General features: G+C 69.9%; 51 protein-coding genes and 1 pseudogene (1 of these 52 running past the window's edge). 26 read left to right on the forward strand and 26 right to left on the reverse strand.

Annotation, left to right across the window (positions count from 1 at the left end):
- The first annotated feature begins 271 nt into the window (after positions 1-271).
- Positions 272-991: a hypothetical protein gene (locus tag ACIPTO_RS40035; protein ID WP_401200201.1), complete on the forward strand. Its 720-nt coding sequence runs from the start codon at positions 272-274 to the stop codon at positions 989-991.
- 301 nt (positions 992-1,292) lie between these two features.
- Positions 1,293-1,607, forward strand: coding sequence for a hypothetical protein (locus ACIPTO_RS40040; RefSeq protein ID WP_401200204.1), 315 nt, complete (start codon positions 1,293-1,295; stop codon positions 1,605-1,607).
- Positions 1,608-1,837: 230 nt separating this feature from the next.
- Here the strand turns inward: ACIPTO_RS40040 and ACIPTO_RS40045 are convergent, their stop codons facing one another.
- From ACIPTO_RS40045 to ACIPTO_RS40070, 6 genes and pseudogenes are all read right to left on the reverse strand, one after another.
- Positions 1,838-2,548 carry a hypothetical protein gene (locus ACIPTO_RS40045; protein ID WP_401200207.1) on the reverse strand — a complete coding sequence of 237 codons (711 nt, stop codon included), beginning with the start codon at positions 2,546-2,548 and terminating at the stop codon, positions 1,838-1,840.
- A 20-nt stretch (positions 2,549-2,568) separates the two neighbouring features.
- On the reverse strand, positions 2,569-2,778 hold the full coding sequence (locus ACIPTO_RS40050) for a hypothetical protein (RefSeq protein WP_401200210.1): 210 nt from the start codon (positions 2,776-2,778) through the stop codon (positions 2,569-2,571).
- 286 nt (positions 2,779-3,064) lie between these two features.
- Positions 3,065-3,451: pseudogene (locus ACIPTO_RS40055) on the reverse strand (transposase); the annotation flags it as partial.
- 1,613 nt (positions 3,452-5,064) lie between these two features.
- On the reverse strand, positions 5,065-5,385 hold the full coding sequence (locus tag ACIPTO_RS40060; RefSeq protein ID WP_401200213.1) for a hypothetical protein: 321 nt from the start codon (positions 5,383-5,385) through the stop codon (positions 5,065-5,067).
- Between the two features lie 4 nt (positions 5,386-5,389).
- Positions 5,390-5,710: a hypothetical protein gene (locus ACIPTO_RS40065; protein WP_401200216.1), complete on the reverse strand. Its 321-nt coding sequence runs from the start codon at positions 5,708-5,710 to the stop codon at positions 5,390-5,392.
- Positions 5,700-6,236 (reverse strand): bifunctional DNA primase/polymerase, encoded by a 537-nt coding sequence (locus ACIPTO_RS40070; protein ID WP_401200219.1) that lies wholly within the window; start codon positions 6,234-6,236, stop codon positions 5,700-5,702. Before ACIPTO_RS40070 ends, ACIPTO_RS40065 begins: the two co-directional genes overlap by 11 nt.
- Before the next feature lie 429 nt (positions 6,237-6,665).
- On the opposite strand from ACIPTO_RS40070, the gene ACIPTO_RS40075 reads away from it, so the two are divergent.
- On the forward strand, positions 6,666-7,913 hold the full coding sequence (locus ACIPTO_RS40075) for a hypothetical protein (RefSeq protein ID WP_401200222.1): 1,248 nt from the start codon (positions 6,666-6,668) through the stop codon (positions 7,911-7,913).
- 22 nt (positions 7,914-7,935) lie between these two features.
- Here the strand turns inward: ACIPTO_RS40075 and ACIPTO_RS40080 are convergent, their stop codons facing one another.
- From ACIPTO_RS40080 to ACIPTO_RS40095, 4 genes are all read right to left on the reverse strand, one after another.
- Positions 7,936-8,862, reverse strand: a complete 927-nt coding sequence (locus ACIPTO_RS40080; RefSeq protein ID WP_401200225.1) for a phosphotransferase family protein — start codon at positions 8,860-8,862, stop codon at positions 7,936-7,938.
- A 397-nt stretch (positions 8,863-9,259) separates the two neighbouring features.
- Positions 9,260-9,721, reverse strand: coding sequence for a DUF2199 domain-containing protein (locus ACIPTO_RS40085; protein ID WP_401200227.1), 462 nt, complete (start codon positions 9,719-9,721; stop codon positions 9,260-9,262).
- Between the two features lie 173 nt (positions 9,722-9,894).
- Positions 9,895-10,041 carry a hypothetical protein gene (locus ACIPTO_RS40090; protein WP_401200230.1) on the reverse strand — a complete coding sequence of 49 codons (147 nt, stop codon included), beginning with the start codon at positions 10,039-10,041 and terminating at the stop codon, positions 9,895-9,897.
- Positions 10,042-10,566: 525 nt separating this feature from the next.
- Positions 10,567-11,814, reverse strand: coding sequence for a VWA domain-containing protein (locus tag ACIPTO_RS40095; protein WP_401200233.1), 1,248 nt, complete (start codon positions 11,812-11,814; stop codon positions 10,567-10,569).
- A gap of 497 nt (positions 11,815-12,311) precedes the next feature.
- Here ACIPTO_RS40095 and ACIPTO_RS40100 point away from each other — a divergent pair, with 497 nt between their 5' ends.
- Entirely contained in the window at positions 12,312-12,776 is a 465-nt protein-coding gene (locus tag ACIPTO_RS40100; protein ID WP_401200236.1) for a hypothetical protein, read from the forward strand.
- A gap of 621 nt (positions 12,777-13,397) precedes the next feature.
- Here the strand turns inward: ACIPTO_RS40100 and ACIPTO_RS40105 are convergent.
- Positions 13,398-13,934: a lamin tail domain-containing protein gene (locus ACIPTO_RS40105; RefSeq protein ID WP_366325366.1), complete on the reverse strand. Its 537-nt coding sequence runs from the start codon at positions 13,932-13,934 to the stop codon at positions 13,398-13,400.
- A gap of 416 nt (positions 13,935-14,350) precedes the next feature.
- Positions 14,351-16,741 (reverse strand): endonuclease/exonuclease/phosphatase family protein, encoded by a 2,391-nt coding sequence (locus ACIPTO_RS40110; protein WP_401200334.1) that lies wholly within the window; start codon positions 16,739-16,741, stop codon positions 14,351-14,353.
- A gap of 465 nt (positions 16,742-17,206) precedes the next feature.
- Here ACIPTO_RS40110 and ACIPTO_RS40115 point away from each other — a divergent pair, with 465 nt between their 5' ends.
- The gene (locus tag ACIPTO_RS40115) at positions 17,207-18,955 is read left to right on the forward strand and encodes a beta-ketoacyl-[acyl-carrier-protein] synthase family protein (RefSeq protein WP_401200240.1); all 1,749 of its coding nucleotides are present in this window, start codon (positions 17,207-17,209) and stop codon (positions 18,953-18,955) included.
- 671 nt (positions 18,956-19,626) lie between these two features.
- On the opposite strand, the gene ACIPTO_RS40120 is transcribed toward ACIPTO_RS40115, so the two are convergent.
- Entirely contained in the window at positions 19,627-20,751 is a 1,125-nt protein-coding gene (locus tag ACIPTO_RS40120) for a Ku protein (protein WP_401200243.1), read from the reverse strand.
- A 133-nt stretch (positions 20,752-20,884) separates the two neighbouring features.
- Between ACIPTO_RS40120 and ligD the strand changes: the two genes are divergently transcribed.
- Positions 20,885-21,766 carry a non-homologous end-joining DNA ligase gene (ligD, locus tag ACIPTO_RS40125; RefSeq protein ID WP_366325372.1) on the forward strand — a complete coding sequence of 294 codons (882 nt, stop codon included), beginning with the start codon at positions 20,885-20,887 and terminating at the stop codon, positions 21,764-21,766.
- A 20-nt stretch (positions 21,767-21,786) separates the two neighbouring features.
- On the opposite strand, the gene ACIPTO_RS40130 is transcribed toward ligD, so the two are convergent.
- On the reverse strand, positions 21,787-22,590 hold the full coding sequence (locus ACIPTO_RS40130) for a nuclease-related domain-containing protein (protein WP_366325374.1): 804 nt from the start codon (positions 22,588-22,590) through the stop codon (positions 21,787-21,789).
- A gap of 96 nt (positions 22,591-22,686) precedes the next feature.
- Here ACIPTO_RS40130 and ACIPTO_RS40135 point away from each other — a divergent pair, with 96 nt between their 5' ends.
- From ACIPTO_RS40135 to ACIPTO_RS40180, 10 genes are all read left to right on the forward strand, one after another.
- The gene (locus tag ACIPTO_RS40135) at positions 22,687-23,193 is read left to right on the forward strand and encodes a dual specificity protein phosphatase family protein (protein WP_366325376.1); all 507 of its coding nucleotides are present in this window, start codon (positions 22,687-22,689) and stop codon (positions 23,191-23,193) included.
- 93 nt (positions 23,194-23,286) lie between these two features.
- Positions 23,287-24,051, forward strand: coding sequence for a hypothetical protein (locus ACIPTO_RS40140; protein WP_366325378.1), 765 nt, complete (start codon positions 23,287-23,289; stop codon positions 24,049-24,051).
- Positions 24,048-25,298, forward strand: coding sequence for an ATP-binding protein (locus ACIPTO_RS40145; RefSeq protein ID WP_401200248.1), 1,251 nt, complete (start codon positions 24,048-24,050; stop codon positions 25,296-25,298). Before ACIPTO_RS40140 ends, ACIPTO_RS40145 begins: the two co-directional genes overlap by 4 nt.
- 194 nt (positions 25,299-25,492) lie before the next feature.
- Positions 25,493-25,942, forward strand: a complete 450-nt coding sequence (locus tag ACIPTO_RS40150) for an SH3 domain-containing protein (protein WP_366325382.1) — start codon at positions 25,493-25,495, stop codon at positions 25,940-25,942.
- A 61-nt stretch (positions 25,943-26,003) separates the two neighbouring features.
- The gene (locus ACIPTO_RS40155) at positions 26,004-27,362 is read left to right on the forward strand and encodes an FtsW/RodA/SpoVE family cell cycle protein (protein WP_401200251.1); all 1,359 of its coding nucleotides are present in this window, start codon (positions 26,004-26,006) and stop codon (positions 27,360-27,362) included.
- Between the two features lie 8 nt (positions 27,363-27,370).
- A complete protein-coding gene (locus tag ACIPTO_RS40160) occupies positions 27,371-28,828 on the forward strand; it encodes a penicillin-binding transpeptidase domain-containing protein (protein ID WP_401200337.1) in 1,458 nt (485 codons plus the stop codon).
- Positions 28,829-28,947: 119 nt separating this feature from the next.
- Positions 28,948-29,886, forward strand: coding sequence for a diiron oxygenase (locus ACIPTO_RS40165; protein WP_366325386.1), 939 nt, complete (start codon positions 28,948-28,950; stop codon positions 29,884-29,886).
- Between the two features lie 70 nt (positions 29,887-29,956).
- The gene (locus tag ACIPTO_RS40170) at positions 29,957-30,604 is read left to right on the forward strand and encodes a TetR/AcrR family transcriptional regulator (protein WP_401200254.1); all 648 of its coding nucleotides are present in this window, start codon (positions 29,957-29,959) and stop codon (positions 30,602-30,604) included.
- A gap of 10 nt (positions 30,605-30,614) precedes the next feature.
- Positions 30,615-30,932: a hypothetical protein gene (locus ACIPTO_RS40175; RefSeq protein WP_366325389.1), complete on the forward strand. Its 318-nt coding sequence runs from the start codon at positions 30,615-30,617 to the stop codon at positions 30,930-30,932.
- Between the two features lie 103 nt (positions 30,933-31,035).
- Positions 31,036-32,127 carry an NlpC/P60 family protein gene (locus tag ACIPTO_RS40180; protein WP_366325391.1) on the forward strand — a complete coding sequence of 364 codons (1,092 nt, stop codon included), beginning with the start codon at positions 31,036-31,038 and terminating at the stop codon, positions 32,125-32,127.
- A 30-nt stretch (positions 32,128-32,157) separates the two neighbouring features.
- Here ACIPTO_RS40180 and ACIPTO_RS40185 read toward each other — a convergent pair whose 3' ends face one another.
- Genes ACIPTO_RS40185 through ACIPTO_RS40205 form a run of 5 tightly spaced genes read right to left on the reverse strand, consistent with a single transcriptional unit; the run spans position 32,158 to position 37,686 of the window.
- Positions 32,158-33,411 (reverse strand): styrene monooxygenase/indole monooxygenase family protein, encoded by a 1,254-nt coding sequence (locus tag ACIPTO_RS40185; protein ID WP_401200258.1) that lies wholly within the window; start codon positions 33,409-33,411, stop codon positions 32,158-32,160.
- 25 nt (positions 33,412-33,436) lie between these two features.
- Positions 33,437-34,099, reverse strand: a complete 663-nt coding sequence (locus tag ACIPTO_RS40190) for an ATP/GTP-binding protein (protein ID WP_366325395.1) — start codon at positions 34,097-34,099, stop codon at positions 33,437-33,439.
- On the reverse strand, positions 34,080-34,490 hold the full coding sequence (locus tag ACIPTO_RS40195) for a DUF742 domain-containing protein (RefSeq protein WP_366325397.1): 411 nt from the start codon (positions 34,488-34,490) through the stop codon (positions 34,080-34,082). Before ACIPTO_RS40195 ends, ACIPTO_RS40190 begins: the two co-directional genes overlap by 20 nt.
- Entirely contained in the window at positions 34,487-34,990 is a 504-nt protein-coding gene (locus tag ACIPTO_RS40200; protein ID WP_352180641.1) for a roadblock/LC7 domain-containing protein, read from the reverse strand. Before ACIPTO_RS40200 ends, ACIPTO_RS40195 begins: the two co-directional genes overlap by 4 nt.
- Complete coding sequence (locus ACIPTO_RS40205) at positions 34,987-37,686, reverse strand: nitrate- and nitrite sensing domain-containing protein (protein WP_401200262.1); 2,700 nt, start codon at positions 37,684-37,686, stop codon at positions 34,987-34,989. The genes ACIPTO_RS40200 and ACIPTO_RS40205 overlap by 4 nt, the downstream gene beginning before the upstream one ends.
- Positions 37,687-38,039: 353 nt before the next feature.
- Here ACIPTO_RS40205 and ACIPTO_RS40210 point away from each other — a divergent pair, with 353 nt between their 5' ends.
- On the forward strand, positions 38,040-38,828 hold the full coding sequence (locus ACIPTO_RS40210; RefSeq protein WP_366325401.1) for a protein phosphatase 2C domain-containing protein: 789 nt from the start codon (positions 38,040-38,042) through the stop codon (positions 38,826-38,828).
- Between the two features lie 25 nt (positions 38,829-38,853).
- Here ACIPTO_RS40210 and ACIPTO_RS40215 read toward each other — a convergent pair whose 3' ends face one another.
- Both ACIPTO_RS40215 and lon read right to left on the reverse strand, forming a co-directional pair.
- Positions 38,854-39,399, reverse strand: a complete 546-nt coding sequence (locus ACIPTO_RS40215) for a MarR family winged helix-turn-helix transcriptional regulator (RefSeq protein WP_401200265.1) — start codon at positions 39,397-39,399, stop codon at positions 38,854-38,856.
- Between the two features lie 246 nt (positions 39,400-39,645).
- Complete coding sequence (gene lon / locus ACIPTO_RS40220; protein ID WP_401200268.1) at positions 39,646-42,063, reverse strand: endopeptidase La; 2,418 nt, start codon at positions 42,061-42,063, stop codon at positions 39,646-39,648.
- Between the two features lie 413 nt (positions 42,064-42,476).
- Here lon and ACIPTO_RS40225 point away from each other — a divergent pair, with 413 nt between their 5' ends.
- Positions 42,477-42,902: a DUF4259 domain-containing protein gene (locus ACIPTO_RS40225; protein WP_401200271.1), complete on the forward strand. Its 426-nt coding sequence runs from the start codon at positions 42,477-42,479 to the stop codon at positions 42,900-42,902.
- Positions 42,903-42,946: 44 nt separating this feature from the next.
- The gene (locus tag ACIPTO_RS40230; RefSeq protein WP_401200274.1) at positions 42,947-43,246 is read left to right on the forward strand and encodes a hypothetical protein; all 300 of its coding nucleotides are present in this window, start codon (positions 42,947-42,949) and stop codon (positions 43,244-43,246) included.
- A 117-nt stretch (positions 43,247-43,363) separates the two neighbouring features.
- Here the strand turns inward: ACIPTO_RS40230 and ACIPTO_RS40235 are convergent, their stop codons facing one another.
- On the reverse strand, positions 43,364-44,326 hold the full coding sequence (locus ACIPTO_RS40235; RefSeq protein WP_401200277.1) for a rhomboid-like protein: 963 nt from the start codon (positions 44,324-44,326) through the stop codon (positions 43,364-43,366).
- Between the two features lie 195 nt (positions 44,327-44,521).
- On the opposite strand from ACIPTO_RS40235, the gene ACIPTO_RS40240 reads away from it, so the two are divergent.
- From ACIPTO_RS40240 to ACIPTO_RS40260, 5 genes are all read left to right on the forward strand, one after another.
- Complete coding sequence (locus ACIPTO_RS40240) at positions 44,522-45,226, forward strand: spermidine synthase (protein WP_401200279.1); 705 nt, start codon at positions 44,522-44,524, stop codon at positions 45,224-45,226.
- A gap of 113 nt (positions 45,227-45,339) precedes the next feature.
- Complete coding sequence (locus tag ACIPTO_RS40245) at positions 45,340-46,080, forward strand: response regulator transcription factor (protein WP_033282112.1); 741 nt, start codon at positions 45,340-45,342, stop codon at positions 46,078-46,080.
- Positions 46,077-47,183, forward strand: coding sequence for a HAMP domain-containing sensor histidine kinase (locus tag ACIPTO_RS40250; protein WP_366325415.1), 1,107 nt, complete (start codon positions 46,077-46,079; stop codon positions 47,181-47,183). The genes ACIPTO_RS40245 and ACIPTO_RS40250 overlap by 4 nt, the downstream gene beginning before the upstream one ends.
- Before the next feature lie 281 nt (positions 47,184-47,464).
- Positions 47,465-51,277 (forward strand): multifunctional oxoglutarate decarboxylase/oxoglutarate dehydrogenase thiamine pyrophosphate-binding subunit/dihydrolipoyllysine-residue succinyltransferase subunit, encoded by a 3,813-nt coding sequence (locus ACIPTO_RS40255; protein WP_401200283.1) that lies wholly within the window; start codon positions 47,465-47,467, stop codon positions 51,275-51,277.
- A 190-nt stretch (positions 51,278-51,467) separates the two neighbouring features.
- The gene (locus tag ACIPTO_RS40260) at positions 51,468-51,650 is read left to right on the forward strand and encodes a DUF6104 family protein (protein ID WP_019075209.1); all 183 of its coding nucleotides are present in this window, start codon (positions 51,468-51,470) and stop codon (positions 51,648-51,650) included.
- A gap of 27 nt (positions 51,651-51,677) precedes the next feature.
- On the opposite strand, the gene ACIPTO_RS40265 is transcribed toward ACIPTO_RS40260, so the two are convergent.
- Complete coding sequence (locus ACIPTO_RS40265) at positions 51,678-52,523, reverse strand: hypothetical protein (protein WP_401200285.1); 846 nt, start codon at positions 52,521-52,523, stop codon at positions 51,678-51,680.
- 261 nt (positions 52,524-52,784) lie between these two features.
- Here ACIPTO_RS40265 and ACIPTO_RS40270 point away from each other — a divergent pair, with 261 nt between their 5' ends.
- Entirely contained in the window at positions 52,785-53,915 is a 1,131-nt protein-coding gene (locus tag ACIPTO_RS40270; protein WP_366323676.1) for a hypothetical protein, read from the forward strand.
- A gap of 1 nt (position 53,916) precedes the next feature.
- Positions 53,917-55,026 carry a helix-turn-helix transcriptional regulator gene (locus tag ACIPTO_RS40275; protein ID WP_401200288.1) on the forward strand — a complete coding sequence of 370 codons (1,110 nt, stop codon included), beginning with the start codon at positions 53,917-53,919 and terminating at the stop codon, positions 55,024-55,026.
- Between the two features lie 249 nt (positions 55,027-55,275).
- Here the strand turns inward: ACIPTO_RS40275 and ACIPTO_RS40280 are convergent, their stop codons facing one another.
- The 3 genes from ACIPTO_RS40280 to ACIPTO_RS40290 all read right to left on the reverse strand — a co-directional run.
- Positions 55,276-55,848, reverse strand: a complete 573-nt coding sequence (locus tag ACIPTO_RS40280; protein WP_401200291.1) for a Clp protease N-terminal domain-containing protein — start codon at positions 55,846-55,848, stop codon at positions 55,276-55,278.
- The gene (locus ACIPTO_RS40285) at positions 55,848-56,057 is read right to left on the reverse strand and encodes a helix-turn-helix domain-containing protein (RefSeq protein ID WP_266772466.1); all 210 of its coding nucleotides are present in this window, start codon (positions 56,055-56,057) and stop codon (positions 55,848-55,850) included. Before ACIPTO_RS40285 ends, ACIPTO_RS40280 begins: the two co-directional genes overlap by 1 nt.
- Before the next feature lie 214 nt (positions 56,058-56,271).
- On the reverse strand, positions 56,272-56,994 hold the 3' portion of the coding sequence (locus ACIPTO_RS40290) for a zinc-binding dehydrogenase (RefSeq protein WP_366323369.1). 243 nt of this gene lie beyond the right edge of the window; the window shows 723 of its 966 coding nt (coding positions 244-966); its start codon lies off the right edge, out of view — the gene reads right to left on this strand; the stop codon is at positions 56,272-56,274.

Genomic DNA, 56,994 nt, shown 5'->3' on the forward strand with positions numbered 1-56,994 from the left:
GAGGTTGAGGCCGCAACCTCGGGTGTGAAAGAGCCGGCTGCCTCACTGACAGCCAGCGCGTTACGCAGCGGGCACTCCCCACATCTGGTCAGACCTGGACAGGCATCGTGCCAGATGCGTGCCAGGTCGTGCGGGGAACTACGGGGAGCAGCGGACACTGAGTTGGTGGGCAGCTGGACAGGTGCTCTGCTCCACCGCAGGTCAACCTGGCAACCAGCCCTACATAACCCAAGCTTCCCAAGCTCAGGGCTCAGTCCGACAGAATGCGGGGGTGTCCCTTGATGCCATTGACTCCGTGGACTGGTCGGCGATACCCAACCCGACGTGGGACCAGTGCGACGAACCGGAGCGGGTTGCTCACGCACTACGACTGCTGACGGTGTCCACCACGGCCAACGAGACTGGCGACGCCGCGTCTCTGCTTGCCGGTGGGGGATTCGTCTGCAGCCACGCTGCCATGGTGTTTCCGGCGGCCTACGCTGCCACCCCGATCCTGCTGGATCTCGTCGAGCATGGCCGGCGGCCGCGCATCAAGGAGGCAGCCCTCGGGCTCCTGGCAGACGCACTGGGCTACTTTCCGACCGCCGGCAACAATCGGGTGGACACTCCCTACGGCACCGACGTCCCGCTCTGCTGCGCCATCGCACGCCTCATTCGCGGCCGTCGCAGCGCTCTTCTCGTCCATGGGAAACGTGGCAAGCGACTCCTGGCAGAGGCAGAGTTTCACTGGCGGATGACCATCGAGGAGACAGAACTCCAGCCTGGCGGCACTCTGACCGCCCTCGCCACGCTCGAAGGCACCCCCTTCGAAACACCGGGCGAGGCCGAGGTCCACGGCCCGCATTCCGAACGATCTGCAGCCTCCGTGTGGATCGACGCACTGACGGCCGACGTCTCAGGCGCCGCGTGCTTCCAACTCGGCCACGTACAGTACGAGGCCCTCCCAGGTTCGGTCCTCTACCCAGCTGAGTGCGGCCGACGCGAGCACTGACCTCATTGCCAAGTCTCAGCGGTCGCACCACAACCGCACCAGATCGAGCGGGGAACAGCGGGGAACCACGGTGAAAGCGGCCGAGCCCGACGAGGCCGAGCCTTGACCATTCACGCAGGTCAGCACCCGATACCGCCCTAACTACCCCCAGCTTCCCAAGCTGATGAACTGAGCACGGTCTTCGCACTGGTGTCTCTGTCCTCACCGTTATGGGGAGATCGTTCAGGGTGGTGTTGTTCTGACGCGGCCCTGAGGGAAGAACCCTGGCGCCCCATCAAAGGTCGGCTGAGGAGACAGGCCCGTGACAGAGCACGACCGAGCGCAGACATCAAAGCTGACGACCGGCCACGCCCAGAAGGTACTGAGTCCTCAGCACCTTCTCGATGCCCCTCTATCTGAGCTTCTCGCAGAACTGAACGTTACGTTGGATGAGTCTTCGATCACCGACCCAAAATTCTCGGGTGCCGCTGTCGTCACCCGAGACCGTGTGATCCTTTCGATGAGGCCAGGTCAGCCGGACTCGGAGCGCGACGCGGTTGCGCGAGCATTGTTGGGTTACGTACTCGACGTGCCGTTGTCGCCGTTGCCTGATCCGTACCGCATTAGCGAGGTCTGAAGCAGTCAGCCGGTTGGGCCGACTCTGGGCCGTCCGAGGTCGCTCGGCAGTGGCCAATGACGACCAACGACGACCACCAGGCGCACGATCCCACCGCCTCCGACCAGCAAAAACCCAGCTCACCAAGTTCCCCGGCAAGACCCAGGGCAAGAAGACAGATCATGCCTGCCGGTCGAGACTCGCCGTCAGCGGTGGCGGGAGTGTTGGCCGGTGGGCTTCAACGATCGAGGCTAAGTACCGGAGACCGTGGTGCACATCGCGCTTCCGTTTACGAGCACATTGGTGTCATAGGACGCGCTACCCTCGATCTTGAACGATGCCCCTCCGGCAATGTTCGCGGTGAGCTTGCCGATCGTCCCGTCCTTCGCTGATTCCTCGACCGCGGCGGCATGCTCCTGCGTCAATCGCAGACGCACCTCCCGGCCGACTTTGGTCTGGCTGTCTCCCGAAGCGAATTGGAGAGTGATGGTGCTGCACGTGGTCGAGGCCATACCCATCAAGATTTTCCAGTCCGTGCTGTGATCGTTTGGGTTCGTCTCTCCAACGTAGTTGAAGGTGTGGTCCCCCACACTGACGGTCCTCGGGTTGTTGAAGCCGCCGCAGTCGAACACGTCGTTGTTTGACTGGCAGAGGGTCCAGAGGGACACGCTCTCCGGACGGCTGGGCCGGGTCGGGGGGGCATCAGTCAACTGGTCACTGTCCGTCGAGCCGCCCTGTGCGGCCGATCCGAAGTCAGAGCTGTCAGTCGTGGCCTCGGCGGAGGGCGTTTCACTGTCGGCAGGCGTGCTCGCGTCCGGCGAATGCTCGGAGTCGCTGGAAGCCGAAGCGTCGGAGCCAAGTGAGTTGTGGCCGTTGTGACTACCGCAAATGGCCTGGTCGTGACAGACGTTGTCCGTGCAGCCAGCCGTGGTCAGGCTCATCAGGAAAATTGCCACGATCACGGCAGCAGCTAGGCGGCGGCTCACTTCTTTCCGTTGCTGTTGCCGACAGTGTTCCCATCGTTGTGTTCACCGCAGACTGCCGTCCCGTGGCAGCTGATGTTGTGGCCGCCACCGTCCTCCGGGGCGAAGGCCTTCCAGGCTCCGAAGCCGGCTGCGGCAACTGCGGCTAACACGGCCAGCGCCTTGATCCAGACAGCTTGTCGCTGCGCGCCGTTCATCTGCTGGGGCATGTGTGGCTCCAGGACTGAAGTGGTGGTAGGGAAGACCACCGCGAAGGTCGATTACTGCCAGATTTACCAGCCGTTACGCATTCCTCCGCATGACTTCAAACCCGAGCATGCAGAAAGCGGAAAATGATCAGACGTACCGCTCGACGACGTTCATCAGATGAACGAGTTCCAACTACGACATCCGCTTAGACGGGGGCGTGCCAGCGCCTTAGCCCCAATCATGCGCAAGTCCTCGCGGTTTGCTTACAGGGGCTCTGTGTTTGTGTGTCGCAGCTTTCGGTGCTGTCACCGTCCCGTCCACATCTGGCGCTTCCGGTCCGCCAACCGCCAGATCCGTCGGCGGACTTCAGCCCGCGCGGCACGAATGGCCCGCAGGGCGTTCTTCCCGGAGGCCGCGGGGGTGTCAATGAGCCGGAGACCATCGGGTCGGAGGCCACCGGCCCGGACACGGCCGGCTTGGCCCGCAGCGTGGCGACATCCGCGAGGCAGTCCCGCCCCAGCACGACCGTCAGGGCACGTCCAGCAGCATCCTGCCCGGATCGTGCACCGCACGCGGTTTCCGCCACAGCGTCAGCGCCGCCGATATGGCGGTGTCTAATCAGGCCTTGCGGACGGTCTCGACCAGCAGCGCGCCTCCGGACTGCGAGACCACCGTCCGGCCGCCGCCCTCGATGCGAACACGCGGCTATGTGACCCGATACGCTTCTTCCTCCGGAGAGTGCTTCTTTCCGTGCAGCCAACAGGACCCTAGACAAATCCCATCGTTGCAGTTCAGGGGCACTCTCTGCTTATTTGATCAAGCCTCGGACGCCCCAACTCGGGAAAGCCCGAGGCTAGGAACGCCATAGAGGTCGCCGGGCGACTGCCCGAGCCCGAAGCACCCTGAGTGTCTAACTGCGTGACAACGCCGACGAACAGCGTCGGACGGTAGCGAACGTCGGCAGACCATCAGCGCAGGTGAGAGGCGCCGCAGGCCAAGGCAGGAGGGCATCCCAAGTTGCTTCGCGACGAAGCGGTCACTGCGTAACAGTGCCCCGCATTGCCGACGAAGCCCCCGCCTGTCTCGAGTGCAGCCAGCCTATGCGGTTCGGTGGCTTCGCACTCTCCAAGCGGGTGGATGATGGCCAGCGGACTTATCGGGCGCTGTGGCGGTGTGCAGGTCGGCATGTCTGGTGGGGATAGGCCGATGTGTCAGGTGAGCCGCTAGAGGTCTGCCCCTTCCCTATGCTGGACCTCTGACAACCACGAGTGACATCAACGGGCAGCGGACGGTGACGCGAACCAGCGGCCGTGTGCGATAGCAGTGCACGAGGCGGGCCCCTACCGGACCGCGGCAAGGTCGAACTTCCCAAGCGGGTTCAGCCAGCCGAGGGCCATCCGTGGATTCGCTCCGCCTGATCGGCCACGGCCGGGGCCACCTCCTGCTGCGTTGCGCAGACCCAAAGGTACCTTCGGAACCGAGCTCAAACTCGGCTACCTGTGGACGCAGTAATCCGCTGCAGCAGCTACGAATGAGTCCATCGCTGCTCTGGATGTCTCTGCTCTTCGATCCAACTCCTCTAAGTCGCTGGCCTCTTCAATGGTGATCGATACATCGAAGGCGGTCATCGCTGCATGAACTACGCCGTCGGGAACGCCGGTGAGTCGAAGCCGGAGGAGCCGAGACCTGCCTAAGGTGCGCGCTTCGAAGCAAGCGTCTTTGGCCTCACGGTATGTGTCATTTCCAGTCCCGTAGTCACGTCTGGTTGACCAGCGCCAGATTTGCCGACGGCGGAGTTCAACCAACGCCTCCGCGAGATCGCAAATGGCCGTCCGCTGCTCCTGCCAGTGCCTCTCCTGGCGTGCAAGTTCAGCGGCACGGTCGGTATGGCGGTTGTGGAGGATCCCGGTAACGATGGAACCGCCCAGGGTGCCGACGACAGCGATCAACGCAACAAGGACAGCCTGCATGGAAACAAGTTGAGCATCCTGCGGCCTAGCCTGACGAGGCCGCGAGCCCACGCAGTCGCGGCGCGGGGGCAGGTCCCGCGCTTCCTACACCCTGCTAGGCGCCCCACAAGCGCACCAGATCGAGCGGGGAACAGCAGGGAACCACGGTGCTAAAAGGAGCCTTACCCGACGGCGCCATACTTCAAGCGTTAGCCCTGGTCAGCACCCGAAGCAGCCATGAATGATCGCAGCTTCCCAAGCTGAAGTAGCAGTTGTCCTGCCGTTCGTCCGGGCTGCGGCGCTGGGGCGCCGGTCCCGGCCGAGCGGCAGGACAACCAACCGCCACCGAGCAGTGGTTCATGCCGCAGGAGCTTCCCGAGGCGAGAGCCGAGGCGCCTTCGTCGTCATGTCACTCGACTCCGCAGCAAGCCCGGCCGCAATCAACCGCGCCACCAGCTCGGCCGCTTCAGGCCGAACGGCCCCGAGCTGCACGATCCCGTCACCGAAGACGTTCACGTCGGCCACCAGGCCGGCGAAGTCGGAGTCCAGGCCAAGCAACACGAGCTGATCAGCCAGGGTGCCGGCGCCTCGCCGTGCGCGGTTCCAGCCGCGTACGTAGGGCACACCAGGCGACAAGTTCTCGGCTCGTTTGGCTACCACTCCGCGCCGGTCGGTCATGACCTCAGGCCCTTCCCTCGTGTTCTTCGGCAATGGACGATCCGTGACTTCCGTCGTTTCCGTCTCGGCGGTATCCGCTTGCCAGCGCCAGGCGAAGGAGTTCTGCGAGGCGCTCGGCCGTGGCGGGGGACACTCGGCCCAAGTCGACGAGGCCGTGCCCGAAAGCGTTCACGTCCGCGCGCAGGTATGGGAAGTCCTTCTCCAGGCCGGCGCGAACGAGGACGTCTCGCAATGCAGTTGTCGCGTCTCTGGCCGCGTACCAGCCGTCGCTGTCGAGAGGCGACCACGCGGCAGCGTCGCGTCCGTGGGGCGGCTCATCCGGCATCTGTGGTCGTCTCCTCGGGGAGGGCAACGACCGCCGAGTAGGGCGTTGGGTACTCCTCGTCGAAGCGGTCCATCCTTGCCAGGAGTTCCGCGGAGGCGACCAGGACGGTTGCGAGGGCGACCGGGCGCCGCGGATTGGCTTCCGGTCGGCGCGTGGGTGCGCGAAGCCATTGGTAGCGGTCCTCGGCCAGAGGGATGGCTCCGGGGACGACGATGGCACAGCCGCGGTCGAGGTACCGGTACGACGGTGGTGATGACGTTGCGCGTTCGAGGTAGTACGTGAAGACCTCGCGGCCATCCGAGCCCAGAAAAAACCCGACTCGCTGCGCCTTGCGGTCGATGACCGCCGGCCCGAGCAGCAGGCCATTCCGTCGAAGCCGGTCGAACATCTCCATCCCGAGGCGCTGGTCCACGCTCAGCACGTCGAAGAATCGGCCGGTCGACAGCGCGCAGGGCCTTCGGGGATCGTCCGCCCAGACTTGCCGACACTCGGCGGGATCGTCTGCTGCCGCGGAGAGCCATTCCATGCCACTTCTGGTAATCCTCTGCACGTCATCTCACCTCGGTCAGAACCCAGTTGCGGCCGCAATGCCGCCTGGTGTCCAGACTCATGGGCATCATCCTGGTGAGGGCAGATGACGAGAGGTGACGGGGGATGACGCGTCCCGGGTGCGCGCGTCATCCCCCGTCATGGGTCAACAGCCCACGATCTCCGGTTACTTGCAGCGCACACCGGTGAACAGCGCGTACATTCGGTCGGGAAGTCAAAGAATCGCGTGCCCTAGAAGTCGCACCCATGTACAAGTGGGGAGGGAACGGTCACGTCCTCGCTGGAGCCGATCAGCGTTCACTTACGGCAAGCCCGTGTAGGTCGCGGCTGGAGTCAGCCGCGGTTGGTGCGGGAGTTGCGTCAGGTTGCGCTTCGCCGTGGCCACCAACTTCCGTCGGACGCCAGCGTGAAGCGCCGAATCGCCAGTTGGGAGAACGGGCATAGCGCGCCGGACGACTTCTACGGTCCTCTGCTGTGTGAGGCGTACGGCCTGAGCGCCGCCGAGTTGGGGCTGAACCACGAGGGTCAGCGAGACACCGGACTCCTGGACGCCAGTTACCCGGCAAGCCCCGAAGGAGCGATCGAGACCGTCGGCCTGCTATGGCGCGCCGATCTGAACCGGTACGAGCCCCTGTTACAGGCCGAGCCGTCCGAGCCCGCATGGAACGAAGCCTCGCTTCGGTGGCTGGTCGCTCCCGAGCCGGCCGTTCCTCGGCAGTACCGGGACGGAATTCGCGTCGGTTTCGGAGACGTGGCCGCCATCAAGACCACGGCGGACATGTTCGCCGAGTTGGACGACCGTTTCGGTGGCGACCACGCTCGGCACGCAACCGTCCAATACCTCAGCACCGAAGTGACACCGCTCCTGCGCGGGCAGTACAGCGAGCAAGTCGGACGGGCCCTGTTCTCCACCGTGGCCGAGGCAACTCTCCTGGCCGGTTGGATGTCCTACGACGCCTGCCGCCACGGCTTGGCACAGCGGTACTTCCTCCAGGCCCTCCGACTGGCCCAGGACGCCAACGACCGCCGACTCGCCGGAAGCATCCTGTCCGCCATGAGTCATCAGGCGACGTTTCTCGGCCGCTTCACCCAGGCCGCGACCCTCGCCCAAGCGGCCCTCATGGGCATCTCTCCCGTGGCTACTCCGACCCTGCGCGCCCAATTCCACGTGATGGAAGCCCGCGCGCTTGCCCGAACTGGCGACGTAGGAGCCTGCGAAGCCGCTTTGAGCGCAGCAACCAGGGCGTTGGAGAGCCGCAACAGCGACGACGAACCCGAGTGGATCAGCTACTTCGACGAGACCGAGCTTGCCGCCGAGGCTGCGCACTGCTTCCGTGACGTCAACAGCGCCCGGCAGGCCGTTACTCACGCCGAGAACGCCATGAGCGGCAGTCACATACGAAGCGACTTCTTCGCCACGATGGTTCTCGCAGATGCGCACCTGCGTGCCGGCGACGTCGAGGAGGCGTGCAGAGTGGCGCTCGATGCGCTGGACCTCGGCGAACAGCTTAAGTCAGCCCGATGCGTCAGCTACCTCGCTGAGTTTCGGCAGGGCCTCGCAGCCGTCGGAAGCACCACCGAAGCGCGAGCCTTCACGGAGCAAGTCGAGGAACACAGACTCTGGGTGGCTTCTGAGGCTCACGTCAGCGTCTGACTCCCTCGCGTAGGGCCGCCGCTCAGAACGGGCCCCACGCGTCTCGTCCCTCACCGGTACGCAGTGATCGCACACGCCGCCCGAACTCCGCCGCCGCACGCTCGCCGCTGGCGACCTGGTGGCCGAGCCAAGACACCATCATCAGTTCGCGGAGATCCGCCAAGGTCTCGTAGCCAGGCCAGTTCATGACGTCGAAGCCGTATCGGTGAACGAACTCGGCGTACTCAGCCTTCGAGTGCCAGCCGTACCGGTCGTAGAACATCGCCGTCTGGATCAGATCCCACTCGCGCGGGGCCAGTGCGAAGCCGTCGAGGTCGATGAGTACCGCGTGACCGTCCCGGTGGCGGAGCACGTTGCCGATACTCGCATCCCCGTGGATCATCCCGAAGGGGAGGACGAAGTCCAGCCGGTCGTAGTCCTTGTGCAGCTTCGCGGCACGGTCCTCCAGGAACGTGCAGTCTTCCTCCGGGACGCCTTCCATCTGCCTCAGAGAGCCCAACAGCTTCGCGAACGGGTCAAAGTACGGCAGCCTCAGGAACTCGGGTTCCTCAAGCCAGTGAAGTCGGCGGAGCAGGTCGGCCAACTCGCCCACCGTGGCGTACTCCTCGTGCTCCTGGACGCTTTCCCAGAAGGTCACCACCCGACCGCCGATCACTAGCGGCTGTGTGACGCCGGCCGGCACCCTAGTAGCCGGGAGGCTTTCCTCCTCCAGCCACCGCGCGACCCGTACCGCCCGCTCCATGTCCTCCAGGACGTCGGGGTCCCGGGCAACGCGGACGATGATCGGCGACTTCGATAAGCGGTACACGGCGTTGGAGCCGAGCCTCAGCAACTCGGCACCATCCGGGTCCAGTTGGGCCTTCGCGCACGCCTCACGCAGGACAGCCCCGAGGCCCTCCTCCGTGAACTCCGTGCCGCCGTCCTGGTCCCCGCCGCTGCCCCAGATCATGCCTTCGACCATACGGCGCCGCCTCGCCGCTCGACAGGCCGCCCACGTAATAGGGACGTGATGACCTTGCTCAGCGAGCCCTGCGGATGCCGCTCCCCCGCAGCTCAGGACCACAAAGAAGGCACGGTCTCATCCGGGCTCCGGAGCCGTGTGCGCAGGTTCGAATCCTGCCGGGGGCACCTTGTATTGGGTGCCCAAAGACCCCGCCATCAGCGCACTAGCTGAAGACGGGGTCTTCGCGTGTATGCAGGCGGATGCCGTCGAAAGCAGCCGTTTGCCAGTGATCACGTTGTAATAGCGTGTTGATCTTGAGGGGCTTCGCGGCAGGTCAGCGCGTGTTCGGCGCCCCTTCGACGTACCCCTGTAGACCAACCGTCCGCCGGTCTCGCGAGTCAGATCAGACCTTGTCGCCATTGGGGTGGAGGACGGCCTCGGCAATCTCACGTATGCGGTCCTGGGTAATGCCAGTGCGCTGCTCGACGGCGAGGGGATGGTCGGTGGGTTCCGGCTCGACGAAGGGACGCCGGCCGAGTGGACGGGTGTGTGCGTTCGTCTTCAGGTTGAGCGTGCTGGGCGAGTAGAGGCTCAACTCAGTGGTCAGCCAGCCGAAGTACGGCTTCTCAGCTTCGCGCCCGGGGGTGTTCCACATGTCCAGAGCTCGGGCGAAGTTGTCCCGGCTCAAAGAGACCCAGACGCCCCAGGAGAAGAGGTCTTCGCTGCCGATCACCGGTATCTCGATCAGGCCCTTGATGAAGTAATGCTGACCCTTGATGACGCACTGGTCGGAGGACAGCATGCTGTCGGGATCGTCTGCGAAGTCCTGGTCCCAGACGTCAGGAGCCATGGTGGAGTAGCTCATCGGAGTCTCCGCGTGGTGCTCCCCGCAGCATGAGCATGTGAAGCCGAGATCGTTAGCCATGGCCGGGAGCTTAACCAGCCACTGATCACACGCGATCGTCCACATACTCGCAGACAGACCGGAGCCCCGGGCTAGGCAGCCCGGGGCTCCGGTTCGTCAGTCTTGCGGTCGTGTCAGTCAGTGAGGCCATCCACCTCCCCCAGGACCTGCATGATCCGCTCGTTCATCTCCTGCTCCTGGCCGTCGATGCACTTGGCGTAGATCTTGAGCAGCACGTCGACCGAGTGGCCGGCGCGTGCCGCCACTTCCGGTGCGGGCACACCGGAGTTGAGTCACTGGGACACGCCCGCGTGCGTGCCGCAGGTCGTACGGCCGGAAGGCGAGCACCGAGGAGACCTGTTCGGGCAGGAGCGCCAGCTCTCGCGTCTGCTTCCACACGCGCGAGTACGACGAGGCCGCTACGACGTTGCCCCGCTCACTGGCGAAGAGCCTGCCGTCCTTGGCCGTGCCGAACTCCTTCAGATGCTCACGGAGCAGGCGCAGCAGCGGAGGCGGGATGGGCACGATGCGCACCTCACCCTCCGCACGCTGCTTCAGGCCCCTGGCTGTCGTCGGCTGAGGTTTGTGTCGCTGTCGTGCCAGATGCAGCGGTCGGCCACGATCAACGAAGGTGTCTGGCGGTCGAGTTGCTGGGCATCTCACCAGTCCTCGAAGCCCCAGTCACCGGCAGGACACCCCAGCCTCTCTCCTGTAGCGGAGGTGGCAATCCCAACTGGAAGACATCTGCCCGGTTGTCTGACTGCCCTGCGACCGGCTGATGATGGCCCCTCTCTCAAATACGGTCGTTACCGGATGACACCAGCAGCCCGCGCGGTAACCAACCAATCTGGGAACTCTTTCATGAGGCGGTCATACAAGTCCGCGTCTGAGCGCCTTCTCGGATGCTGACCAGCCCCGAAATACCCAGCGTTGTCGACCGTCCGATGGCCTAGAGTGTCCAGGCTTCTAAGGAACCGTAGGTCTCTGCTGAGCCCGAAGCCTACGAATTGCCAGAAGATTGGTAGAGAGCTAACTCGGCGCAGAAGCTCACGGGTCTCCCTCCGATCGAAGGGATCTCCGTCGGTCTGGAAAATCACGAACGCCGGATCAGAGGATCCACTGGCTTGAAAGTGGTCGACTACGGCTTGCATCGCAGGCGCGTAGCAGGTACCACCCCAGTCCAGAGCTGTGTGTAGGCGTTCGACGCGACCCTGGTAGTTACCCAGACTGATGTCCGTGACCAGGTCGACCTCATGGGAGAAGAACACCAGCGGCACGGTGCCATCGTCGTCCAGGTTCGCAGACAGCCCGAGTGCCTGCTCGGCGAGGTGCTGCATGGTGCCATCGTCGTAGAACCCGCCCATGCTCCCGGAGTGGTCAAGGACCAGGTAGACGGCTGCGCGCTGGCCGACAACACGATTCTTTGCCAGAGATACATGAGCAGCCTTGTAGAGGTCTACGAGCCCTGGTGCCGATCGCTGAACCTTTTCCAGACTGATGGCCGGCACCGGGGCCCCAGCAGGGCCGCTCGACTCCGTTACAGCGTCCGGAGCCGAGCCGTCATCGTCCACCACGACACCGAAGTCGGTCGCCAGACCTGCTAGACCGGTATCCCAGCCCTGCCCCACAGCGCGGACTTTCCAGCCTCCTGCCCGTCGGTAGAACTCAACCAACACGGCAGCCGTCTCACGATGGATGAACGGTGGGGGCATGAATGTGAGTTGTGTGCTTCCGGAGTCGATGACTGCCTGCGGGGTGTTGTCTGCGTTGAAGTGTGTTGCCGGCCCTTGTGGGTCGATGCTGGCGACGATGACGATGCGATCAACCGCGCCAGGTACAACAGACAGGTCCGCGCTCACAGACTGCCCGTCGAGGACGACGCCGTCCTGAGCCGAGTGGTTGTAGAACACCAAGTCGTCGTCGCTGCGCACCTTGCCGTCCTGTGACAGGAGCACGGCACACACGTCGATGTCGGTCTGGCGTGCGGTGAGGGTGACTTTGCGGTTCCCTGCAAGCAGGGGTGCGTTGCCACCCTTGGCAAGGGTTTTGGTCATCGGATGCCTCCTAATTAGCAAGCAAGTTAGACCTCAGTTGACCCGTTTGTGGCCTGCTCGACGACATCCATCGCAGCTAGTCGCGCCCCTCAACGCTATGATGGCCCTAGGAGACCTGGTCACTATCAAGTACGGCCGGATGGGATAGAGGCCACAAGGGCAGCGGCGCGGACGCAGTCTGAACGACGACGGCAGTATCGACTGCTGGGGCACTTACGGCGACCCGCACGAGGCGCTGCGCGGTCTGTAACCCCCTTGCCCTGACCTCAGGTCAACGCAGCACGGCCCGTCTCAGGTTCCGTCTCATTCAGCGCCGTTCGCGGCCGTTCGGACGAGACCGAAGCCAACCGCTGTCTCAGCATCTGGCCGACCATAAACGCAGGCGAACGCCCCTATACGCACCCCCGCTCGGCACCCCCACAGTTGAAAAGCGTGTTGCCCCCGTCGAATTTAGGGTGCGCCTCACCCGGACCCACGACACGTGATCAGGTGGGAACGTGGAGACCATCATCGCCAGTGCCATAGCCGTTCTGGGGACCCTGCTCGGGTCAGGGCTCACCCTGGTGTTTCAGCAGCGCACCACCGACAGAGGGCACCAGTTCACCCGCCGCGAGAAGCTCCGGCAGGAACGGCTGGATGCCTACTCCGCCTACGCCGGCGCGCTCCTCAACTACCGCCGCTGCCTGGTGCATCTCTGGTTCTGCGAGCACGAGCAGCCGCCACCGGAGAATCCCGACGCCGTGCGGATCCGCGCCTACGATCTGCGCTCCAACGCCCAAGAGGCACTGTTCCGGGTGCAGATGCTCACAGATGACGAAGTCCTGGCCCAGACCGCGGAATCCGTACTCACGGAGATCACGGCCCTGTCCAAGCCGGACACCAGAACCGATCTTGACCAGCGCAGAGTCAGCACCCGCGACAACGTCAGTCGACTGGTGAAAACGTCAAAGCATCATCTCTGAGACGCTGAGGCGCGTCCCGATGGACTCGTTCGCAGCGCAGGTCCATCACAGGGCGCGCACCAACGAGACCGCGCCACAAGCGCACTTGAAAGTGAGGGATCAGGGGGAAGCGGTCCGGCCGCGACGTGACCACGCCTGCACGATGCCGTCACCGAAGACGTTCGCGTCGCCACCAGGCCGACGAAGTCGGAGTCCAGGCCGAGCAGCACGAACTGATCAGCCACAGCGCCGGCGTTCTGCCGTGCGCGGTTCCAGCCGCGCACCTTGGGCACGACAGGCGACGAGTTCTCGGCTGGCCTGAATCCCGCTCGCGCTCCACGTCCCGGACCCGCCCGGACTCCGGGATCAACAAGCCAATCAAGCACATCAGTTGGGTCCGAAGGCCGACGACTTGCCCGCCCGATACAGCCTGACGTCCCTGTCGGTGGTCCCGGGACAGATCCGGGTGAGGCAATCGTCGGCTTCTTCGGCATCGAGGGAACGCCCCCGCCCCTGACCGCTGTTCGGAACGAGGCCGGCCCGCGTCCAGCGCATACGCGAGCGGCGCGCCCCCCGTCCAGGGAAGCGCGCCGCCCGTCATCACGTCATCGCCTCGGCGTCATGACGTCGTACCGCAGGCAATCAGTGGTGGCCCCCGCCACCGTGACCGCCGCCGTTGTGGCCGCCGCCCCCGTGCCCGCCGCCGTGGTTGCCCCAGGACGTGTCGTCCACGAGGCGGCGGTGGTCGTTGCGGAGGGTGGCGGTGTCGGCTCGGTTGTCCCAGACGTAGTTGTGGCGGTCCTGGTAGAGGTCGCGCATGGTGTCGCGGCCCACGCCGGTGTGGATGCGGACGGTGGCGCGGGCGCCCAGGCGGTAGTGGTGGAAGGTGTAGGTCTCGCCGCGCTTGTTCGACAGCTTCCAGCCGTCGAGGTTGACGGCGCTGCGGGTGCGGTTGGTGATCTCCACCCACTCGTTGTTCAGGGAGCGGTTGGAGCGGTCCTCCGGTCCCGGAGAGTCGTACTGCACGCGGCTGATCTCCACGTTCGACCGGACCGCGTGGTGGTCGGCAGCGGTGGCCGGCAGTGCTGCCGCGCCGACGAGAGCGCCGGCCGCGAGCGCGGCGGCGGCCAGACGGCGGACGGACACGGAAGGTGAAGAGGTCACGGGTTCCCCCAGCATGGTGCGGGCACTTCCCTGGGTACGGCGACGGCCGGACTCCGGGCTGTGCGGTGTGCGGGTGGCGGCCTGTTGGCCGCACACCCACACCTTCTCCACCGGACGGTCGGGATATGAGCGATACGTGAATCGTGTTACGAGTCAGTCGTGTTTCCGTGACTGTCGCCTGTACCGTCCATTTATGCGCCTGATGCACCAGGTTGACGCCCCGTCGGGCGGACGGGCCTTGTGGGTACCGGGTCGTGCTCCGTCATCGCCATGGTGCGCCACCCCAGGCCCGTCGGAAGCGTCACCCGAAAGTGAGTAACGACGGGCCTCCCACCTGCGGGTTGTTACCAGTAGTAACCGGTAGAACCATACGTCGGCGTCCGGGCCCCGTCACCCCTCGACGGCCAACAGCCCCGGTGCCGACGACAGGCCTAGCGCCGACGGCACTTCGACAGGTCGATCCGGACGATCTGCGGGTCGTGGTCGCTCGCCTGGTCCGCGAACTCCGCGTTGAGGTGGACGACGTCGTAGTCGAAGGACGTCACCGCGGGGCTGGTCAGGATGTGGTCCAGGGTCTGGGAGTTGCCGTCGTAGACGTAGGTGTAGCGCTCGGCGGCGGGGAGGGTGGTGATCAGGGGCTTGAGGACCTTGCCGGCCGTCAGGGCGGTCACCGTCGGGGAGAACTCGTAGTCGTTCAGGTCGCCCAGGACGACCGCCCTGGCGTTCCTGTCCGCCGCCAGCAGGGACTTCACGAAGGTGTTGACCTCCGTCGCCTGGGCCGCGCGCTGGGTCTCCGAGCTGCGGGCCGGGGGCTGGTAGCGGCCGTGGATCGGCTGGTCGCCGCCCTTGGAGACGAAGTGGTTGGCGATCACGAAGACCTGCTCGCCCTGGAAGGTGAACTCGCCGACCAGCGGCTTGCGGCTGTTCGCCCAGGCCTCACTGGTCGGGTCGATCCGGCCCGGGGAGTAGGTGAGTTGGACGCCCTTGCGGGTCTTCACCACGCTCGTGGCGGTGGTCGCGTCGCCGCCCTTGCGGTCGGTGAAGGAGACCCGCTTCGGGTTGAAGAGGAAGACCTGGCGGATGTTGCCGCCGGGCTCGCCGCCGTCCGCGTTGTTCGTCGGTGAGATGTAACGCCACTTGTACGCGGGGCCGCCGGCCGCGCGGACCGCGTCCGTGAAGCGCTTCAGGGTGGCCTCGGCGGTCACCGTGCCGTCGTTCGTCGCGCCGTTGTCGTCCTGGATCTCCTCCAGGGCCACGACGTCGGGCGAGTTGAGGTTGACCGCGACTCCCTCGGCGAGCCGGTCGAACTTCTCCTGGGGGTCGAGCGCGTCCAGGTTCTCGACGTTGTACGTGGCGACCGCCAGCTCGTCCTTCTTCTGACGGCGGGTCACCTCCTGCTTCAGGCCCTTGTCGACGAGGGTGCCGAGCTGGGTGGCCTGGACGTTGTAGCCGCCGTAGGTCGAGTAGTCGAGGGGGCCGGTGGTGACACCTGACAGTTCGTCACCGACGTTGGCCGCGGGGAAGGTCGAGGCCGTGTCGAGCGACATCACCTCGATACGGCCGGTGTTGGGCTGGCCGTAGGAGGAGTACAGGGTGCCGCCGCGTGCCGTGGCGTTCTCCTTGGGCTTCACGGTGACCCACAGCTCGCCGTACGCGTCGCTCGCGCCGACCACGCGGGCGTCGGCGAAGGTGACCCGCATGCCCTCCAGGGACTCGTAGAAGTCCTGGGCGTAGACGGCCGGTTGGAGCGCGAGGGCCTCGATGCTGCCGCCGGACGCGGTCGGGATGTAGGCGTCGGGGACCGAGGTCGCGTTGAGCGCGACGGCGTCGGGCAGCGCGTTGCCGCTGGAGAGGACCGTGGTGGTCGGGCCGCCGATCTCGGTGTTCGACTGGCTGGTGCTGCTCGGGTAGTACTCGGTGACCTTGCCGGTGACCAGGACCGAATCGCCCACCGAAACCGTCGGCTTGGCGGAACCGGTGTAGACGAAGACGGCCTCGCTGGTGCGCGGGTCGGTGTCGGGCGTCGGGTCCTGGATCCAGTAGCCGAGGGAGCCGCTGACGCGGACGCCGGTGACGATGCCGGGGACGCGGGTGACCGTCTGGCCCGCGTACGGCGAGAGGCGGGTCGTGCCCTGGATGTCGTGGACGCGGACCGTGCCGGGGTCGGTGGGCGACCCGCCGTCACCACCGCCGTCACCGCCGCCGTCGCCCGAACCGGGCGTCTGGCCCGCCGAGTTGACCGGCGTCGGGCTGCCGCTCGTGAAGTCGGCCGCGTTGTCGTCGGTGTCGGCGAGCGAGTCGGCGCGGGCGACCGCGGCCGTGTTGGAGGCGCCGGCGGCCGGGCCACTGCCCTCACGGACGACCGCGGTGCCGTAGCCCGCGAGGTCGACGATGTTCGGGTCGGCCGCGCAGTCCGCGGCGGTCTTGCAGGTCAGCGCGGCGGTGCCGGAGACCAGGGCGATCGTGCCGGAGGTGGCGCTCATCGCGATCGAGCCGGTGGCGTCGGGGGTGGGCAGCGCGGTCGTGCCGCCGCTGCCGGTGCCCTCGCCGACCAGGTAGCGGGCGCCGGGGGCGATCGCGCCGGTGAGGGCGGTGACCTGCCAGGCGGAGCCCGCGGACGGTGTGCCGGGCAGGTACTGGACGCTGTAGCCCGAGAGGTCGTAGGCCGCGGAACCGGCGTTGCCGAGCTCCACGAAGTCCCGGGTCAGGGTGGCTCCCGAGTTGCCCCCGCCGCCGTACACCTCGGCAATCACCGCCGACGCGGAGGGAGTTGCGGACGCGTTGGGCAGGGCGGTGAAGGCGAACGCTCCCGCCGCGCCCACCGCGACGATCGCTTGGGCGGTGCGGCGGGCGCGGGGTCTGCGCGCTTCGGGTCTGGACACGCTGGCGGTCTCCTCGTGCTTCGTCTAGCTGCCGAATACCGGGTGCCTGTGGGGAGTCGGCTCAAGTTACGCGCGTAGAAAGGGAGTTGCCAGAGGGCCTTGCGTTAAATCCAGGGAACAAGTGAGCGCTGGGGCGGCCGGGACGGTCGCGAAAGTGACGTTCCACACATAAACCTGGTGATCAAGTGGACAACTCACCCGATTCCAGCGGACCTTGAGAGCTTCAGGGGCGCAATCGGTTCACCGTTCAACCGTGGCCTTTTCCGGTTTCGTCCAGTTCACTCGGGATGGTTTGCATCGCACCATAAGTCCGTTCCGACCCAGGGAGTGTGTAGAACTATGCCCAATTCGCCCCATTCGCATGACTCGTCGGATTCCTCGAACGTTCCGTTCGCTCCCCATCCGGTGTCCGCCGCCGAGGTCATCCCGGGCGACCTGATCGCGCTGACCCCGGACGACGCCGGACGCTCCTGCTGGCAGGTCGTGACGCACACCCTCCCCGAGACCCCCGAGACCATCCGGGTCACCCTGCGGCCCCCGCTCGGCGGCACGGACCACGACGAGGTGCTCGGCCGCGACCGCCGCATCATCAGCGCGTGCCGCAGGCTGAACCCCGGCGCGATCCCGCACCTCGTCTCCGACGACCTCACCGGCGCCGAGTTCCGCGAGGGCGACCGCGTGACCTCGCTGCGGGTGGTCGACCCGGGCGCGGAAGAGGTGACGTACGTACGCCGCTGGGGTGTGTGGCACCGGGACCTCGACGGGAGCACGGGCGAGGCCGCGTCCGACGCCGAGGTGCGCGAACTGGCCGACGCGGAGCATGTCGTACGGCATCTGCCGCGGCCGGAGCGGGCGACGGCAGCGGGCCGCGGGCCGCGACGGGTGGTGGTGACCGGGCTGGGGGCCGTCACGCCGCTCGGGGTCGGGGTCGGCGAGCTGTGGCGGGGGCTGCTCGAAGGACGGCACGGGATAAGGGAGTTGGAGGGCGAGGAGTTCGCGGAGCTGCCCGTGCGGGTGGCCGGGGCCGTGCCCGTCGACCCGGCGGAGCTGCTGCCGCGGGCGGCGGCGCGGCGGATGAACCGGGCCGCGCAGTTCGCGGTGCTGGCCGCGCGGGAGGCGTGGGGCGACGCCGGGTTCGCGGCGGGCGGCACCCGCGAGAGCGGGCTCGATCCCGAGCGGATCGGGGTCAGCCTCGGGACGATCCTCGGGGACGCGTCGGTCCTCGTCGGCGGCGACCGCAAGCTGCGCGAGAAGGGCCCGCGCGCGGTCTCCCCGCTGACCACCCCCATGACGGTGCCGTCGCAGGCCTCGTCCCAGGTCTCCCTCGACCTCCACATCACCGGCGAGGCCCGCACGGTCACCGCCGCGTGCGCCTCCGGCACCGAGGCCATCGGGTCGGCGATCGACCGCATACGGTACGGCCGGATCGACGTCGCCCTCGCGGGCGGGGCCGAGGCGGTCGTCACGCCGGCGATCATGGCGTCGTTCGCGGCGATGCGGGCGTTGTCCACGCGGGGCGTGGTGGACGGGTCGTCGCCGTCACGGCCGTTCGGCAGGGACCGGGACGGGTTCGTGAACGGGGAGGGCGCGGGCATCCTCGTCCTGGAGGCCGAGGAGCACGCTCGTGCGCGGGGAGCGCGGATCTACTGCGAGGCCGCCGGGTGGGGTCTGTCCGCCGACGCGCACCACATGGCGGCGCCGGATCCGTCGGGCGCCGGGGTCGCGCTCGCCGTGCGGCGGGCGGTGCGGGACGCGGGCGGGCATGTCGTGGACGTCGTCCACGTGAACGCGCATGCGACGGCGACGGTGGAGGGGGATCTCGCGGAGGCGGGTGCGCTGCGTGCGGTGTTCGGCGGCAGAAACGTTCCTGTCACCGCGCTCAAGGGGCATCTCGGGCATCTGCAAGGGGCCGCGGGCGGGGTGGAGGCGGTGGCGACGGCGCTGACCCTGCATCACGGGATGGTGCCGCCGACCGTGGGGGCGGGGACCGGGGCCGGGGCAGGGGCGGGGGATGCGGAAGTGGACGACGCGATCGGGCTGGATGTGGTGACGGGCAGAGCGCGGGAGTTGCCCGTGGCCGGGGACCTGGCGCTGAGCAACTCCTTCGGGTTCGGGGGGCACAACGCGGTGCTGGCGCTTCGGCGGGTGAGGTAGCGCGGGGCGGGCAGGCCCTCAAACGGCCTGCCCGCAGCGGGAGTTGCGGCTCGGGCCGCGTGTCTGCCGGACGGGGGCGGCACGAGGCAGGCTTTCCACGCGGCGGGAGGTGCGGCCCAAGCAGTGCGTCCGCGAGGCGAGTTGCGGCTCGGGCCGCGCATCTCCCAGACGGAAGGAGCACCAGACCGCCTGACCACGCAGCGGGAGCCGCGACCCGAGCCGCACGTTTCCCGGACGGGAGCAGCACGAGGCCGCCTGACCGTGCGGTGGGAGCCTCGGCCCAACCAATGTGTCCGCGACGCGAGTTGCGGCCCAGGCCGCGCGCCTCCCGGCCGGAAGCAGCACCAGACCACCTCTCCACTCACCAGGAGCCCCGGCCCAAGCAGCGTGTCCGCGAAGCAAGTTGCAGCCCAGGCCATGCGCCACCCGGACGAGAGCAGCACCAGACCACCCGCCCACGCAGCGGGAGCCCGGCCCAACCAGTGCGTCCGCGACCCCAGTTGAGGCCCAGGCCCCGCGCCTCCCGGCCGGAAGCAGCACCAGACCGCCTCTCCACACAGCGGGAATGGCGACCCGGGCTACGCGTCCCCCACCGAGAAGAACACCGAGCCGCCCGCCCACACAGCGCAAGCCGCAGCCCATCCACCGTGTCCGCCACGCGAGTTGCCGCTTCAGGCCGTGCGTTTGCGTGGGGTCGCCTTCTTCGTGGGGGTTTTCGCCGTGGTCTTCGCTGTCGGCTTCGGCTGGGTTCTCTTGGCGGTTGCGGCGGTCTTCTTGGTGGCCCCTGTCGATTTCTTCGCCGAGGTCGACGTCGAAGCCGTGGGCTTCTTCCCCGCGGCCGTCTTCTTCGTCGCCGTGGAGGTCGACTTCTTGCCGGGGGTCTGTTTGGGGGTCGCGCGGGCCGACCGGGACGAGATGGATCTGACCTCGGCCTTCTTCCCCGTCTCCGCGCCCGCTTCCTCGTCCGCTTCCTCGTCCGTCTCCGCGCCCGCATCCGCGCCCGGCTGCTCGCCGCGCGACTCCTTCGCCTCGCGGACGCTCTTCTCCAGGGCCGCCATGAGGTCGAGGACCTTGCCGCTGGGCGCCGGGGCCGGGGAGTCGGCCGGCTGTTCGCCGGAGGCCTTCGCGGTGATCATCTCCTCGACCGCCTCGCGGTAGTCGTCGTGGAGGTCTGCGAGGTCGACCTCGCCGAGGGTGTCCATCAGGGCGTCCGCGAGGTCGAGTTCCTTGTCGCGGACGGTGACGCTCGTGTCGGGGGCGACCCCCTCGGGAACCCGGATCTCGTCCGGCCAGAGCAGCCCGTGCATGGCGATCACGTCGTCGACCACGCGGAGCATGCCGAGCCGTTCCCGGCCCCGTAGCGCGTACTTCGCGATGGCCACCTTCCGGCTGCGTTTCAGTGCCTCGCGCAGCAGGGTGTACGGCTTGGCCGCGGGGACGCCGTTCGCGGAGAGGTAGTACGCCGCGTCCATCTGGAGCGGGTCGATCCGGTCGGCCGGGACGAACGCGACGATCTCGATCGTCCGCGCCGTCGGGATCGGCAGCTGGGCCAGGTCGTCGTCGGTGATGGGGATCATCGTGCCGTCCGCGTCCTCGTAGGCCTTGCCGATCTCGGCCTGGGTGACCTCGCGGTCCTCCAGTTCGCAGACCTTGCGGTAGCGGATGCGTCCGCCGTCCTCGGTGTGGATCTGGCGGAAGGAGATGGAGTGGCTCTCGGTCGCGTTCACCAGTTTGATCGGGATGCTGACCAGGCCGAAGGATATGGCGCCGTTCCATATGGATCGCACCTGCCGCACCCGCCTTCCGTTGCCGGCTCGCACCTGTCCGGCTGGCATCTGTCCGGTTCACAACTCTCCGGCTGACGATCCTCCGGCTCACGACCCTCCGGCGCATGTCCGGTTCGTCATGTTTCCGTGGGATTCTCATCGTATGACGCCGATCACAGAGGTGGAGGGGCGACGGCTCGCGCTCAGCAACCTGGACAAGGTGCTGTACCCGGGGACCGGCTTCACCAAGGGCGAGGTGCTGCACTACTACGCCACGGCCGCCGGGGTGCTGCTGCCCCAGCTGCGGGACCGGCCGGTGTCCTTCCTGCGCTATCCGGACGGGCCCGACGGCCAGGTCTTCTTCACCAAGAACGTGCCGCCCGGTACACCCGACTGGGTCACCACCGCCGAGGTGCCGCGCTCGGAGGGGCCGGCGCGCATGGTGCTGGTGCAGGATCTGGCGTCCCTGATGTGGGCGGCGAACCTCGTCACCGAGTTCCACACACCGCAGTGGGTCGTCGGGGAGCCGGATCTCGCCGACCGCCTCGTCCTCGACCTCGATCCCGGGGCGCCGGCGACCGTCGTCGAGTGCTGCGAGGTCGCGCTGTGGCTGCGGGAGCGGCTGGCGGCGGACGGCATCGAGGCGTACGCCAAGACGTCCGGGTCGAAGGGCCTGCATCTGCTGGCCGGGGTCACGCCGGTGCCTTCGGAGCGGGCGGTGTCGTACGCGAAGGAACTGGCCGTGGCGGCGGAGGCGGCGCTCCCCCGGCTCGTCGTCCACCGGATGACGCGGAGCCTGCGGCCGGGAAAGGTGTTCGTCGACTGGAGCCAGAACGCGGCCCGGAAGACCACGGCCGCGGCGTACACGCTGCGGGTGGGCCCGGCTCCGGCCGTGTCGGCACCGGTGACGTGGGAGGAGGTCGAGGCGTGCCGTTCCGTGCGCCGCCTCACCTTTCTGGCAGCGGACATGGGGGCGCGGCTGGAGGAGCACGGGGATCTGCTGGCGCCGCTGCTCGACGCCGGGCGGGCGGGGTCCGTGCCGTGACCGGCGGTGTCAGCCGCCCCTCACACCCTCCCCCACGTCTGCCGGTCCCGAGCCATCGCGTGCAGTGCCTCCACGTCCGCGGGCTTCAGCACCCCGCCCGTCCTCGCCAGTCCGGAGAGTTCCGTGTCCTGGAGTACGCGGACCTCGCGGAGCGGGGTCGTGGTGGTGACGTCGGCCGGGCCGGACAGGGCGAGGACCGGGTGGACCTCGGCCGTGAGGGCGTAGGAGGCGCGGGCCGCGTCGGAGCGGGCGCGGCGGAGGACGGGGAGGGGGTCCCGGCGGCCCAGGGTGACCATGGGGTCGGCCACCCGGACGCGCTGCCTGCGGGCGTAGAGGGTGTGCAGGGCGTAGAGGCCGCCGGGGCCGATGAGCAGGTGGTGGAGGCGGTCGCCGCCGGGGAGGGGGATGGAGTGGAGGGCGTGCCAGCCCGCGCCGTCGAGGGCGTCGAGGGCCTCGCCCACCGCCTGTTCCGCGGCGAGGGCGCGGCGGCGGGGGTCGGGGCGGAGCCGGTGCGGGGGGCCCGGGTCGCGGTCGAGGGCGACGTGGAGGGCCTCGCCGGGGCGGTTGGGGGCCAGGTCGTCGTCGGGGTGGAGGGTCAGGCGGGCCAGTTCGGCGGGGGTCGGCACCGGTGGCGGGCCGACGGTGACCGGGCCGGTGAGGAAGGGGCCGAGGGCGTGCAGGACGTCCTCTCTGCGGTCCTCGCTGAGCAGGTTGATCCGGGCCGCCTCCCGGTCGTACCAGGCGACGTTCCGTCCGTCGGTGTGACAGACGTACAGCCGTTCCTGACCATGGCGCCAGGTCGGTATCACGCGCAGTCCGCTCATGCACCATCACCCCTCGACCATGGGAACAGGCGGGGTGCTCAAGGGGCAAGAACCCGGTTACCTTTGGGTCAGTCGCTGGGGCTTGGGGAGGCGCCGTTGCGGACGCGCAGGAAGCAACCCGACGTACCCGCTCCGGACAGTCCGTGGAGCGAGATCACGCCCGGTCTGTGGATGGGCGGGCACGAGTTCCGGGGGCGTTCGGGGCAGCGGGAGTTCGCGGTGGTGCGGGGCGAGTTCGATCTCGTGCAGACGTTGCTGCGGCTACCGGGGCACGGGCCCGATCCGGGCGTCGAGCATCATGTCTGGCCGATTCCGGACGGTCCGCTGGACGGGACGCAGCTGGCCGGTGTGATGCGGTTGGCGGTGGCCGCGTGCGACGCGCTGGACGCGGGGCGGAAAGTGCTCGTCCGCTGTTATCACGGCTACAACCGGTCGGGTCTGGTCGTCGCCCACGCGCTGGTCCGCCGCGGCCACTCCACCGAGGAGGCGATTCGGCTGATCCGTGCCCGCCGGTCCCCGTGGGCTCTCCACAACGACCTGTTCGTCGAGTACCTGCGGACGGGGCTGTCCACGGCCCGGCTGCTGGAGGAACTGGCCGAGTAACCGTTTCCCCCGTTCCGTCGGAGCACACGAACAAAAGGGACTTCCCTACGAATAGGGTGTACGGGTCAGACACCAGCGCCCCGCAGGAGAGCAGTGCCCCCCAGTCGCCCCCGCCGCACCGGTCGCCGCGTGCGCGCCGCCCGCACCGCCGCCGCCGTCGCCCTGCTGCTCGCGACCGCCGTGGCCTGCGGTGACACCGGCGCGCTGCGGGGCGCGGGGGCGACCCCGACGGCGACCAGCCCCGCCAGACTCTGGCCGAGCCTGTCGCCCGCGGCCTCCCCCGCCTACGACTTCGACGAGGCGGACACGGAGACCGTGAAGGGCGTCGCCGTCCCCGGCGACGACATCCGCAAGGTCGACCCGGTCGCCGTCGTGCGCGCGGAGATCGCCGCGCATCCCGGCGACTACCAGGGCGCGAAGGCTCCGTACCGCGGAACCGCCGAGCGCGTCGCGGACTGCGAGAAGGGCGGGGACCGCAGCTTGTGTCCCGTCCTCAAGCCCTACTACCGCGACCTGACCGGCGACGGACGCGACGACCTGACGCTCGGGTTCCGGCTGCTGCCGACCAAGATGACGGCGGTGCGGGTCTACACGGTCGAGAAGCACAGGCTCGTGCGGGTCATGAGCAACGACGACGCGGTCAGCGGGGTCGAACTCGCCGGGCATTCGGTGATCATCCGCTCGCCCTCGGAGCTGGCGGGCTACGAGTACCGGGTGCAGTGGACCTGGGACGCGGACCAGAAGGCGATGCTGCTGACCCACGACGAGTTCCTGCGGACCGGGAGCCGTAAGCACGGGGTGCGGCGGGCGACCCCGGTCGCGCCCGACGCCTCCGCGTCCCCTTCGGCCACGCCGTGACCCGGCTCGCGCTGCCCCGGTGGGCGGGGACCCTCGCTTTCAAGGCCGGCGTGTTCATCACCGTGATGTGCTGCGCGCTGGCCGCCCTGCTCGGTGTCCTCGTGCATGTCTCGGTGACCGACCAGACCGTCGGCCAGGCCCGCGGCCTCGCGCTGTCCCGGCTGCGGACGGCGACGACCCAGTACGAGGCCGGGGACTCGCTGGTGCACGGCGCCGGGGTCGACTCCGCGGATCTGCCGGAGCCGTTGCGGCGGTTGGCCGCCGCCGGGGAGCGCGGCACGATGGTCGGCAAGCACCGGGGGCGGCCCACGATGTGGGCGGCGGGTCCCGCCGACGACGACCGGGTGCTCGCCGTGGCCGTCGACTACTCGCAGGGCGCGGGCACCATCGCCGGGCTCGACCGGGCGATCCTGTGGTCCTCCGGCCTCGCGATCGGGGCGACGCTGCTGGTCGGCGCGTTCGCGGTGACCCGGGTGACGCGACGGCTGCACGGGACGGCGCAGGTGGCCCGGCGGATCAGCGCGGGCGACCTGGACGCGCGGGTGGACGATCCCCGTACGAAGGACGCGAACCTGCCGCAGGACGAGGTGGCCGCGGTGGCCGCCGCGCTGGACACGATGGCGTCGTCCTTGCAGGGCAGGCTGCTGACCGAGCAGCGGTTCACGGCGGATGTGGCGCACGAGCTGCGGACGCCGCTGACCGGGCTGCACGCGGCGGCGGAGCTGTTGCCGCCGGGGCGGCCGACCGAGTTGGTGCGGGACCGGGTGGCCGCGCTGCGGACGCTGACCGAGGACCTGCTGGAGATCTCCCGGCTCGACACCCGCCGGGAGAAGGTGGAGCTGGACACCGAGCGGCTGGGGGCGGTGGCCGAGCGGGTCGTGCGGGGGTCCGAGGGCGGGGGCGAGGTCGTCGTCGTGCGGGACGAGTGGGTGGAGACGGACCGGCGGCGGCTGGAACGGGTGCTGGGGAATCTGGTCGCCAACGCGCACCGGCACGGGCGGGGGTCGGTGGTGGTGACCGTGGAGGGGGCGGTGGTGACCGTGCGGGATCACGGGGACGGGTATCCGGAGTACCTCGTGCGGCACGGGCCGCAGCGGTTCCGTACGGAGGGCGGGGCCACGGGGCACGGGCTGGGGCTGACCATCGCGCTCGGGCAGGCGGAGGTGTTGGGGGCGCGGTTGGTGTTCTCCAATGCGGAGGACGGTGGGGCGGTGGCGACTCTGACGTTGCCTTCTGCGGGGGGCTAGTCGAGAGCCGGGGGCGGGGTGCGGGTGGTTCGTTGGCCGCGAGTCGTGTGTGGCTGGGCGCGCAGTTCCCCGCGCCCCTTGGGGGCGCGCCCGCGCGGGCCGCGCTCATGTGGACCAGTGTGACGCGCGGGCGCCCGCTCCCCCCTCCTAATGTGGCGAATAGTCAGGTTCGCCCCACTCCTGGAGGTACCCCCATGTCCCTCAGCCTCTCCCTGCGTCGTCTCGGGATAGCGGTCGCCGCCGGTGCGCTGGTCACCGCCGCGGCCGTCACTCCCGCCGTGGCCGACGGCGACTGGGGTGACGAAGACCCGGGTGTCAGCCGCCAGGACGACGGCGGGTGGAACCAGCGCGGCGACGACGACTTCGGCGACCGCGGGGACCACGGCCACCAGGGCGGCCACGACAACCCGCGGCTGTACCGCGGTGTCGTCACCGCCGACCAACTCGCCCTGCGCTCCCGCCCGGACCGCGGCAGCAGGATCATCCGGTACGCCTACCGCGGCGAGCGCGTCTCGATCTTCTGCAAGACCGGCGGCTCGAACGTCCAGGGCAACCCGCTCTGGTACCTGCTCACGGACGGGACCTGGGCCTGGGGCTCGGCGCGGTACATCGACAACATCGGTCCCGCGCCCCGCTGGTGCTGACGGTCGAGACACACGCACCACCCAAGGCACACAACCCGCACCATTTGGGTAAGTTCCGGACATGACCAACGCCGGAACCACCGTCACGGCGGACCTTCCCACACCCGCTGTGCGCGTCCCCCGGCGCCGTGGCATCGAACTCACCCTCATCGTCGTGGCCGTACTCCTCTCCGTGTACGGCTACTGCGCTGTCGGTCTCGCCAGATACGGCACGGTCCCGCCCGGCGCCGCCGGCTACGGCGCCGGGCTCGGCGTGCTCGCCCTCCTCGCGCACATCGCGGTGCGCCTGCGGGCGCCGTACGCCGACCCGCTCCTGCTGCCGATCGGGGTCCTCCTCAACGGCCTGGGGCTCGTCCTCATCTACCGGCTCGACCTGGAGACCCCGGGCGACCGGGCGGCTCCGACCCAACTCGTCTGGTCCACCCTGGGCGTGACCCTCTTCACCGTCGTGGTGCTCGCCCTGCGCGACCACCGCGTGCTCCAGCGCTACGCGTACGTCTGCGTGGCCGCCGCGCTCGCCCTGCTCACCCTCCCGGTCTTCTTCCCGGCCGTGAACGGCGCGCGGATCTGGATCCGGATCGCCGGATTCTCCATCCAGCCGGGCGAGTTCGCGAAGGTGCTGCTGGCGGTCTTCTTCGCCGCGTACCTGGCGGCCAACCGCAACGCGCTCGCCTACGCCGGCCGCCGCGTCTGGCGCCTCCAGCTCCCCACCGGGCGCGTGCTGGGCCCGATCGTCGCGATCTGGCTGCTGAGCGTGGGCGTCCTGGTCCTGGAACGCGACCTGGGCACCTCCCTCCTCTTCTTCGGCCTGTTCGTGACCCTCCTCTACGTCGCCACCGGCCGCACCGGCTGGATCGCGGTCGGCCTGCTGCTCGCGGCCCTCGGCGCGGTCGCCGTCGGCCGGTTCGAACCGCATGTGCACAGCCGGGTCCAGGACTGGCTGCAGCCCTTCGCGTCGATCGACGCGGGCCACGGACCCAACCAACTCGCCCAGTCCCTCTTCGCGTTCGCGGCCGGCGGCCTGCTCGGCACGGGCCTGGGTCTCGGCCACTCGATCCTCATCGGCTTCGCCGCGAAGTCGGACTTCATCCTGGCGACGGCGGGCGAGGAACTGGGCCTGGCCGGCCTCTCCGCGATCTTCATCCTCTACGGGCTGCTCGTGGAGCGCGGTTACCGGGCGGGCCTGGCGCTGCGCGACCCGTTCGGGCGGCTGCTCGCGGTCGGGCTCGCGTCGATCGTCGCGCTCCAGGTGTTCGTGATCGCGGGCGGGGTGACCGGGCTGATCCCGCTGACCGGCATGGCGATGCCGTTCCTCGCCCAGGGCGGCTCCTCGGTCGTCACCAACTGGGCGATCGTGGCCCTGCTGATCCGGCTGAGCGACTCGTCCCGCCGTCAGTACGACATCGAGGTGGCCGCGTGACCGACGCCATGACCCGCCACATCCGCCTCGCCGCGGCCTTCTGCGCCCTGCTCCTGCTGGCCCTGCTGGTGAACGCCACCCGCGTCCAGATCGTCCGCTCCCGCTCCTACGACGACAACATCGCCAACCGCCGCCACACGATCGCCCGTTACGACCAGCCGAGGGGCGGCATCCTCGTCGGGGGCAGGCCGGTCACCGGCTCCCGCGACTCCGGCGAGCAGCTCCGCTACGAACGGACCTACCGGGACGGCCCGCTGTACGCCCCGGTCACCGGCTTCGCCTCGCAGGAGTACGGCACGACGTTCCTGGAGCACTCCGAGGACGGCATCCTCTCCGGCACCGACTCGGCGCTCTCGCCGTTCCCGCTGTGGAACGACCTCACGCGCGGCCAGAACCCGGGCGGCAACGTCGTCACCACCCTCGACCAGGCCGCGCAGAAGGCGGCGTACGACGGACTCGGCACCCGCACCGGCGCGGTCGCCGCGATCGAACCGTCGACCGGCCGCGTCCTCGCCCTGGTCTCGACCCCGTCCTACGACCCCGGCACCCTGTCGGGCAACGGCCGTGCGGCGAAACGCAGTTGGGCCCGCCTGAACGCGGACCCGGACAAGCCGATGCTCAACCGGGCGGTGCGGCAGACCTATCCGCCGGGTTCGACGTTCAAGGTGGTCACCGCGGCGGCGGCGCTGGACGCGGGGGTGGTGACGGACCTGGACGCGGCGACCAGGTCCCCCGACCCGTACACGCTTCCCGGCACGACGACGACCCTCACGAACGAGGGCGACGGCTGTGCGGACGCGCCGCTGCGGTCCGCCTTCGAGTGGTCCTGCAACACGGTGTTCGCGAAGCTCGGCGTGGATGTCGGCGTACGGGCCATGAGCAGCACGGCGGAGGCGTTCGGCTTCAACGACGCCGGGGTGCGGATCCCCTTCTCGGTCTCCCCCAGCACCTTCGACACCTCCGTGGACAAGGCCCAGTTGGCACTGTCGTCGATCGGGCAGTACAACACGCGGGCCACTCCGCTGCAGATGGCGATGGTCGCGGCGGCGGTCGCGAACGGCGGGCAGGTGCGGGCGCCGTACCTGGTGGAGCGGACGACCCGGCGCGGCGGCGAGACGGTGTCGGCGTCCGGGTCGCGCCCGGTCCGGCAGGCGATGCATCCGGCGACCGCGGTGCGGATGAGGGAACTCATGGAGGACGTGGTCACCGAGGGGACCGGCACGAACGCGGCGATCCCCGGCGCGACGGTCGGCGGCAAGACCGGCACCGCGCAGCACGGCATCGGCAACGCCGGTACGCCGTACGCCTGGTTCGTGTCCTGGGCGCAGGGCGAGCGGGACATCGAGCCGAGGGTGGCGGTCGCGGTGGTGGTGGAGGACGCGTCGGCGGACCGCTCGGACATCAGCGGCGGCGGGGACGCGGCACCGATCGCGAAGGCGGTGATGGAGGCGGTGCTCGGGTCGTGAGACGGGGATCCGGGCCAAGAAGTCCCGCCCAGGGGATTGACGAGCTTGCTGACAAGCAGTCTCATAAGAGACTGGGGGTGTGACCCCGGGTAACATGCGAGCCGTGAGGTGGGAGAACCATGACGACGCTGACGGAAGCCGACGCGGTCGACGGGCTGCGCGACGCGCTCGGCCTGCTCAAGGACCGTGAGCAGGTGGCCGAGCGGCTGCTCGCCTCCTCCGCCAGGCACTCCTTCGACCCCGACAAGGAACTCGACTGGGACGCGCCCTTCGAGGACGGCAAGTGGTTCTGGCCGCCGGAGCTGGTGTCCCTGTACGACACCCCGCTGTGGAAACGGATGGGCGAGGAGCAGCGCATCCTGCTCTCCCAGCACGAGGCCGCGGCGCTCGCGTCCCTCGGCATCTGGTTCGAGCTGATCCTGATGCAGCTGCTCGTCCGGCACATCTACGACAAGGCGGCGACGAGCGCGCACGTGCGGTACGCGCTCACCGAGATCGAGGACGAGTGCCGGCACTCGAAGATGTTCGCGCGGCTGATATCCCGGGGCGAGACCCCCTGGTACCCGGTGAGCCGGGCCCACCAGAACCTGGGGCGGCTGTTCAAGACCATCTCCACGACCCCCGGTTCGTTCACGGCGACGCTGCTCGGCGAGGAGGTCCTCGACTGGATGCAGCGGCTGACGTTCCCGGACGAGCGGGTGCAGCCCCTGGTGCGCGGTGTGACCCGGATCCACGTCGTCGAGGAGGCCCGTCACGTCCGGTACGCGCGGGAGGAGCTGCGGCGCCAGATGATCACTGCGCCCCGCTGGTCCCAGGAGTTCACCCGGGTCACCTCGGGGGAGTTCGCGCGGATCTTCTCCATCGCCTTCGTCAACCCCGACGTCTACACGAACGTGGGTCTCGACCGGGACGAGGCGGTCGCCCAGGTGCGGGCGAGCGGGCATCGGCGGGAGGTCATGCAGAACGGGTCGAGGAAACTGACGGAGTTCCTGGACGACATCGGCGTGCTCCGGGGTGTCGGGCGACGGCTGTGGAAGGCGTCGGGCCTGCTGGCCTGAGTCCGGGGGTCCGGGCAGGCGGGCGCGACCAGCCACAACGCGCCCGCACCCGCCCGACTACCCTGCACCCATGCCCCCTGCCACCCCCGCCTACCGTCGACTGGGCGTCGAGGAGCGGCGCAGCCAGCTCCTCGACGCCTCGCTCACCCTCTTCGCGCACCGCGCCCCCGAGGAGGTCTCCCTCGACGACGTGGCGGAGGCGGCCGGGGTCTCGCGGCCCCTGGTGTACCGGTATTTCCCGGGCGGCAAGCAGCAGCTCTACGAGGCCGCGCTCAGGTCCGCCGCCGACGAGCTCCAGCAGTGTTTCGACGAACCCCGCGAGGGTCCCCTCGTCGCCCGCCTCGCCCGCGCCCTGGACCGCTACCTCGGCTTCGTCGACCAGCACGACGCCGGTTTCAGCGCCCTGCTCCAGGGCGGCAGCGTCGTGGAGACCTCCCGTACGACGGCCATCGTGGACGGCGTCCGCAGGGCCGCCGCCGTGCACATCCTCAGCCATCTCGGGGTCGCCGACCCCGGCCCCCGGCTGCGCATGACCGTACGGATGTGGATCACGGCCGTGGAGGCCGCGTCGCTGATCTGGCTCGACGAGGACAAGGAACCGCCGCTCGACGAGTTGCGGGACTGGCTGGTGGAGCAGTTCGTGGCGGTGCTGTCGGTGACCGCCCGGCGGGACCCGCAGACCGCCGCGCTGGTCCAGGACCTCGCGGCGGATGGCTGAGACTGGTCCCGTGAAGAGCGAAGAGACCCCGTTCGAGGGCGGCCCGATGGACGGGCGGTCCCTGCCCGTGCTGCTCGGCCCGACCGGCACCCCGCCGAAGACGTACCGCATCCCGGTCCCCGACGACGCCGGCGGCCCGCCCACGGTCCTCGTCTACCGCCGGGTCCCCCGCGCCCACAGCAAACGCCTCGGCCTGCCCAGGGGCTGGAAGTACGTCTACTCCACCGGAGACGGAGAAGGGACGGGCAGGCTCGGCGGCGGACTCAGATGGCCGTGGACCAAGCCGGACGCCACGCCGGGCGGCAAGCCGGACGACACCCACGAGTGACCGGGTTACGCCGAACCGCGGACACCCGGCGCGCGGACCCGCCGACCCCGCCTGATGCTCACGGTGCGGGGCGGACGGCCCGCCGCGCACCGGAGGTGATGACGTGTCAGGAAGGCTTCTGCGTCTGGTCTGCACGGCGGCGGTGGCGGCCGGCGCCGTTCTCGCACCGCTGCCCGCCGCCGCCGTGCCCGAACCCCCGGCACCCGGACAGCGCCCCGTCGCCGAACTCCTGACGGACCTTCAGTCCCTCTACCAGGACGCCGAACAGGCCACCGAGACGTACAACGCCACCGAGGAGAAGCTGAGGAAGCAGCGCGCCGAGGTCGACCGGCTCGACTCCGATCTGACCCGCGCCCGCCTCTCCCTCCAGAACAGCCGCGGCGCCGCCGGACGGCTGGCCCGCGAGCAGTACCAGAACAGCACCGCCATCTCCCCGTACGTCCGCCTCCTGCTCGCCCGCGATCCGCAGCACGCGCTCGACGAGGGCCATGTCATCGGCCAGTTGGCGCGCGAGCGGGCCGAGACGATCGGCCGGCTGGTCGGCACGGAGAAGAAGAGCGACGGCCTGGCCCGCGCGGCCCGCAAGGCCCTGGACGGTCAACTCACCCTGACCGCGCGGCAGAAGAAGGAGCGCGACGAGGTCGCCCGGCGCCTGGCCGACGTCGAGAGACTCCTCACCGCCCTCACCCCCGACCAACTCACCGCCCTCGCCGACTTCGAGAGGACCGACGTCGACAAGGCCCAGCGGAAACTGGTCACTTCGGGCGCCCTGGGCGACGACAGCCGCGAACCCTCCCGGGCCGGGGACCGCGCCCTGCGCTACGCCGTCCAGCAGATCGGCAAGCCGTACGAGTGGGGCGCGGAGGGCCCGAAGACCTACGACTGCTCCGGCCTGACCTCCCAGGCCTGGGCCCACGCGGGCACCCCCATCCCCCGGACGAGCCAGGAGCAGTGGGCCACCCTGCCCAGAGTCCCCCTCAAGCACCTGCGCCCGGGAGACCTGGTCGTCTACTTCCCCAAGGCGACCCACGTGGCCCTGTACCTGGGCGACGGCAAGGTGGTCCAGGCGCCCAGAACCGGCGAGAAGATCCAGGTCTCCCCGATCGCGACCTACCCGATCCTGGGAGCCGTCCGCCCGGATGCACGCTCCAAAGGGGCGCGGGGAACCGCGCGACCAGCCGCAACGAACCGGTAGCCGCCCACTCCCCGCAACCCCCGACGGCGACTACGCCCCGGCAACGGAGGCCAGGTAGGCCCCCGTCTTCTCCGGCTCGTAGAAGAAGTTCTCGAAGTCCGCGGGGTTGTCGAACCCGTTGGCGAACCGATCCGCCACCGGCTGCACCTGCCCGGCCGCACCGATGAGGTCGAGGATGTGCTCCGGCGGCGGGGACAGCATCGCGTTCGTCCACTTGGTGACGTGCCGCGCGGTCTCCCAGTACCGCTCGAACGTGGCCGTCATCCAGTCCCGGTCGAACTCCTTCTCCCCGTGCTCGACGATCGACGCGAGATAGGAAGCCGCGCACTTGGACGCGGAGTTGGAGCCCTGCCCGGTGATCGGGTCATTGGCGACGACGACATCCGCGACGCCCAGCACCAGCCCGCCACCCGGGAGCTGGCCCACCGGGTTGCGGACGGTGGGCGCGTACCGCCCCGCCAACGTCGCGCCCGCGTCGGTCAGTTCGACGCCCCGTGCCCGCTCGTACTCCCACGGCGTGAACTTCTCCATGAGTTCCAGGGTCAGGGAGAGGTGCCGCGCCGGGTCCTTGATGCCGTGGAAGGCGTCCGCCGGCCCGCCGGGTATGCCCTCCCAGAACAGGATGTCCGCGCGCCCCGACGTGGTGAGCGTCGGCATGACGAACAACTCGCCCACACCGGGCACCAGGTTGCAGCGCACCGCCTCGAACTCGGGGTGCTCCGGGCGCGGGCCCAGACCGTGGACGTAGGAGACCGCCAGCGCCCGCTGCGGCTCGGTGTACGGGGACCGCTCCGGGTCGCGGGCGAACATCGAGACCAGCTCGCCCTTGCCCGCCGACACCAGCACGAGGTCGTAGGTACGGGAGAAGTAGTCGAGGTCGCCGACGGCCGCGCCGTGGATGACCAGTTGGCCGCCGCGCTGGGCGAACGTCTCCATCCAGCCGGCCATCTTGACCCGCTGGTCGACCGACTGCGCGTACCCGTCGAGTCTGCCCACCCAGTCGATCGCCCGCTGCGTCGGACCCGGGTCGTGCGAACCGGGGGCGGCGACCGAGACGCCGAGTCCTTCGATCTTCGGGGCCTGGGACTCCCAGAAGTTCAGCTGGAGATCGCGCTCGTGCTGCAGTGCCGTGGTGAACATGCACTGCGTCGACATGACCCGCCCGGAGCGGATCTCGTCCGCCGTCCGGTTGGACATCAGGGTGACCTCGTACCCGTGCGACTGGAGTCCGAGGGCGAGCTGGAGCCCGGACTGACCGGCTCCGACGACGAGTATCTTCCGCATACGGGTGGTGGCTCCTTGGTCGCGACTACTCAGGGGTGACGTCCAGCGCGTGGGCGACGAGCGCGAGCAGGGTCTCGATGGCCGAAATCCGCTGCCGCGCGTCCATGATCATGACAGGTATGTGCGCGGGGATCGTCAGCGCCTCCCGCACGTCCTCCGGGTCGAACCGCTCGCTGCCCGCGAAGTGGTTGACCGCGACGACGTACGGCAGCCCGCAGCTCTCGAAGTAGTCCAGCGCGGGGAAGCAGTCCTTGAGGCGGCGGGTGTCGGCCAGCACGACGGCGCCGATCGCGCCGCGCACCAGGTCGTCCCACATGAACCAGAACCGCTGCTGCCCCGGCGTGCCGAAGAGATAGAGCACCAGGTCGTCGTCGAGCGTGAGACGGCCGTAGTCCATGGCGACCGTGGTGGTCACCTTGTCCGGGGTGCCCGTGAGGTCGTCGGTCTCCTCGCTGGCCTCGGTCATCAGCGCCTCCGTCTGGAGGGGCTGGATCTCGGAGACGGCGCCGACCATGGTGGTCTTGCCGACGCCGAAGCCGCCGGCCACGACTATCTTCGTGGCGACGGGCGCACGGGTGCGGTCCTGCTGCCAGGGCCGCAACTGCTCCTCATCGTCGAGGAGTTGCTTCTCGTCGTTGAGGAGCGGGGAGACGCCGTAGGCGGCGGCGTCAGAGACGACGGAGTCCACTCAGCACCTTTTCCAGCAGAGCGCGGTCAGGACGGCCCGTACCGTGAGCGGTTCCGGTTCCGTACACACGGATCTTTCCCTGGTCGGCGAGATCGCTCAGGAGCACGCGGACCACACCGAGCGGCATCTTCAACAGCGCGGCGATCTCGGCCACCGTGCGCATACGGCGGCAGAGTTCGACGATGGCCCGCATCTCCGGCATGATCCGGGTGTTGAGGGAACCGTTCGTCAACTCCCTGCGCTCCTCCGGGGCTTCGAGCGCCGCCACGAAGGTCTCCACCAGGAGGACATGGCCGAACCGGGTCCGGCCGCCGGTGAGCGAGTAGGGGCGGACCCGGGCGGGTTTGCGCTCGCCGCCGCGCACCGGGAGTTTGTCGGGTGTACGGCTCATCGCGCACTTCCGGTGGTCGCGTCCTCAAGGGACTTCCGCAGCTCGCTGCGGAGTTCGGGCGTCAGGACGTGGCCGGCGCGGCCGACGAAGAGCGCCATGTGGTACGCCACGACGCTCATGTCGCAGTCCGCGGAGCCGTGCACGCCGAGCAGCGAACCGTCGCTGATCGACATCACGAAGAGGCTGCCCTCCTCCATCGCCACCATGGTGTGCTTCACCGGGCCGGAGTCCATCAGCTTCGCGGCGCCGATGGTGAGGCTGCCGATGCCGGAGACGATCGTGGCGAGGTCGGCGGCCGAGCCCCGCGGGCCCGAGCGCTTGGTCTCCACGGCCTCCCGGGCCTCCGTGTTCCGTCCCGGGTCGGAGGACAGGAGCAGCAGCCCGTCGGAGGAGACGACCGCGACCGACTGGATGCCGGGCACCTCCTCGACGAGGTTGCTCAGCAGCCAGTGCAGGTTGCGGGCTTCACTGCTCAGTCCGAAGGTACTGGGCGCGGTCAACTGCTTGCCTCCTCGACGGTGCCCCCCGTGGGTTCCTCGGATCGTTCGGTCGTGCTGCGCGGTGCCGGGACCGGGTTCTGCCCGGTCTGCTCGGCCATCTCCGCTTCTACGTCGCGGTAGCCCGCGGAGGCTCCCGCGCGGAAGCCGCCCAGCCTGCGGCGGAGGGCGTCGGCGTCGACCGAGCCGGTCCGCTGGCGCGGGGCCTGGGCGGGCTGGGTGAGCTTGGGGGTGCGCTTGGGGAGGCCCTTGTCGGTGACCGGGTCCTCGTCCTCGGCTCGTGCGTGCTCCACGGCGTCGGCGGTCGCCGGCTCCTCCGCCGTCAGGGGCAGCAGGAGTTCCATCGTCATCTCGGCCGGGGACTCCGCCGGGATCTCCGCCGGAGGTTCCGCCGTTGTCTCCGCCGGAGATTCCGCCGGGGTCTCCGCCGAAGGTTCCGCCGGCGTCTCCCGTACCGCCTGTTCCGCCAGGGCGACCAGGGGGTCCTTGTGGTCCGAACGGCCGTGCAGGACGTTGGAGTTGGACTCCGCGGTGGCGCCGGGGAGGGAGTAGGAGTGGGTGTCGCCGGTGGCACGCGGGGTGGCGGAGGGGACCGCCGACGCGGGGGCCGCGGGGAGGAGGGGGCCGGGGAGGACCACCACCGCCGCGATGCCGCCCTGCTTCTGGTCGCGGAGCTGGACGCGGACGCCGTGGCGGTGCGCCAGGCGGGCCACCACGTACAGGCCGAGGCCGAGGCCCTCCTCGCCCTCCTGGTCGTAGGGGGAGTCCGGGTCGAACGCGGTGAGGCGGGCGTTGAGGCTGGTCATGCGCGTGGGGGGCATGCCGATGCCCTCGTCCTGCACGGAGAGCATGACCTCGCCGTTCTCCATGAGCCAGCCGGCGATCTCGACGGGGGCGTCCGGCGGGGAGAACGACGCGGCGTTCTCCATCAGTTCCGCCAGGAGATGGCTGATGTCGTCGGCCGCGTAGCCGGCCACGTGCGCGTGCGGAGGGAGCGCCGAGATGCGGACGCGTTCGTAGCGCTCGATCTCACTGACCGCCGCGCGGACCACGTCCACCAACGGGACCGGGCCGGCGTGCTGTTGGACGTGGTCGGTGCCGGCGAGGACCAGGAGGTTCTCGCTGTGGCGGCGCATCACCGTGGCGAAGTGGTCGAGCTTGAAGAGGGTGGAGAGGCGGTCGGGGTCCTGCTCGCGCTCCTCCAGGCCCTCGATGACGGCGAGTTGGCGCTCGACCAGGCCCAGCGTGCGCAGCGCGAGGTTGACGAAGGTACCGCCGATGCTGGTGCGCAGCCGCTCCAACTGCACCGCGGAGTCGCTGACTTCGGCGCGGAGCTCCTCGCGGGCGTCGGCCATCTTCTGGCGCTGGCCGACGAGGTGCTTGCGGTCGGCCTCCAGGGTGCCGATGCGCTCGTGGAGGGCGGCGGCGTGCGCGTGCAGGGCGTTGACCGAGCGGACGACCTGGGCGAACTCGTCGTTGCGGCCGGTGAACCTGATCGGCTCCTCCGCCGCCGGGTCCTCGGCCTCGGCCAGCCGCGTCGAGCCCCGGCGCAGGACCGAGAGCGGGCGGGTGAGGGTGCGGGCCATGGCGGTGGCGATGCCCACGGCGAGCAGCATGAGGGCGCCGAGGATCGCGACGCGCAGTTCCAGCGCCTTGACGTCGTCGTCGCGGAGCTGGGCGAGGTCCTTGCCGCGGTCGACGTAGAGCGCGGACTCCTCGCCGCGCATCAGGTCGACCCGGGCGGAGAGCGCCGCGTCGAGCTTCTTCGTGCTGGTGTCCAACTGGTCGTCGGACAGCGTGGGCTGGGCGGTGAGGGAGGCGAGGTACTTCTCGGCGGAGTTGACCTCGGACCCGGTGACGGTGGAGTCGTAGCCCGCGAGGGCGTCCTTCGTGGCGGTCCCGCGGAAGTCGGCGAGGGCGGCGTCGGAGCGCAGCCGGGCCTGCTGGGCGGCGGCGCTGAGGGCGTCGCGCTCCTTCGTCTGGGCCTTCGTGGAGGTGGCCTGGGTGACCGGCAGGCCGGTGATCGGGCTGATGACCGTCTCGGTGGTCGACGGCACGTTCAGGGCGGCGAGGAGCAGCCCGCGGGTGGCGGCGGCCTGTTGGACGGCGGCGTCGAGTTCGGCGAGCGCGTAGGCGCCCGAGCCGGCCCGCGGCGGCATCTGTTCGGCCAACTGCTCGGCCAGCCGGTGCAGTTCGGTGATGGCTCCGGAGTACGCGTCGTGCGCCTGCAGCGCGCTGCTCTTGCCGGTGAGCGCGGCGCGGCGTACGGCGGCGACGTCGTCGAGGTCCGAGCGGAGCGCGGCCGGGATGTCGGTGTCGGCGCGGAGCTCCTCGACCTGGCGGTCGACGCGGGCGCTGCGGTCCTCGGCGGGGGCCTGGGACTTGGGGCGCCCGGCGGCGATGTAGGAGGTGACCTCGTCCCGCTCGTCGGCGAGGGAGTGGGCCAGCGACAGCGCGTCCTGGGTCTGCCCGGCGAGGGTCACCAGGTCCTGGGAGTCGCTCAGTTGTCCCGAGGCCGTGATCAGGGAGGGGGCACCGGCCGCAGCGATGGCGGCGGCCACGACGGCCACCGCGATGATGAGCCGGTTGCGGACGTGGGTACGGCGTCCCTTGCCCGCGGGGTCGGGCACGGCGGCACCGGTGGCGCCCCCCTGAGGGGCCGTCTGCTTGCCTGTGCGCCGCGGCCGCTTTTTCTGCACCGGTGCTCGCATTCCTGACTCGTGATACCCATGGGCCCGGGTGACGCTCCGTCACTCCGGTACGGCGACCCTCCCAGTGCCGGTAGGCAGCGGTCGCGCATCGTCCGGCCCGCCACCCGAAGGAGTGAACCCCGGACGGGAGTTGGCGGGCAAGTTCCGGCGGCCTGCCCAGGAGGCTCGTGCGCGGCGCCGGTTGGACGTGAGCGGCGGGCTTTGGCAGGATTCGCCGCCACGCATTCCCGGAGTGATCCATTCCCTCCCAAAACAGGCGTCTGACCTGCACGAGCGCACCCATTCGACCGTACCTGCCAAGTTTTTGCGAAGCCTGTGAAGAGGTCGTGCAGACTGGCCGAATGCGTACGGAACTTGTGTCGGAACCCGGCGACCCGGGCCGCCCCAACGAGGACTTCGCGAGTGTCGGCCTGCCAGCCTCGGGGCAGGGCGGTTCACTGGTCGTCCTGGACGGGGTCACCCCGCCGAAAGGCGGGACGGGCTGTCTGCATTCGGTCCCCTGGTACACCGCCCGCCTCGGGGGCGCGCTGACCGAACTGACCGTTTCCTGCCGGGATCTGACCCTGGCGGAGATTCTCTCCCGGGCGATCCTCCGAACAGCCGAGGCCCACGCCCCCACCTGTGACCTTTCTCACCCGCGCACCCCACAGGCGACCGTGGTCCTGGCCCGCTGGTCTCCGGCGGAGATCGAATACCTGGTTCTCTCGGACTCGGCGCTGCTGGCCGAAAACCCGTCCGGCGAGGTGACCGCCCTGCTCGACGACCGGCTGTCCCGCCTCCCGCGCTCCGCTCTCGCGACGGACGCCGTGATCGACACCACGCTCCGCAACAAGGAGGGCGGCTTCTTCACCGCCGCCGCCGATCCCTCGGTCGCGGAGCGCGCGGTGACCGGAACGCTCCCCCGCGCCGAGGTCCGCGCCCTCGCCGCCCTGACCGACGGCGCGACCCGGTGGGTGGAGAAGTTCGGCGAGGGCGACTGGGCCGACTGCTTCGCGCTCGTACGGAAGGAAGGGGCGGCGGAGCTGGTCGGCCGGGTGCGGGCGCTGGAGCGGGCCGACGCGGAGGAGCGGAGGCATCTGCGGCGGAGCAAGACGCACGACGACGCGACGGTCGTGTACGTCGAGTGGTGAACGCCCGGCCCGGCCCCGCTCTGCGCTACTTGCCCATGACGCCGTTCAACTCGTGCAGCAGGCGGGCCAGTTCGGCCACCTCCCGGCGGTCCCAGTGGGAGAGCTGGGTGACGTAGCGGGCGCGCCGGGCCTCGCGGACGTGGGTGACCCGGCGGCGGCCCTCGTCCGTGAGGTCGACCAGCCAGGCGCGGCCGTCCGCCGGGTCGGGCTCGCGGGCGATCAGGCCCAGCTCCTCCAGGGCGCGCAGCTGGCGGGACATGGTGGCCTTGCCGACGCCGATGTAGGCGGCCAGCTCGGTGGCCCGCTGCCGGCCGTACTCCTCCAGCCGGACCAGCAGGCCGTACGCGGCGGACTCCAGGTCGGGGTGGACCTCGCGGGCCATCTCGCCCTGGTTGGCCCGGGCCCGGCGCAGCAGGAACGTCAACTCGCGTTCCAGGGAGAGGTATTCGTGGTCCGCGACGGGCTCGTCGCCGCCCGCGGGCAGCACCCCGCCGTCACCGGCCGGCCGGTCACCGCCTCCGGAAGGCCGGTCGCCGTCCCTGTCCTCGCTCTTGCGCACGTCAGCACCCATCGGTTCGCTTTCCCGCTCGTGATCGTCTCCGCCACACACCGTCATCGCCGCAGCTCCGCCAGTATTTCGCAGGGCCGGACCGACGGCAGCGTCCGGACCCCCCTCCCGCCCGGTCCGCCCGGTCCGCGACTCCCCCACCAGGCGATTGCTCCCGCCCTCGCCCGCACCCGCCGCCCGCCGGCGTACGGCGAAGGCCCGGGCCCTCCTTGAGAGGGACCCGGGCCTTCACCTACCGGTGGACGTCCGTCACGCCGCCACCGGAACCTCCGGCGTCGCGCCGTTCGTCGCCGGCGACAGCGCCAGCTCCAGGACCTGGCGGACGTCCGTCACCGCGTGGACGTCCAGCTTGTCCAGGACCTCGGCGGGCACGTCGTCCAGGTCGGGCTCGTTGCGCTTCGGGATGATCACGGTGGTGACCCCGGCCTGGTGCGCGGCGAGCAGCTTCTGCTTCACACCGCCGATCGGGAGGACCCGACCGGTCAGGGAGACCTCACCCGTCATCGCCACGTCCGTGCGGACCAGCCGGCCGCTGAGCAGCGACGCCAGGGCCGTCGTCATCGTGACACCCGCGCTCGGGCCGTCCTTCGGCACCGAACCCGCCGGGAAGTGGATGTGCACGCCCCGGTCCTTCAGGTCGCCCACGGGCAGCTCCAGTTCGGCGCCGTGCGAGCGGAGGAAGGACAGGGCGATCTGCGCGCTCTCCTTCATCACGTCACCCAGCTGACCGGTCAGGGTCAGACCCGCCGCACCCGTCTCCGGGTCGGCCAGCGACGCCTCGACGTAGAGGACGTCACCGCCCGCGCCGGTGACCGCCAGCCCGGTGGCGACACCGGGCACCGCGGTCCGGCGCTCGGCCGGGTCCTGGGCGGACTCGGGCACGTGGTGCGGCCGTCCGATGAGACCGCGGAGGTCGGCGTCGGTGACCGTGAACGGCAGCTTCCGCTCGCCCAGTTCGTGCTGCGCCGCGATCTTGCGGAGCAACCGGGCGACCGACCGCTCCAGGGTGCGGACGCCCGCCTCCCGGGTGTACTCACCGGCGAGCTTGCGCAGCGCGCTCTCGTCGATGACGACCTCGTCGTCCTTGAGCCCGGCCCGCTCCAGCTGGCGCGGGAGCAGGTGGTCGCGGGCGATGACGACCTTCTCGTCCTCGGTGTAGCCGTCGAGCCGGACCAGCTCCATCCGGTCGAGCAGTGCCTCCGGGATGGCTTCGAGCACGTTGGCCGTCGCCAGGAACACCACGTCGCTCAGGTCGAGTTCGACCTCCAGGTAGTGGTCGCGGAAGGTGTGGTTCTGCGCGGGGTCGAGCACTTCGAGCAGCGCCGCCGCCGGGTCGCCCCGGTAGTCGGAGCCCACCTTGTCGATCTCGTCGAGCAGGACCACCGGGTTCATGGACCCGGCCTCCTTGATCGCGCGGACGACCCGCCCGGGAAGGGCACCCACGTACGTACGCCGGTGTCCGCGGATCTCGGCCTCGTCCCGGACCCCGCCCAGTGCGACACGGACGAACTTGCGCCCCATCGCGTGCGCGACGGACTCGCCGAGGGAGGTCTTGCCGACGCCGGGCGGACCGACGAGGGCGAGCACGGCACCGCCGCGCCGACCGCCGACGACACCCAGGCCCCGCTCGGCACGGCGCTTGCGCACGGCCAGGTACTCGGTGATGCGCTCCTTCACGTCCTCCAGGCCCGCGTGCTCGGCGTCGAGGATCGCCTTGGCGCCCTGGATGTCGTACTCGTCCTGGGTCCGCTCGTTCCACGGCAGTTCGAGGACGGTGTCCAGCCAGGTGCGGATCCACGACCCCTCGGGCGACTGGTCGGAGGAGCGCTCCAGCTTTTCGACCTCCTTGAGCGCGGCCTCGCGGACCTTCTCGGGAAGGTCGGCGGCCTCAACGCGGGCGCGGTAGTCGTCGGACTCCTCGCCCTCGCTCGTGCCGCCGTTCAGCTCACGGAGTTCCTTGCGGACGGCTTCGAGCTGGCGGCGCAGCAGGAACTCGCGCTGCTGCTTGTCGACGCCTTCCTGCACGTCCTTGGCGATGGTCTCGGCGACATCCTGCTCGGCGAGGTGGTCGCGGAGGTGCTGGGTGGCGAGCTTGAGCCGGGCCACCGGGTCGGCGGTCTCCAGCAGCTCGATCTTCTGCTCGGTGGTCAGGAAGGGCGAGTAACCGGAATTGTCGGCGAGGGTCGACACGTCGTCGATGGCCTGCACCCGGTCGACGACCTGCCAGGCCCCACGCTTGCGCAGCCAGGCGGTGGCCAGCGCCTTGTACTCCTTCACCAGCTCGGAAACGGAGCCGGGCAGAGGCTCGGGCAGGCTCTCGTCGAGCGCGGTGCCCTCGACCCAGAGCGCGGCACCGGGACCGGTGGTACCGGCCCCGATCTTCACGCGGCTGCGGCCGCGGATCAGCGCACCCGGGTCGCCGTCGGCCAGTCGGCCGACCTGCTCCACGGTGCCGAGCACGCCCGTGCCGGCGTAGGTCCCGTCGATGCGTGGCACCAGCAGGACCTTGGGCTTTCCGGGCTCGGACCGCGCGGCGGCCTGGGCGGCCTCCACGGCGGCGCGTACATCGGTGTCGTTCAGGTCCAGCGGAACCACCATTCCGGGCAGCACGACCTCGTCGTCGAGCGGCAGCACGGGCAGGGTGAGCGGTGTGGACGTCGAAGCCATGATCTCCCCTTAGGCAGTCAAGTTGAGCTATGCCGACTCAATGCTTGGGCGACTTCGATTGTTCCCCAGCGGTTGTTCGCCGTGAGCGATCAGGCAGCGCGCCCGGGGCTCTGCGCAGGTCAACACGGAAAGGGGGCGGGGGCTTCCCGGGGAAACGCGGGGCTTCGAGGAGGTGGGCGGGGTCGGCGGCCCGCCCGGGGGCCAACCTCGGGGTCCGGTCTCGGTGCCCGCTCTCGGGGGTCGCTGTGGAGCGCACCCTCGGTGGCCGGTCTCGGTGGCCGCCATCGGGAGCGGGCCGGCCTCGGGGGCCAATGTCAGTGGCTCCTGCCACCATCCCTAGACGCGACGCCATCACCGTCGCGGCCACCGTGACCGTGACCGTCAGGATCACGATCGGGATCAGGAGAGACGCAATGGGCACCTGGGATGTCGGTCCCTTCGACAACGACACCGCCGCGGACTGGTGCGGCAACCTCGACGACGCCTCGCCGGACGCGCGTCCGGGCCTGGTCCGCGACACGCTCGCCCGAGCGGCCGACACCGTCGGATTCCTCGACGGGTACACGGCCGACCAGGCGGTCGTGGCGGCGGCCCTGGTCGCCGCGCAGTGCCCCGGCGGCGAACCCGCCCACCCCCACTACGGGCCGGACGAACCCGTCCCCGACCTCACCGCCCTGCGCGCCCTCGCCCTCCGGGCCCTCGACCGTGTCATGACCGCCCCGTCCGCACTCCTGGACCTCTGGGAGGAACCGGACGAGGACCCCTGGCGGGCGAGCATCGACCGGCTCCGCGGCACACTCGCGCCCCGGCAGCCGGCGGAGGGACTCCGCCCGAGCTGACCCCGCGGCGCCGCGCTCACCCGTTCCCGACCTGGAAGGCCCGCATGAGCTGGGACGTTCTCCTCCTCGACCTGCCCGACGACATCGCCTCGGCGCAGGACATACCCGCCGACCACTCCCCGCGCCCCCTCGGTCGACGGCACGAGGTCCTCGCCGCCATCGGCCGGGCCGAGCCCGCGACCGACCTCTCGGACCCCACCTGGGGCGACCTCGCCGGACCCACCTGGTCCATCGAACTCGGCATCGGCTCGGACGACCCCGTGGACTCGGTGATGCTGCACGTCCGCGGCTCCGGCGACGACGTGCTCACCTCCGTCTTCCGCCTCGCGGGCGCCCTCGACTGAAAGGTGCTCGACTGCGCCTCGGGAGAGCTGATCACCCCGGGAGGCCCCTCGGCCTGGCACGCCTTCCAGGAGTTCCGCGACCGCGTCACCGGCACGTGACGCCGACGCGCGAGCCCGTCAGGCCTCCGCGGCCTCGACCCGCGGGGCCCCGGCCGGCCGTGCCGTGTTCGCGGCCCGTGCCGGCCGTGCCGCCCGGGCCCAGCGGCGTATCAGCGGCCAGGCGGCGACGCCTATCGTCAGGGAGATCAGGTGGCCCCAGTTCGTCATGGGGTCGGTGAAGTCGAGGAGGGCCTGGATCAGGGTCCAGCCGAAGAGGGCGACCATCGGGAGGCCCAGCCAGGGACGGAGGAGGCCGGCGAGGGCTCCTATGCTCGTGGCGACGCCGAAGCTGATGCCGTAGTCGAGCCGGTGCAAGGAGCTGGCCGGGAGGTGGCCCGCCAGCACCGCGACTCCCACGGTCCCCTCGGTCGCGAGCGTGGCGACGATGTGGCCGAAGAGGAACACCCCGGCGGTCCGTGCCCCGCCGATCCGCCGCTCCAGCGCGGTCAGCACCAGCAGGAAGAGGAACGCGTACGGCGACACCATCCCGCCCACGATCCACAGCGCGCTCGCGACCAGCACGAGGAACGGGTCGCGGAGCAGGTGGGTGACGTCCGTGCTGGACGCCTGGTGCAACTGGCCGACGAGCGTGGGTCCCGCGTACCGCGCGATCAGCGAGGTGACGACGAGCAGCACGCCGTAACAGAAGGTGAACGGTGTGCCGGTGGGCGTCGGGAGCAGTCGCCAGGGGCGGACGGCGCGCAGTGCGGTGAGGGCGGGGGCGATCCTCGGCACGTACTCGGCGGGGACGGCCGGGGTCGACGCGGCGGCCGACACCGCCGCCGGGCCCGCGGCAAGCGCGGTCGCCGGGGCCGGCGCGGCGAACCCCGACTCCCCTGCGGCGTCCAGCGCTTCCCGCTGTCTCGGCATCGCGTCCAGCAACCCGGAATCCAGCGGCGAGGCCGACCCGGAGGCGGCGGCCGGAGATCCGCCCGGAGGCGTGGCGGAGGCCTGGGTGTCGGCCGTCGCGATCCGTTCCACGGTGAGGCGCTCCTTCTGGTTCGGCCCCCAGCCTTCGTCGTCCCACCTGCCGCTGTCTATGACCGACGCCACGCGAGGGCCGATTCACAGCAACCTGTAAGCCTTCCACCGCGTCCGCCGGTACTTTGCCCCGGAAAGTGCCCGCCGTGGGTTAATTCGGCTGCCCGATCCGGTGAAACTGCCAGGATGGTTCGTATGACCACCGCGTACGGCACCGCATCGGGGCACGACTCCCCCGTCCAGCCCGTCGTCCTGGACCGGCGCGAGGGTCCCTACGGCGAGGTGGTGCTGCGCCGGCACGGGGAGTTGCTCCAGATCATCGCCAACGGGTGCTTCCTGATGGACACTTCGGACGGGCGCTCGGAGCGGCTGCTGATCGACGCGGCCCGCGACGCCCTCGACTCCCGCCCCGCACCTCATGTACTGATCGGCGGCCTCGGCGTCGGGTTCTCGCTCGCGCACGCCGCCGCGGACCCGCGGTGGGGCCGGATCACCGTCGTGGAGCGGGAGTCGGCGATCGTCGAATGGCACCGCTCGGGCCCGTTGTCCGCGCTCTCCGCGTCCGCTTTCGCCGATCCGCGCACGGCCATTGTGGAAACGGATCTTGTCGCTTTCGTCAATGAGACGTGCGCCACTTTCGACGCGCTCTGCCTCGACATCGACAACGGCCCCGGCTGGACCGTCACCGAGGGCAACGACAGCCTCTACTCGGCGGCCGGACTGGCAAGCTGCGCAAGGGTGTTGAGACCGGGCGGGGTACTCGCGGTATGGTCCGCACAACCCTCTCCGGAATTTGAACGAACCTTATGGAATGCCGGGTTCCAACAGGTGCGTACCGAAGAGATCCCCGTTGCCCGAGGAGTTCCCGACGTCGTGCACCTCGCCGTCCGACCTGGATAGCAAAGGCGCGGTGACTCCCCGTACTCTGCTTCCCTGACGCCGATCATTCAAGCGTCAAGCGCAGTCATGGGATCACCCCACTGGTTCCGGAAAGCACACTTCAGGGGCGGGCGATGGAGCAGACACACACCTCCCACAACGGCACGGCCACGGCCACGCCGGGCGCGCAGCGCCGGGTGCTGGTGGTCGAGGACGACCCGACGATCGTCGACGCCATCGCGGCCCGTCTGCGCGCCGAGGGATTCCTCGTGCAGACCGCGGGCGACGGGCCTTCGGCCGTCGACACCGCCGAGGCCTGGCAGCCCGATCTGCTGATCCTCGACATCATGCTGCCCGGCTTCGACGGACTGGAGGTCTGCCGCCGTGTGCAGGCCGCCCGTCCGGTGCCGGTGCTGATGCTCACCGCGCGCGACGACGAGACCGACATGCTGGTCGGGCTCGGGGTCGGCGCCGACGACTACATGACCAAGCCGTTCTCGATGCGGGAGCTGGCCGCGCGGGTGCACGTCCTGCTGCGCCGCGTGGAGCGCGCCGTGGTGGCCGCGTCCACCCCGCGCTCGGGCATCCTGCGCCTGGGCGAGCTGGAGATCGACCACGCGCAGCGCCGGGTCAGGGTGCGCAGTGAGGACGTCCACCTCACGCCCACCGAGTTCGACCTGCTGGTCTGCCTGGCGAACACCCCGCGTGCCGTGCTCTCGCGCGAGCAGCTGCTCGCCGAGGTGTGGGACTGGGCGGACGCCTCCGGCACCCGCACGGTCGACAGCCACATCAAGGCGCTGCGCCGGAAGATCGGCGCCGAGCGGATCCGCACGGTGCACGGCGTGGGCTACGCGCTGGAGACACCGACGCCATGAGCGGAGGGCCGACGTCACGGAGGAGCCCCGGGGAGCCCTGGGGCGGCGTACGCCCGTTCTCGATCAAGACCAAGCTGGGCGCGCTGGTCGTCATCGCGGTGCTCATCACCACCGGTCTGATGATGATCGCCATGCGCACGGCGACGGAGCTGCGCTTCATCACGGTCTTCTCGATGATCGCCACACTGCTGATAACGCAGTTCGTGGCCCATTCGCTCACCGCGCCGCTGGACGAGATGAACACGGTGGCCCGGTCCATCTCGCACGGTGACTACACCCGCCGGGTGCGGGAGAACCGCCGCGACGAACTGGGCGACCTGGCCGGGACGATCAACGTCATGGCCGACGAGCTGGAGGCGCAGGAGCGCCAGCGCAAGGAACTCGTCGCGAACGTCTCGCACGAGCTGCGCACCCCCATCGCGGGCCTGCGCGCCGTCCTGGAGAACGTCGTCGACGGCGTCTCGGCGGCCGATCCGGAGACCATGCGGACGGCGCTGAAGCAGACGGAGCGGCTCGGGCGGCTGGTGGAGACGCTGCTGGACCTCTCCCGGCTGGACAACGGGGTCGTACCGCTGAAGACCCGCCGGTTCGAGGTGTGGCCGTATCTCTCCGGCGTGCTCAAGGAGGCCAACATGGTCGCCTCGGCGCGCGGGGGCATCGCGTCGGGCTCGGGGAGTCACACGCGCACGGACGTCCATCTGCACCTGGACGTGTCCCCGCCGGAGCTGACCGCGCTCGCGGACCCGGAGCGGATCCACCAGGTCGTCGCCAACCTCATCGACAACGCGGTCAAGCACAGCCCCGCGCACGGCCGGGTGACGGTCAAGGCGCGGCGCGGGTCGCTGCCGGAGTCGCTGGAGCTGGAGGTCCTGGACGAGGGGCCGGGCATCCCGAAGTCGGAGTGGGCGCACATCTTCGAGCGGTTCAACCGGGGAGCGGTGAGCTCGCCCCACGGACCCGGCAGCGACGGCGGTACGGGCCTCGGCCTGGCGATCGCCCGCTGGGCGGTGGATCTGCACGGCGGCCGGATCGGTGTGGCCGAATCCGACCGCGGTTGCCGGATCATCGTCACCCTCCCGGGACTGTCATCCGTGCCAAGTTGACGTAAAGTTCGAACCGGAGCCCCAAGATCCACGACGGTCCGCGCTGACGGACACGTGTGATCAGGCACAGGCCCGCGCCGTCGGCGCGTCCGGCCCGCATCGACGCGCCTCTTCCGTAGCGGAACCACGCTTGTTTCCCGCCATTTCGTCGCTCGAAACACACTTTCCGATGTGACTTACGCGACGATGGACCGGCCCGACCTGACCTTGGCCGTCATGGGGGCGTAGCCTTAATTCCCGCTGTCCATCACCTTGTGAAGCGGAAGAGGGCGGTTGCCGCCGTGTCGTCACAGTCCCCCAGTAACTCGACCATCTCGACCGAGTCCGACCAAGCCGCGGGTAAGAATCCCGCGGCGGCGTTCGGACCCAACGAGTGGCTCGTCGACGAGATCTATCAGCAGTACCTCCAGGACCCGAACTCGGTTGACCGAGCCTGGTGGGACTTCTTCGCCGACTACAAGCCGGGCGCGGCTGCCGCCCCGACCTCGACGTCGGCGGGCACTCCGGCCCCGGAGGCCGCAGGAACCACCCCCGCCCCGGCGGCACCCGCCGCCCCGGCCCAGGCCGCCCCTGCCGCGCCCGCCGCTCCGGCGGTCCCCGCGCCGGCGCCCGCGGCCGCGGCTCCCGCTCCGGTGAAGGCCGCACCGGCTCCGGCGCCCGCCGCCAAGCCGGCCGCCGCTCCCGCCGCCGCGAAGCCGAAGGCGGAGCCCGCGGCCGAGGCCACCGGTGGCCCGGAGTTCGTCACGCTGCGCGGCCCGGCCGCCGCGGTCGCGAAGAACATGAACGCGTCGATCGAGGTCCCCACCGCCACGTCGGTGCGCGCGGTCCCGGTCAAGCTGCTCTTCGACAACCGCATCGTCATCAACAACCACCTGAAGCGCGCCCGGGGCGGGAAGATCTCCTTCACCCACCTCATCGGCTACGCGATGGTGCAGGCCATCAAGGCCATGCCGTCGATGAACTACTCCTTCCAGGAGAAGGACGGCAAGCCCACCCTGGTCAAGCCGGAGCACGTCAACTTCGGCCTCGCCATCGACCTCGTGAAGCCGAACGGCGACCGCCAGCTCGTCGTCGCCGGCATCAAGAAGGCCGAGACGCTGAACTTCTTCGAGTTCTGGCAGGCCTACGAGGACATCGTCCGCCGCGCCCGCGACGGCAAGCTGACGATGGACGACTTCACCGGTGTCACGGTCTCCCTGACCAACCCCGGCGGCCTCGGCACGGTCCACTCGGTCCCCCGCCTGATGCCCGGACAGTCGGTCATCATGGGCGTCGGCTCGATGGACTATCCGGCGGAGTTCCAGGGCACCTCCCAGGACACCCTGAACAAGCTCGGCATCTCGAAGGTCATGACGCTCACGTCGACCTACGACCACCGGGTCATCCAGGGCGCCGCCTCCGGCGAGTTCCTGCGGATCGTCGCCAACCTCCTGCTCGGCGAGAGCGGCTTCTACGACGAGATCTTCGAGTCGCTGCGCATCCCGTACGAGCCGGTCCGCTGGCTCAAGGACATCGACGCGTCGCACGACAACGACGTGACGAAGGCCGCCCGCGTCTTCGAGCTGATCCACTCCTACCGGGTCCGCGGCCACGTCATGGCCGACACCGACCCGCTGGAGTACCGCCAGCGCAAGCACCCCGACCTGGACATCACCGAGCACGGCCTCACCCTGTGGGACCTGGAGCGGGAGTTCGCGGTCGGCGGCTTCGCCGGCAAGTCCCTGATGAAGCTGCGCGACATCCTCGGCGTGCTGCGCGACTCGTACTGCCGCACCACCGGCATCGAGTTCATGCACATCCAGGACCCGAAGCAGCGCAAGTGGATCCAGGACCGCATCGAGCGCTCGCACTCCAAGCCGGAGCGCGAGGAGCAGCTGCGCATCCTGCGCCGCCTGAACGCGGCGGAGGCCTTCGAGACCTTCCTCCAGACGAAGTACGTCGGCCAGAAGCGCTTCTCCCTGGAGGGCGGCGAGTCCGTCATCCCGCTCCTGGACGCGGTCATCGACAGCGCGGCCGAGTCGCGCCTCGACGAGGTCGTCATCGGCATGGCCCACCGCGGCCGCCTGAACGTGCTCGCGAACATCGTCGGCAAGTCGTACGCCCAGATCTTCCGCGAGTTCGAGGGCAACCTCGACCCGAAGTCGATGCACGGCTCCGGCGACGTGAAGTACCACCTGGGCGCCCAGGGCACCTTCACCGGCCTGGACGGCGAGCAGATCAAGGTCACCCTCGCGGCGAACCCGTCCCACCTGGAGACGGTCGACCCGATCATCGAGGGCATCGTCCGCGCCCGCCAGGACATCATCAACAAGGGCGGCACGGACTTCACGGTCCTGCCCCTCGCACTGCACGGTGACGCGGCCTTCGCGGGCCAGGGCGTGGTGGCGGAGACGCTCAACATGTCCCAGCTGCGCGGCTACCGCACCGGCGGCACGATCCACATCGTCATCAACAACCAGGTCGGCTTCACCGCCGCCCCGGAGTCCTCGCGCTCCTCGATGTACGCGACGGACGTGGCGAGGATGATCGAGGCCCCGATCTTCCACGTGAACGGCGACGACCCGGAGGCCGTGGTCCGTGTGGCCCGCCTGGCCTTCGAGTTCCGTCAGGCGTTCAACAAGGACGTGGTGATCGACCTCATCTGCTACCGCCGCCGCGGTCACAACGAGTCGGACAACCCGGCCTTCACCCAGCCCCTGATGTACGACCTGATCGACAAGAAGCGCTCGGTGCGCAAGCTCTACACCGAGTCCCTCATCGGTCGCGGCGACATCACCCTCGAAGAGGCCGAGCAGGCCCTCCAGGACTACCAGGGCCAGCTGGAGAAGGTCTTCACGGAGGTCCGCGAGGCGACCGCCCAGCCGGGCGCGGCGCCCATGTCGGACCCGCAGGCCGAGTTCCCGGTCGCGGTCAACACGGCGATCTCCTCCGAGGTCGTCAAGCGCATCGCCGAGTCCCAGGTCAACATCCCGGACAACTTCCACGTCCACCCGCGTCTGCTGCCCCAGCTGCAGCGCCGGGCGACGATGGTCGAGGACGGGACGATCGACTGGGGCATGGGCGAGACGCTCGCGATCGGCTCGCTGCTCCTGGAGGGCACTCCGGTCCGCCTCTCCGGCCAGGACTCCCGCCGCGGCACGTTCGGCCAGCGCCACGCGGTCCTCATCGACCGGCAGACGGGCGAGGACCACACCCCGCTCCAGTACCTGTCCGAGGACCAGGCGCGCTACAACGTCTACGACTCGCTCCTCTCCGAGTACGCGGTCATGGGCTTCGAGTACGGCTACTCGCTGGCCCGCCCCGACGCGCTCGTGATGTGGGAGGCGCAGTTCGGCGACTTCGTCAACGGCGCGCAGTCCGTGGTCGACGAGTACATCTCGGCGGCGGAGCAGAAGTGGGGCCAGACGTCCGGCGTCACGCTCCTGCTCCCGCACGGCTACGAGGGCCAGGGCCCGGACCACTCCTCGGCCCGTGTCGAGCGCTTCCTCCAGCTCTGCGCGCAGAACAACATGACGGTGGCGATGCCCACCCTCCCGTCGAACTACTTCCACCTTCTCCGCTGGCAGGTGCACAACCCGCACCACAAGCCGCTGGTGGTCTTCACCCCGAAGTCGATGCTGCGCCTCAAGGCCGCCGCGTCGAAGGCGGAGGAGTTCACGACGGGCCAGTTCCGCCCGGTCATCGGCGACGCGACGGTCGACCCGGCCGCCGTCAAGAAGGTCGTCTTCGTGGCGGGCAAGCTGTACTACGACCTGGAGGCCGAGCGCACCAAGCGCGGCACCACGGACGTGGCGATCATCCGCGTCGAGCGCCTGTACCCGCTGCCGGGTGCGGAGCTCCAGGCGGAGGTCAACAAGTACCCGAACGTCGAGAAGTACCTGTGGGCCCAGGAGGAGCCGGCGAACCAGGGCGCCTGGCCGTTCATCGCCCTCAACCTGATCGACCACCTCGACCTCGCGGTCGGCGCGGACGTTCCCCACGGGGAGCGGCTGCGGCGGATCTCCCGTCCGCACTCGTCGTCCCCGGCGGTGGGTTCGGCGAAGCGGCACCAGGCTGAGCAGGAGCAGCTGGTGCGCGAGGTGTTCGAGGCGTAGTCCTCGGCCTGTTCCACGGTGGGCCCGGCTCCGAGTCGCCAAGCCTCGGAGCCGGGCCCATTGGCGTGTCCGGGGGCGCGGAAGACGGCGAGCCGGCACCCCTGGCCACCCGGAGGGAGGTGCGGAACCGGAACCGTTCCCCCACGCATAACCTGGAGGTGTCAGACCCACGCCCCCAGGAGAATCCCCCGTGTACTTCACCGACCGAGGCATCGAAGAGCTCGAAAAGCGGCGCGGCGAGGAAGAGGTCACCTTCGAGTGGCTCGCCGAGCAGCTCCGCACCTTCGTCGACCTGAACCCGGACTTCGAGGTCCCGGTGGAACGCCTGGCGACCTGGCTGGCCCGGCTGGACGACGAGGACGACGACGAGTAGTCGCTACGGCCCCACCGCCCGCCCGAGTCAGTCGCGCGGGCGGACGACCTCGCAGACGAGGCCGAGCCCCCCGTGGGCCAGGAGCAGCGCCCCCGCGACGACCCAGCCTCCGCTACGGCGTCGTAGGCCCCGGACCGTGAGCGGGAGGCCCGCCGCGAGCTGGGCCAGGGCGACGGCGCGCGCCCTGAGGGTGCCGGACCAGGGCATCCAGGGGCCGAGACGGCTGCTGTCGACGGCGTCGAGTTCCGCGCGGATCGCGTCCCGCAGGCCCGCCCACTCGACCTGCCGGGCGTCGGGCTGGACGCGGGCGGCCTCCCGGAGACGGTCGGCGGGCTCCCCCGGGGAGAGACCGGCGGACAGAGCCACTCCCGCGCGCGTGAGGACCGCGAGAAGACCCCTCAGGCGGGCGCGGGCGTCGGCTTCAGGGTCCGGTCTCGTCAGCTGGTCCAGGGACTGCAGGTCCAGTACGGGATCCAGGCCGAGGCGGGCGGCGAAGGTGCGCATCGCCTCGTCCTCGCCCGCCGGGGTGCCGTCGGTGAGCCAGACGTAGCCGACCGGGCGGCGGAACCCCGAGGCCAGGATGTAGCCCGCGCGGTCGGCGTCCCACCACAGGGCGAGGACGGGCCAGGGAGCGCCGACGGCCAGCGCGGTGGCCCAGCCGGTGAGGACGCGGTCGACCGGTTCCCCGTCGTGCACCCAGGGCTTGCCCTCGGGGACGAGCACGCTCCAGTCGTCGCCCGCACGGGTCAGCAGCGCGCGTTCGCGGAGCGGATGGGCCGCCTGCGCGACGGACTCGGGGTCGGCACGGCAGAGCAGCAGGGCACCCGGTCCGGCACCGGCCTGAGGCCTGGCCTGGGACTTCTCCGTCGACATGGTCACACGCTAGGTCAATTTGCCCACTTTTGCCGCCGCTTGAGCCTTGGGTGGCGGGGACGGGCCACGGCGGGCGGCGGGCGGCGGGCGGCGGGCGGCGGGCGGCGGGCGATGGTCGATCCGCCACCGACCGGCCACCGACCGGTCGTTGATCACCGAAACGGGTGTCTTGACTTTCCGGATCCACGATATATCGTGTTTCTCGGAAGACGCGATATGGCGCGTCATCTTCTGTCCGGTTCGGCCGAGGAGGTCTGCATCATGTCCGAGTGGTCCGTCGCAGAGCCCAAGAAGCTCACGTTCGACGAGCCCGTGAGCGATCTCCACGTGCGCGTCGTCAACGGAACGGTGAACGTCGTAGGGACCGACGAGGGTTCCGCCCGTCTCGAAATCTCCGAGATCGACGGCCCGCCCCTCGTGGTGACCCAGTCGAACGGCACGCTGACGGTGGCGTACGAGGACCTGCCCTGGAAGGGCTTCCTCAAGTGGCTCGACCGCAAGGGCTGGCGGCGCAGCGTGGTGGTCTCCCTGGCCGTTCCCGCGAGCACCCGGGTCGAGGTCGGGGTGGTCGGCGCGGCGGCCGTGGTCTCCGGGATCAGCGGACCCTCGGTGGTGCGCGGGGTCACCGGCGACACGACCCTCGTGAGCCTCTCCGGCCCGGTCCGCGCCGAGACGGTCTCCGGGAACCTGGAGGCCCAGGCGGTCACCGGCGACCTCCGCTTCAACTCCGTATCCGGCGACCTCACCGTCGTCGAGGGCTCGGGGCCCTCCGTGCGCGCCGACTCCGTGAGCGGCTCGATGATCGTGGACCTCGACCCGGACGGCCCGACCGACGTCCGGCTCACGAACGTCTCGGGCGAGATCGCCATCCGCCTGCCGCACCCGGCGGACGCGGACGTCGAGGCCAACACGGCGAGCGGCTCGATCTCCAGCGCCTTCGAAGGGCTGCGCGTGCACGGCCAGTGGGGCGCGCACAAGATCACCGGTCGCCTGGGCGCGGGCACCGGGAAGCTCCGGGCCACGACCGTCTCCGGCTCGATCGCCCTGCTGCGGCGACCGGCGACGGATGACGAGAGCGACGGAGCCTGGGACAGGACGGGAGACGGTGACACGGGTGCCGCCGCCACGGCGACGCGGGCCGACAGGACACCACGCCCCGACCTGACCAAGACACCGGACTCGTCAGACGACTCAGGCGACTTGGACGACTCGGATGACACGGACGACTCGGACGACTCGGCAGGCGCAGCCGTTCCGGACGCCGCGGCCGGCACCACACCCGCCCCTGCGGACGGAGATCGGGGCGACTCGGGGGACAATTCCGTTTCCGGCTCAGGCGGTGCGTCCGGCACCGACGCGGCCGACGGCACGACCGACAAGAAGGTGCTCTGACATGCCTCCCGTCTTCGCCCACGGCCGCCTCCGCCTGTACATGCTGAAGCTGCTGGACGAGGCCCCCCGCCACGGCTACGAGGTCATCCGCCTCCTGGAGGAGCGTTTCCAGGGGCTGTACGCACCGTCGGCGGGCACGGTCTACCCGCGCCTGGCCAAGCTGGAGGCCGAGGGCCTGGTCACCCACACCACCGAGGGCGGCCGCAAGGTGTACGCCATCACGGACGCGGGCCGGGCCGAACTGGCCGACCGCAGCGGTGAGTTGGCCGACCTGGAGCTGGAGATCCGCGAGTCGGTGGCCGAACTGGCCGCCGAGATCCGGGCCGATGTCCGGGGCGCGGCGGGCGACCTGCGCCGCGAGATGCGCGCGGCGGCCTCCGAGGCCCGGCAGGGCGCCAGGACCGGGCGCGGCCGGACGGGCGGACACGACTCCCCCGCCGGGGACTTCACGGACTTCGGTGACAAGGAGTCGTGGCGTGCCGCCAAGGAGGAGATGCGCCGCGCCAAGCAGGAGTGGAAGGAACAGGCCCGCCGCGCCAAGGACGAGAGCCGCCGGGCCCGCGAGGAGGCCCAGCAGGCCCGCCGCCAGGCCAAGGAGGCGCAGACTCGGGCGTGGGCACAGGCCCAGGAGGAGATGCAGCGCATCGGCCGCCAGGTCCAGGAACACGCCCAGGACCACTTCGCCCGGGGCGACTGGCCCACGGGGGTCCGCGAGAGCCTGACCGAACTGGCCAAGGAGTTCGGCGACTTCGGCAAGGAGTTCGGCAAGGACTTCGGGTTCGGGCGACCGGGAGCGGGCGCCGGTGCGGGCAAGTCGGGCTCGACTCGGGGGACGGGGGCGGGGGCCCCGTCGGCGGGACCGACACCCGAGTACGGCGAGACCCCGGAGGACTTCCCCGCCGAGTACGAACCGGCGTGGGCCCACGAGGACTCCACCGGCGACCCGGCCCGCGACCTGGACCGGCTCCTGGACCGCTTCCGCGACGACATCCGCGACGCGGCCCGCGACCGGGGCGTCACGGAGGACCAACTCCGGGACACGCGACGCCACTTGTCCGCGGCGGCGGCGCACATCGGGGCGGTGCTGCGGGGCGGGGGACGCAAGGCCTGAACGGGGGGCGCAAGGCCTGAGCGGGGAGCGGATCGCTATCGGCCGGGCGGATCGACACCCGACCGGAGGGATCGACACCCGGCCGGACGGAGATACCGGGCGGGTGGGTCGACAGGGGTCAGAGCCTCAGCCGTTCCGGGGCCCCGCCCCTCGACCCGGCGCCCCGCCTTGGGACATGAGCCCGCTCCCCCACCCCGCGCGAACCCTCACGCCCACCCCCCATCGGCGCCCCCCATCGGCGCTCACGCCTCACCCCGCAGCCCTCTCCTCCCCTCCCCCGTAGAGAACGCGGGTCGCGGCCTCATGGGTCACCCCGTGGTCGGCGAGCACTTCACCCGGTACCCCGGGGAGGATGGTCAGGGCGAGGAGGAGGTGTTCGTCGCCGATGTGGCGGTCCCGGTGGGCGACGGCGATGCGCAGGGACTTCTCCAGGACGCTCTTGGCGCCCCGGCTGAAGGTACGGCGACCCGACCAAGGCTCCTTGTCCTTGCGGTCACCGGACATCGCTCCGACGCCGTGCACCTCCTCGACCCGGGCGACGATCTCCGACACGTCGATACCGAGCCCCGCGAGGGCGTCGGCCTCGGCCTGCGAGAGCCCGGCACGTCGGCGGGCCTCGACGAGAGCCTGTCGTACGGACTCCTTGCGGTCCTCGGGGGCGAGGCCCAGGGCGGTCAGGGCGAAGGAGGCCCGGCTGCCCCGGCGGTCGAGGAGTGCCAGGAGCAGATGGTCGGGGTCGACGGAGCGGGACCCCGACCGTTCGCGGTGCTCCACCGCGCCCTGCACCACGGCGCGGGCGTCCTTCGTGAACCGTTCGAACATCACTGCCTCCCGTACTTCTTGTGCACGGCCTGCCTGCTGACACCGAGTTCCGCGGCGATCTCCTGCCACGACCAGCCCTGATTGCGCGCACTGCGCACCTGCACCGCCTCCAACTGCTCCACCAGCCTGCGCAGCGCGGAGACGGCACGGAGGCCGACCCGTGGATCACGGTCACCCGCACGCTCGGCGAGATCCGTTGCTTCGGTCATGACGTCAACCTACGTTGACACGTCTCGCATGTCAACCTAAGTTGACGGGAAAGGTGGCGCGCACGGTGTGCCACACGCCAACGGCCGGCCCGGAGAACCGGACCGGCCGCGCGACGCAGGGAACTGAGGCAAGGAACTGCCACGGGGAACTGAGCCAGAGAGCTTACGCAGAGAACTGAGGCGGGGAATCGAGACAGGGAGCAGGGATGGGCCGCTAGCCGTTCGTGAGCACGATCTTGCCGAACTGTCCGCCGGCGTCGAGCCGTTCGAAGCCCTCGCGGGCGCGGTCCATCGGGAGTACCTCGTCGATGACGGGGCGGACACCGGTCGTGGCGCAGAAGGCGAGCAGGTCCTCCAGTTCGTCCTTGGTGCCCATGGTCGACCCGACGACCTTGAGTTCGAGGAAGAAGATCCGGGTCAGCTCGGCGTGCGAGGGCCGATCCCCGCTGGTGGCACCGGAGATGACGATCGTCCCCCCAGGCTTGAGGGACTTGACCGAGTGGGACCAGGTCGCGGCGCCGACGGTCTCGATGACGGCGTCCACGCGCTGCGGCAGCCGTGCCCCCGGCTCCACCGCCTCCAGGGCGCCCAGCTCCAGCGCCCGTTTCCGCTTGGCCTCGTCCCGGCTGGTCGCGAAGACGCGCAGCCCCGCCGCCTTGGCCAGGACGATGGCGGCCGTGGCGACGCCCCCGCCGGCACCCTGCACGAGGACCGAATCCCCGGGCCGTACACCGGAGTTGGTGAAGAGCATGCGGTACGCGGTCAGCCAGGCGGTGGGCAGACAGGCGGCCTCGGCGAAGGAGAGTTCCTTGGGCTTCGGCAGGATGTTCCAGGTCGGCACGGCGACCCGCTCGGCGAAGGTGCCCTGGTAGTGCTCGGTGAGGATGGAACGGCGTTCGTCGGGGCCGACGCCGTGGCCGGTCTGGCCGATGACGGA

It is taken from the genome of Streptomyces sp. NPDC090083, from assembly GCF_044747445.1.
In the GTDB taxonomy this organism is placed as follows: Bacteria; Actinomycetota; Actinomycetes; order Streptomycetales; family Streptomycetaceae; genus Streptomyces.

Coding starts and splice junctions, on each gene's coding strand:
- ACIPTO_RS40050 (WP_401200210.1), bottom strand. CDS start 2,778: ATGCCCCAGCAGATGAACGGCGCGCAGCGACAAGCTGTCTGGATCAAG.
- ACIPTO_RS40060 (WP_401200213.1), bottom strand. CDS start 5,385: ATGACCGACCGGCGCGGAGTGGTAGCCAAACGAGCCGAGAACTTGTCG.
- ACIPTO_RS40065 (WP_401200216.1), bottom strand. CDS start 5,710: ATGCCGGATGAGCCGCCCCACGGACGCGACGCTGCCGCGTGGTCGCCT.
- ACIPTO_RS40070 (WP_401200219.1), bottom strand. CDS start 6,236: ATGGAATGGCTCTCCGCGGCAGCAGACGATCCCGCCGAGTGTCGGCAA.
- ACIPTO_RS40080 (WP_401200225.1), bottom strand. CDS start 8,862: ATGATCTGGGGCAGCGGCGGGGACCAGGACGGCGGCACGGAGTTCACG.
- ACIPTO_RS40085 (WP_401200227.1), bottom strand. CDS start 9,721: ATGAGCTACTCCACCATGGCTCCTGACGTCTGGGACCAGGACTTCGCA.
- ACIPTO_RS40095 (WP_401200233.1), bottom strand. CDS start 11,814: ATGACCAAAACCCTTGCCAAGGGTGGCAACGCACCCCTGCTTGCAGGG.
- ACIPTO_RS40105 (WP_366325366.1), bottom strand. CDS start 13,934: ATGCTGGGGGAACCCGTGACCTCTTCACCTTCCGTGTCCGTCCGCCGT.
- ligD (WP_366325372.1), top strand. CDS start 20,885: ATGACGCCGATCACAGAGGTGGAGGGGCGACGGCTCGCGCTCAGCAAC.
- ACIPTO_RS40130 (WP_366325374.1), bottom strand. CDS start 22,590: ATGAGCGGACTGCGCGTGATACCGACCTGGCGCCATGGTCAGGAACGG.
- ACIPTO_RS40150 (WP_366325382.1), top strand. CDS start 25,493: ATGTCCCTCAGCCTCTCCCTGCGTCGTCTCGGGATAGCGGTCGCCGCC.
- ACIPTO_RS40155 (WP_401200251.1), top strand. CDS start 26,004: ATGACCAACGCCGGAACCACCGTCACGGCGGACCTTCCCACACCCGCT.
- ACIPTO_RS40160 (WP_401200337.1), top strand. CDS start 27,371: ATGACCCGCCACATCCGCCTCGCCGCGGCCTTCTGCGCCCTGCTCCTG.
- ACIPTO_RS40165 (WP_366325386.1), top strand. CDS start 28,948: ATGACGACGCTGACGGAAGCCGACGCGGTCGACGGGCTGCGCGACGCG.
- ACIPTO_RS40170 (WP_401200254.1), top strand. CDS start 29,957: ATGCCCCCTGCCACCCCCGCCTACCGTCGACTGGGCGTCGAGGAGCGG.
- ACIPTO_RS40185 (WP_401200258.1), bottom strand. CDS start 33,411: ATGCGGAAGATACTCGTCGTCGGAGCCGGTCAGTCCGGGCTCCAGCTC.
- ACIPTO_RS40195 (WP_366325397.1), bottom strand. CDS start 34,490: ATGAGCCGTACACCCGACAAACTCCCGGTGCGCGGCGGCGAGCGCAAA.
- ACIPTO_RS40210 (WP_366325401.1), top strand. CDS start 38,040: ATGCGTACGGAACTTGTGTCGGAACCCGGCGACCCGGGCCGCCCCAAC.
- ACIPTO_RS40215 (WP_401200265.1), bottom strand. CDS start 39,399: ATGGGTGCTGACGTGCGCAAGAGCGAGGACAGGGACGGCGACCGGCCT.
- lon (WP_401200268.1), bottom strand. CDS start 42,063: ATGGCTTCGACGTCCACACCGCTCACCCTGCCCGTGCTGCCGCTCGAC.
- ACIPTO_RS40225 (WP_401200271.1), top strand. CDS start 42,477: ATGGGCACCTGGGATGTCGGTCCCTTCGACAACGACACCGCCGCGGAC.
- ACIPTO_RS40230 (WP_401200274.1), top strand. CDS start 42,947: ATGAGCTGGGACGTTCTCCTCCTCGACCTGCCCGACGACATCGCCTCG.
- ACIPTO_RS40240 (WP_401200279.1), top strand. CDS start 44,522: ATGACCACCGCGTACGGCACCGCATCGGGGCACGACTCCCCCGTCCAG.
- ACIPTO_RS40245 (WP_033282112.1), top strand. CDS start 45,340: ATGGAGCAGACACACACCTCCCACAACGGCACGGCCACGGCCACGCCG.
- ACIPTO_RS40250 (WP_366325415.1), top strand. CDS start 46,077: ATGAGCGGAGGGCCGACGTCACGGAGGAGCCCCGGGGAGCCCTGGGGC.
- ACIPTO_RS40265 (WP_401200285.1), bottom strand. CDS start 52,523: ATGTCGACGGAGAAGTCCCAGGCCAGGCCTCAGGCCGGTGCCGGACCG.
- ACIPTO_RS40270 (WP_366323676.1), top strand. CDS start 52,785: ATGTCCGAGTGGTCCGTCGCAGAGCCCAAGAAGCTCACGTTCGACGAG.
- ACIPTO_RS40275 (WP_401200288.1), top strand. CDS start 53,917: ATGCCTCCCGTCTTCGCCCACGGCCGCCTCCGCCTGTACATGCTGAAG.
- ACIPTO_RS40280 (WP_401200291.1), bottom strand. CDS start 55,848: ATGTTCGAACGGTTCACGAAGGACGCCCGCGCCGTGGTGCAGGGCGCG.
- ACIPTO_RS40285 (WP_266772466.1), bottom strand. CDS start 56,057: ATGACCGAAGCAACGGATCTCGCCGAGCGTGCGGGTGACCGTGATCCA.